General features: G+C 42.2%; 51 protein-coding genes, 1 tRNA gene and 2 pseudogenes (1 of these 54 cut by a window edge). 35 read left to right on the top strand and 19 right to left on the bottom strand.

The window, feature by feature from the left end; translation table 11 throughout:
• On the top strand, positions 1 to 41 hold the end of the coding sequence (locus tag F895_RS16300) for a phospholipase D family protein (protein ID WP_010589972.1). 1,522 nt of this gene lie to the left of the window's left edge; 41 of the gene's 1,563 nt are visible here — the last part of the coding sequence; its start codon lies beyond the left edge, outside the window; its stop codon occupies positions 39 to 41.
• Here the strand turns inward: F895_RS16300 and F895_RS16305 are convergent.
• Positions 34 to 867: a lysophospholipid acyltransferase family protein gene (locus F895_RS16305; RefSeq protein WP_005238700.1), complete on the bottom strand. Its 834-nt coding sequence runs from the start codon at positions 865 to 867 to the stop codon at positions 34 to 36. The genes F895_RS16300 and F895_RS16305 overlap by 8 nt on opposite strands.
• A 190-nt stretch (positions 868 to 1,057) precedes the next feature.
• Between F895_RS16305 and F895_RS20015 the strand changes: the two genes are divergently transcribed.
• From F895_RS20015 to F895_RS16330, 6 genes are all read left to right on the top strand, one after another.
• Positions 1,058 to 1,198 carry a hypothetical protein gene (locus F895_RS20015; protein WP_005238698.1) on the top strand — a complete coding sequence of 47 codons (141 nt, stop codon included), beginning with the start codon at positions 1,058 to 1,060 and terminating at the stop codon, positions 1,196 to 1,198.
• Positions 1,199 to 1,272: 74 nt separating this feature from the next.
• A complete protein-coding gene (gene hflX / locus F895_RS16310; RefSeq protein ID WP_005238697.1) occupies positions 1,273 to 2,616 on the top strand; it encodes a ribosome rescue GTPase HflX in 1,344 nt (447 codons plus the stop codon).
• A 39-nt stretch (positions 2,617 to 2,655) separates the two neighbouring features.
• Positions 2,656 to 3,018 (top strand): hypothetical protein, encoded by a 363-nt coding sequence (locus F895_RS16315; protein WP_005238696.1) that lies wholly within the window; start codon positions 2,656 to 2,658, stop codon positions 3,016 to 3,018.
• A gap of 11 nt (positions 3,019 to 3,029) precedes the next feature.
• Complete coding sequence (locus F895_RS16320) at positions 3,030 to 3,698, top strand: LrgB family protein (protein WP_005238687.1); 669 nt, start codon at positions 3,030 to 3,032, stop codon at positions 3,696 to 3,698.
• Between the two features lie 84 nt (positions 3,699 to 3,782).
• A complete protein-coding gene (locus F895_RS16325; RefSeq protein WP_005238686.1) occupies positions 3,783 to 4,229 on the top strand; it encodes a DUF2147 domain-containing protein in 447 nt (148 codons plus the stop codon).
• Positions 4,230 to 4,465: 236 nt separating this feature from the next.
• Positions 4,466 to 4,915 carry a DUF2147 domain-containing protein gene (locus F895_RS16330; protein ID WP_005238683.1) on the top strand — a complete coding sequence of 150 codons (450 nt, stop codon included), beginning with the start codon at positions 4,466 to 4,468 and terminating at the stop codon, positions 4,913 to 4,915.
• Positions 4,916 to 4,987: 72 nt separating this feature from the next.
• Here the strand turns inward: F895_RS16330 and F895_RS16335 are convergent, their stop codons facing one another.
• On the bottom strand, positions 4,988 to 7,171 hold the full coding sequence (locus F895_RS16335) for a carboxy terminal-processing peptidase (RefSeq protein ID WP_005238682.1): 2,184 nt from the start codon (positions 7,169 to 7,171) through the stop codon (positions 4,988 to 4,990).
• A gap of 248 nt (positions 7,172 to 7,419) precedes the next feature.
• Here F895_RS16335 and nagZ point away from each other — a divergent pair, with 248 nt between their 5' ends.
• Together nagZ and F895_RS16345 are read left to right on the top strand one after the other, a co-directional pair.
• Positions 7,420 to 8,442 carry a beta-N-acetylhexosaminidase gene (gene nagZ / locus F895_RS16340; protein WP_005238681.1) on the top strand — a complete coding sequence of 341 codons (1,023 nt, stop codon included), beginning with the start codon at positions 7,420 to 7,422 and terminating at the stop codon, positions 8,440 to 8,442.
• 281 nt (positions 8,443 to 8,723) lie between these two features.
• Positions 8,724 to 9,566, top strand: coding sequence for a class I SAM-dependent methyltransferase (locus F895_RS16345; RefSeq protein ID WP_005238680.1), 843 nt, complete (start codon positions 8,724 to 8,726; stop codon positions 9,564 to 9,566).
• Between the two features lie 49 nt (positions 9,567 to 9,615).
• Here F895_RS16345 and F895_RS16350 read toward each other — a convergent pair whose 3' ends face one another.
• A complete protein-coding gene (locus F895_RS16350; protein ID WP_005238678.1) occupies positions 9,616 to 10,929 on the bottom strand; it encodes an alpha/beta fold hydrolase in 1,314 nt (437 codons plus the stop codon).
• Positions 10,930 to 11,283: 354 nt separating this feature from the next.
• Here F895_RS16350 and F895_RS16355 point away from each other — a divergent pair, with 354 nt between their 5' ends.
• The 3 genes from F895_RS16355 (at position 11,284) to pta (ending at position 16,176) form a co-directional block, all read left to right on the top strand.
• Complete coding sequence (locus F895_RS16355) at positions 11,284 to 12,549, top strand: glutamate-5-semialdehyde dehydrogenase (RefSeq protein ID WP_005238677.1); 1,266 nt, start codon at positions 11,284 to 11,286, stop codon at positions 12,547 to 12,549.
• Between the two features lie 295 nt (positions 12,550 to 12,844).
• Complete coding sequence (locus F895_RS16360) at positions 12,845 to 14,020, top strand: acetate/propionate family kinase (protein ID WP_005238676.1); 1,176 nt, start codon at positions 12,845 to 12,847, stop codon at positions 14,018 to 14,020.
• Between the two features lie 29 nt (positions 14,021 to 14,049).
• Positions 14,050 to 16,176 (top strand): phosphate acetyltransferase, encoded by a 2,127-nt coding sequence (gene pta / locus F895_RS16365; protein ID WP_005238674.1) that lies wholly within the window; start codon positions 14,050 to 14,052, stop codon positions 16,174 to 16,176.
• Positions 16,177 to 16,233: 57 nt separating this feature from the next.
• On the opposite strand, the gene F895_RS16370 is transcribed toward pta, so the two are convergent.
• Positions 16,234 to 16,845, bottom strand: a complete 612-nt coding sequence (locus F895_RS16370; protein ID WP_005238672.1) for a class I SAM-dependent methyltransferase — start codon at positions 16,843 to 16,845, stop codon at positions 16,234 to 16,236.
• 49 nt (positions 16,846 to 16,894) lie between these two features.
• A complete protein-coding gene (locus tag F895_RS16375) occupies positions 16,895 to 17,809 on the bottom strand; it encodes a DMT family transporter (protein WP_005238670.1) in 915 nt (304 codons plus the stop codon).
• Positions 17,810 to 17,993: 184 nt separating this feature from the next.
• Between F895_RS16375 and F895_RS16380 the strand changes: the two genes are divergently transcribed.
• The 3 genes from F895_RS16380 to F895_RS16390 all read left to right on the top strand — a co-directional run bounded on the left by F895_RS16380 (position 17,994) and on the right by F895_RS16390 (position 21,175).
• A complete protein-coding gene (locus tag F895_RS16380; RefSeq protein ID WP_005238668.1) occupies positions 17,994 to 18,854 on the top strand; it encodes an AraC family transcriptional regulator in 861 nt (286 codons plus the stop codon).
• A gap of 148 nt (positions 18,855 to 19,002) precedes the next feature.
• On the top strand, positions 19,003 to 20,529 hold the full coding sequence (locus F895_RS16385; protein ID WP_005238666.1) for a fumarate hydratase: 1,527 nt from the start codon (positions 19,003 to 19,005) through the stop codon (positions 20,527 to 20,529).
• A 103-nt stretch (positions 20,530 to 20,632) separates the two neighbouring features.
• Positions 20,633 to 21,175 (top strand): DUF2059 domain-containing protein, encoded by a 543-nt coding sequence (locus F895_RS16390; protein ID WP_005238664.1) that lies wholly within the window; start codon positions 20,633 to 20,635, stop codon positions 21,173 to 21,175.
• Between the two features lie 22 nt (positions 21,176 to 21,197).
• Here the strand turns inward: F895_RS16390 and F895_RS16395 are convergent, their stop codons facing one another.
• The 4 genes from F895_RS16395 to tig all read right to left on the bottom strand — a co-directional run bounded on the left by F895_RS16395 (position 21,198) and on the right by tig (position 25,625).
• Positions 21,198 to 21,914 (bottom strand): DUF2846 domain-containing protein, encoded by a 717-nt coding sequence (locus tag F895_RS16395; RefSeq protein ID WP_005238663.1) that lies wholly within the window; start codon positions 21,912 to 21,914, stop codon positions 21,198 to 21,200.
• Between the two features lie 153 nt (positions 21,915 to 22,067).
• The gene (gene clpX, locus F895_RS16400; protein WP_005238662.1) at positions 22,068 to 23,378 is read right to left on the bottom strand and encodes an ATP-dependent Clp protease ATP-binding subunit ClpX; all 1,311 of its coding nucleotides are present in this window, start codon (positions 23,376 to 23,378) and stop codon (positions 22,068 to 22,070) included.
• A gap of 41 nt (positions 23,379 to 23,419) precedes the next feature.
• Positions 23,420 to 24,025 (bottom strand): ATP-dependent Clp endopeptidase proteolytic subunit ClpP, encoded by a 606-nt coding sequence (clpP, locus tag F895_RS16405; protein WP_004877521.1) that lies wholly within the window; start codon positions 24,023 to 24,025, stop codon positions 23,420 to 23,422.
• Between the two features lie 268 nt (positions 24,026 to 24,293).
• Positions 24,294 to 25,625, bottom strand: a complete 1,332-nt coding sequence (gene tig, locus F895_RS16410; protein ID WP_005238659.1) for a trigger factor — start codon at positions 25,623 to 25,625, stop codon at positions 24,294 to 24,296.
• Positions 25,626 to 25,857: 232 nt separating this feature from the next.
• Between tig and F895_RS16415 the strand changes: the two genes are divergently transcribed.
• The 10 genes from F895_RS16415 (at position 25,858) to rdgB (ending at position 37,997) form a co-directional block, all read left to right on the top strand.
• A complete protein-coding gene (locus tag F895_RS16415; RefSeq protein WP_227501364.1) occupies positions 25,858 to 28,062 on the top strand; it encodes a TonB-dependent receptor in 2,205 nt (734 codons plus the stop codon).
• Positions 28,063 to 28,389: 327 nt separating this feature from the next.
• The gene (locus tag F895_RS16420) at positions 28,390 to 30,702 is read left to right on the top strand and encodes a TonB-dependent receptor (RefSeq protein ID WP_005238655.1); all 2,313 of its coding nucleotides are present in this window, start codon (positions 28,390 to 28,392) and stop codon (positions 30,700 to 30,702) included.
• A 106-nt stretch (positions 30,703 to 30,808) separates the two neighbouring features.
• Positions 30,809 to 31,492, top strand: coding sequence for a Fe2+-dependent dioxygenase (locus F895_RS16425; RefSeq protein ID WP_005238654.1), 684 nt, complete (start codon positions 30,809 to 30,811; stop codon positions 31,490 to 31,492).
• A gap of 463 nt (positions 31,493 to 31,955) precedes the next feature.
• Positions 31,956 to 33,653: a 2-isopropylmalate synthase gene (leuA, locus tag F895_RS16430; protein WP_005238653.1), complete on the top strand. Its 1,698-nt coding sequence runs from the start codon at positions 31,956 to 31,958 to the stop codon at positions 33,651 to 33,653.
• Positions 33,654 to 33,779: 126 nt separating this feature from the next.
• Positions 33,780 to 34,940 carry a homoserine O-succinyltransferase MetX gene (gene metX / locus F895_RS16435; RefSeq protein WP_005238651.1) on the top strand — a complete coding sequence of 387 codons (1,161 nt, stop codon included), beginning with the start codon at positions 33,780 to 33,782 and terminating at the stop codon, positions 34,938 to 34,940.
• Positions 34,940 to 35,533: a methionine biosynthesis protein MetW gene (gene metW, locus F895_RS16440; RefSeq protein WP_005238649.1), complete on the top strand. Its 594-nt coding sequence runs from the start codon at positions 34,940 to 34,942 to the stop codon at positions 35,531 to 35,533. The genes metX and metW overlap by 1 nt, the downstream gene beginning before the upstream one ends.
• Complete coding sequence (locus F895_RS16445) at positions 35,530 to 36,117, top strand: tetratricopeptide repeat protein (RefSeq protein WP_005238646.1); 588 nt, start codon at positions 35,530 to 35,532, stop codon at positions 36,115 to 36,117. Before metW ends, F895_RS16445 begins: the two co-directional genes overlap by 4 nt.
• A 156-nt stretch (positions 36,118 to 36,273) precedes the next feature.
• Positions 36,274 to 36,855 carry a class I SAM-dependent methyltransferase gene (locus F895_RS16450; protein ID WP_005238645.1) on the top strand — a complete coding sequence of 194 codons (582 nt, stop codon included), beginning with the start codon at positions 36,274 to 36,276 and terminating at the stop codon, positions 36,853 to 36,855.
• 1 nt (position 36,856) lies between these two features.
• The gene (locus tag F895_RS16455) at positions 36,857 to 37,297 is read left to right on the top strand and encodes a hypothetical protein (RefSeq protein WP_005238643.1); all 441 of its coding nucleotides are present in this window, start codon (positions 36,857 to 36,859) and stop codon (positions 37,295 to 37,297) included.
• Positions 37,298 to 37,373: 76 nt separating this feature from the next.
• Positions 37,374 to 37,997 (top strand): RdgB/HAM1 family non-canonical purine NTP pyrophosphatase, encoded by a 624-nt coding sequence (gene rdgB, locus F895_RS16460; RefSeq protein ID WP_004757126.1) that lies wholly within the window; start codon positions 37,374 to 37,376, stop codon positions 37,995 to 37,997.
• A gap of 17 nt (positions 37,998 to 38,014) precedes the next feature.
• Here the strand turns inward: rdgB and F895_RS16465 are convergent, their stop codons facing one another.
• On the bottom strand, positions 38,015 to 38,902 hold the full coding sequence (locus F895_RS16465; RefSeq protein ID WP_005238641.1) for an AEC family transporter: 888 nt from the start codon (positions 38,900 to 38,902) through the stop codon (positions 38,015 to 38,017).
• Positions 38,903 to 39,054: 152 nt separating this feature from the next.
• Between F895_RS16465 and tatA the strand changes: the two genes are divergently transcribed.
• From tatA to F895_RS16485, 4 genes are all read left to right on the top strand, one after another.
• A complete protein-coding gene (tatA, locus tag F895_RS16470; protein WP_005238635.1) occupies positions 39,055 to 39,270 on the top strand; it encodes a Sec-independent protein translocase subunit TatA in 216 nt (71 codons plus the stop codon).
• A 12-nt stretch (positions 39,271 to 39,282) separates the two neighbouring features.
• A complete protein-coding gene (gene tatB, locus F895_RS16475) occupies positions 39,283 to 39,720 on the top strand; it encodes a Sec-independent protein translocase protein TatB (RefSeq protein WP_005238634.1) in 438 nt (145 codons plus the stop codon).
• Entirely contained in the window at positions 39,717 to 40,481 is a 765-nt protein-coding gene (tatC, locus tag F895_RS16480) for a twin-arginine translocase subunit TatC (RefSeq protein ID WP_005238633.1), read from the top strand. Before tatB ends, tatC begins: the two co-directional genes overlap by 4 nt.
• Positions 40,482 to 40,659: 178 nt before the next feature.
• A complete protein-coding gene (locus F895_RS16485; RefSeq protein WP_005238632.1) occupies positions 40,660 to 42,660 on the top strand; it encodes a PhoX family protein in 2,001 nt (666 codons plus the stop codon).
• Between the two features lie 230 nt (positions 42,661 to 42,890).
• On the opposite strand, the gene F895_RS16490 is transcribed toward F895_RS16485, so the two are convergent.
• From F895_RS16490 to F895_RS16505, 4 genes are all read right to left on the bottom strand, one after another.
• On the bottom strand, positions 42,891 to 43,541 hold the full coding sequence (locus F895_RS16490) for a hypothetical protein (RefSeq protein WP_005238631.1): 651 nt from the start codon (positions 43,539 to 43,541) through the stop codon (positions 42,891 to 42,893).
• 78 nt (positions 43,542 to 43,619) lie between these two features.
• Positions 43,620 to 45,155: an alkaline phosphatase gene (locus tag F895_RS16495; RefSeq protein ID WP_005238630.1), complete on the bottom strand. Its 1,536-nt coding sequence runs from the start codon at positions 45,153 to 45,155 to the stop codon at positions 43,620 to 43,622.
• Positions 45,156 to 45,175: 20 nt separating this feature from the next.
• Complete coding sequence (locus F895_RS16500; RefSeq protein WP_005238629.1) at positions 45,176 to 46,768, bottom strand: alkaline phosphatase; 1,593 nt, start codon at positions 46,766 to 46,768, stop codon at positions 45,176 to 45,178.
• A gap of 142 nt (positions 46,769 to 46,910) precedes the next feature.
• Positions 46,911 to 47,693, bottom strand: coding sequence for an NRDE family protein (locus F895_RS16505; RefSeq protein ID WP_005238628.1), 783 nt, complete (start codon positions 47,691 to 47,693; stop codon positions 46,911 to 46,913).
• Between the two features lie 109 nt (positions 47,694 to 47,802).
• Here F895_RS16505 and lgt point away from each other — a divergent pair, with 109 nt between their 5' ends.
• Together lgt and F895_RS20205 are read left to right on the top strand one after the other, a co-directional pair.
• Positions 47,803 to 48,615: a prolipoprotein diacylglyceryl transferase gene (gene lgt, locus F895_RS16510; protein ID WP_005238626.1), complete on the top strand. Its 813-nt coding sequence runs from the start codon at positions 47,803 to 47,805 to the stop codon at positions 48,613 to 48,615.
• A gap of 149 nt (positions 48,616 to 48,764) precedes the next feature.
• Positions 48,765 to 49,045 (top strand): annotated as a pseudogene (locus F895_RS20205) (hypothetical protein).
• Between the two features lie 40 nt (positions 49,046 to 49,085).
• On the opposite strand, the gene wrbA reads toward F895_RS20205, so the two are convergent.
• A complete protein-coding gene (gene wrbA, locus F895_RS16515) occupies positions 49,086 to 49,685 on the bottom strand; it encodes an NAD(P)H:quinone oxidoreductase (protein ID WP_005238623.1) in 600 nt (199 codons plus the stop codon).
• A gap of 113 nt (positions 49,686 to 49,798) precedes the next feature.
• On the opposite strand from wrbA, the gene F895_RS16520 reads away from it, so the two are divergent.
• On the top strand, positions 49,799 to 51,049 hold the full coding sequence (locus F895_RS16520) for a YihY family inner membrane protein (RefSeq protein WP_005238622.1): 1,251 nt from the start codon (positions 49,799 to 49,801) through the stop codon (positions 51,047 to 51,049).
• A gap of 28 nt (positions 51,050 to 51,077) precedes the next feature.
• On the opposite strand, the gene F895_RS16525 is transcribed toward F895_RS16520, so the two are convergent.
• Complete coding sequence (locus F895_RS16525) at positions 51,078 to 51,983, bottom strand: DMT family transporter (RefSeq protein ID WP_005238619.1); 906 nt, start codon at positions 51,981 to 51,983, stop codon at positions 51,078 to 51,080.
• A 107-nt stretch (positions 51,984 to 52,090) separates the two neighbouring features.
• Here F895_RS16525 and F895_RS16530 point away from each other — a divergent pair, with 107 nt between their 5' ends.
• On the top strand, positions 52,091 to 52,891 hold the full coding sequence (locus F895_RS16530; RefSeq protein ID WP_005238618.1) for an AraC family transcriptional regulator: 801 nt from the start codon (positions 52,091 to 52,093) through the stop codon (positions 52,889 to 52,891).
• Positions 52,892 to 52,998: 107 nt separating this feature from the next.
• Here F895_RS16530 and F895_RS16535 read toward each other — a convergent pair whose 3' ends face one another.
• On the bottom strand, positions 52,999 to 53,640 hold the full coding sequence (locus tag F895_RS16535; RefSeq protein ID WP_005238616.1) for a fumarylacetoacetate hydrolase family protein: 642 nt from the start codon (positions 53,638 to 53,640) through the stop codon (positions 52,999 to 53,001).
• A 33-nt stretch (positions 53,641 to 53,673) separates the two neighbouring features.
• Complete coding sequence (locus tag F895_RS16540) at positions 53,674 to 54,171, bottom strand: YcxB family protein (protein ID WP_005238614.1); 498 nt, start codon at positions 54,169 to 54,171, stop codon at positions 53,674 to 53,676.
• A gap of 310 nt (positions 54,172 to 54,481) precedes the next feature.
• Between F895_RS16540 and F895_RS16545 the strand changes: the two genes are divergently transcribed.
• Positions 54,482 to 55,780: an SRPBCC family protein gene (locus tag F895_RS16545; protein ID WP_005238612.1), complete on the top strand. Its 1,299-nt coding sequence runs from the start codon at positions 54,482 to 54,484 to the stop codon at positions 55,778 to 55,780.
• Between the two features lie 42 nt (positions 55,781 to 55,822).
• On the opposite strand, the gene F895_RS16550 is transcribed toward F895_RS16545, so the two are convergent.
• Positions 55,823 to 55,899: transfer RNA gene (locus F895_RS16550), tRNA-Arg, on the bottom strand.
• Positions 55,900 to 56,667: 768 nt separating this feature from the next.
• Here F895_RS16550 and F895_RS20010 point away from each other — a divergent pair.
• A pseudogene (locus F895_RS20010) lies at positions 56,668 to 57,671 on the top strand (hypothetical protein); the annotation flags it as partial.

Here is a 57,671-nt window from a genome sequence, read left to right as displayed (position 1 = left end):
TGAAACTGATTTCATGGCTGCCGATCGAAGGCTTCATGTAGTTTCTAAGGCTTCTTCTGGTAATACAGTAAGTACCTTTCTCTGCAAACGCTCCAAACCCGCTCTCATTTGATGATCTACTTCTTTGGTCAACGTTTCTACAGTATGACCTGCCACAGGAATCGCGGGTAAAGTGAGCAAATGTGCAGTAACTTTGGGCATTTCCAAAACACGTTGTACATGTTCTGCAAAACTCATTTCACCAATAAAGGGCGCAACCAAATCCAGTTGCCCCTGTTGGTTCACATAACAGATCACACAAATCTGCACTGGTCGTTGTGCTTCAATAGCAGCACCTAGTAAACGTCCGTGGACTTTTTTAACTTTACTGCCATCGGTCGTCGTGGCTTCAGGAAAAAACAGAACCGGAATATCTTGCTTTAAGAACTCAGCAATTTGTTCACGGATCCGAACCGAATCTCCAGAACCCCGCTTAATAAATAAAGTCCCGCCACCTTTTGCTAAATTACCAACGATCGGCCATTTTTCCACTTCGGCTTTGGCCAAGAAAAAGATACGTGCCCCAGAACCCAACACCGCAACATCCAGCCAAGAGACGTGATTACTGACCCATAGTGCTGGTTCACGCGGAATGCTGCCGTGCACTTGCACTTCAATATTGAATACTTCACATAATCGACGGCAGAAATACTGTACATAACGGGTATTTACAGGATTATTCGGGTCTTTATATAAGCCATGTCGGTAAATAAGATAAAAACCCTCACCAATGGTTTCGAGACCTGCAGCTAATTTTTTGCTGTATAAACTAAATTTTGAAAACAAACTTAAAGGAGGATGATTTACTGCTGTTGCTTGTTGAGTCATAAATTCTTAAAACCGTACGCATAGATGCACGTGTGCATTGAATTAAACTTGTTATATCATGCCGATATCAATTTATAGAAGTTTTCACCATAACAAAAAACGAATGTGAGCATAAATTTTTCCAATTTTAAAAGATTTATCAGATCAAATATTATAAATAGATCGAATTTACTGATCAAAAGGTGATGTGATGAATCAGCAAAGCACAACATCCGAACCACAAACCACCATTCCTTATGGCTATGCTTTAAGAATGTTTCTGGGATGGTCAATTTTATACATGGGTACATTGGTTGGATTCATTGAGCTATTACGTCGTAATATCATATAAATCCACGAAGTCTTTGCCCTTTGCTTGAGGTTTATTCTAGAATAAGACTTTAAAAATAAGGATTTCAGAACAGCGTGGAAAATTTTGAGCAGCGTCAAAGTGGTGAACGGGCAATTTTAGTCAGTGTATCGGTTCACCTGCTCGATGATCTGGATGCTGAAGAGTTCCGATTGCTCGCCCAATCTGCTGGCGCTGAAATCCTTGAACATCTCATTGTGCAGCGCAATAAACCCGATCCAAAGTTTTTTATTGGTTCTGGCAAAGTTGATGAGATTGCAGAGTTAGTGAAAAGCCACGAAGCAGAGTTGGTGATTTTTGACCATTCACTCTCGCCTGCGCAAGAACGCAATTTGGAACGTATTCTTAAGTGCCGCGTGATTGACCGCACTGGTTTGATTCTTGATATTTTCGCCTTACGTGCACGTACCCATGAAGGTAAATTACAGGTGGAGTTGGCTCAGCTAAAACACCTCTCTACCCGTTTGATTCGTGGTTTTACCGGCAATTTAGAACAACAAAAAGGCGGTATCGGTCTGCGTGGGCCAGGTGAGTCGCAACTAGAGACGGATCGACGCTTAATCCGTGTCCGTATTACCCAACTCAAAGATAAACTGACCAAAGTTCAGCAAACCCGCTTACAAGGTCGTGCTGCTCGTCAAAAAGCCGCCATTCCGACCATTTCACTAGTGGGCTATACCAATGCTGGAAAATCGACATTATTCAATATCCTTGCTAAAAGCGATGTTTATGCAGCTGATCAACTGTTTGCAACCCTCGATCCAACCTTACGTCGTTTAGACTGGGATGGTGTCGGTACGGTTGTACTGGCTGATACCGTTGGATTTGTCCGAAATTTACAACATGATCTGGTTGAATCTTTCAAAGCCACATTAGAAGAAACGCTAGAGGCAACACTGCTCTTACATGTAATTGATAGCAGCAGCCCGAATATGCCTGAACAGATCGAAGCCGTAGAGTCGGTACTCAAGGAAATCGGTGCTGATGCCCCAGTTTTGCAGGTCTACAATAAAATTGACTTAAGTGGCGATGCAGCCAAAATCATTTATAAAGCGCCGGGTCTGCCTGATCGCGTCTATGTCTCAGCACATTCAGGACAAGGGCTTGAACAACTCAGCGAAGCAGTGCAACAATGCTTAATGGGACAGCTACAACAATTTGATCTGGTACTCAAAGCGGCTTACGGTAAATTACGTACCCAACTCTACAGCTTGAATGTGATTCAATCGGAGCATTATGATGATCAAGGTGATCTACATTTATCCGTCTGTATCGCGCCACACAAATTGGAACAACTCATTAAACAAGCACATTTACCATTAGACGAAATTCTTGGGAAAAAAGCTTCCCTATTCCAACGACCTTTGGAAGAATTTGAGATTGATCACCCAACACCTTAATTGTGGTCAGCCATCATCTGGATAGACAAGAGTAAAAAAATGAAAAATATAGATTGGACAGCTTGGTTTGGCACACTTCTCTTAATCATTGTCTATCGTGAAGGGGCTGTTGCGATCACAAAAGTTTTTGGTCACCCAGAACTGGGCAATCTGGTTGGTCTGATCAGTTTATTAATCACATTACTGATCTGGAGGCGGTTTAGAAAAATTTCCAATCGCCTGACAGACACCAATAATAAAATCTTGAAAGAAAGCGGCTTCGCCTTTTTGCCGATTTGTGCAGGCTCATTAATTATGCTGGTACATATGGGCAAAGAAATTCCTGCATTCTTATTTATCCTAACCTTTAGTACATTATTGCCATTATGGGTCTATGCCAAAATGGCGAAACGCTGGTTATAAGGAGCTGATCTATGTTAATGGTTATCTATGGCTTCATTATTACCCTCATTAGTTATCTGATTGCTAAACCACTGAATCAGAAATTTCCACAGATTCCGCTAATTGTGTTTGGCATGTTTATTGTCATCGCATTCTTAGCCATTTTTGGTATTCCATATCAACAGTATATGGATAATGTGAACAACGTTTTTAGTCACCTGCTTGGCTATGTCACGGTTGCTTTGGCCATTCCATTGGCTGCCATGCGTTATGATGATTTGCCGCTCAAATCAATGATTGGCATCCTTGGTTTTGCCAGCATCAGTGCGGTTGCCTTACCGATGAGCTTGGCCTATTTGCTGCATATGTCTGAACCAACCATTATGGCTTTTGCCACCCGTGCCGTGACCACCCCGATTGCATTGAACATCGCAACGCTCCTGCATGCTCCTTTAATGATGGTCACCCTGATTGTGATTCTATCGGGAGTGATTGGCGCTGCATTCTCGCCATGGATCTTAAAACATATTCACGATGAGCGTGCTTCTGGTCTAGCCTTAGGTTTAGCTGCACATGCGATCGGTACGGCGCAAGCATGGCAACGTGGCCCTGTTACAGGACGTTATGCGGCCTTTGGCATGGCAGTAAATGGTGTATTTACAGCCATTTGGCTCCCTACATTCATTCTCTCTTTATCTTAAAATTTGCCACAAATATCACATAAAGATTGAACTAGTTGTCAGATATCCTCCATAATGTAAGCTTAAACGTTAAAAGGATTTTTAATGATGAGCAAACAATTATTAGGTGCGTTATTTTTATCTGCGGTGAGCAGTTTTACTTTTGCAGAGGATATTACGGGGCTCTGGCAAAGTATTGATGACAAAACGGGGGCGCCTAAAGCATTGGTTGAAATCCGCCAAGAAGCCAATGGAACTTATGCAGGCAAAGTAGTTAAAATTACGCCACGTACGGGCTATACACCAAAAGAAACCTGCGTAGATTGTCCAGCACCTTATACCAACAAACCGATTGTTGGTTTGGATGTGGTGACAGGCTTAAAACATAGTGAAGGTCTGAATTATACCAACGGCCGTATTCTCGACCCAAACTCAGGTAAAGTTTATAGTATGAAAGCCAAACTCAGTGCCAATGGTAAACGCTTGCATTTGCGCGGTTATCTGGGGGTTTCTGCTTTAGGCCGTAATCAGATCTGGATTCGCGCCGAGTAAGTTAAATAAAATTTAGCGCCACGATGCGCACATTGCACTGATCATACAGATCTCGGTTGTCGTCAAAAAAAGCTTCTTCATCTTGTATTATAATGAAGAAGCTTTTTTTATTTTCCGTTCAAAAATTTGATTGAAACGTCAACGATTAATAATTTACAAATGTAAAATAACAATTGAATCTCTAATTAGAAATCAGAAATAATAGGGTACAACCATGGCAGCAAGGAGGCTTAAACATGAACTTGTTCCAAAAACTGATTTCTTTTTTCTTTCTATTGACCTTCAGTCATTTTGCTTTTGCTCAAGATATTACCGGGATTTGGCAAAGTGTTGATGATGTGACAGGTGCCCCCAAAGGACAGGTTGAAATCATAAAAGAAGCCGATGGTTCTTATACAGGTAAAATCATTAAAATTACCCCGCGTACAGGTTATACCCCCAAAGAATTTTGCACAGGCTGCCCTGCGCCTTATACCAACAAGCCAATTTTAGGCCTAAATGTTATCACTCAACTCAAGCATAAAAATGACCTGACCTATACAGGTGGCAAGATCCTTGATCCCAATGGAGCTCGTGTTTATAGCCTGACTGCCAAACTAAGTTCTAATGGGCAGCGCTTACATTTACGCGGTTATGTTGGTGTCTCTGCATTAGGACGAAGCCAAATCTGGATCCGAGTCAATTAAATTTACCGAGTCCAAGCCATAAAAAAGCCCTGTCAGATGCAGGGCTTTTTTATGGCTTGGACGTGATAAGGCTTAACGAGACTGCAACTTAGAATAATCTAAAAGGACGTTTGCAGCTTCAGTAATGAAGGTTTCTTCTTCTGGCAATGGTGGACGCAAGTGTGCTTTCATTTTGGCACGCGACTCAACCAGAGCGTCGATAGAAGCTTGATAACTTTCCCAGTTTGCATAAGGTGCTAAGCCTGTTGCACTACGGCGTTGGTTCTCCGCGTTCAAGGTTTGCTTTTCAAGATCAATTAACTCAGCACGACGCTGACCAATATCCAGCGATACTTTCTTTTGATCCGAAGTTTTCTTGGCAATTGCGGTTCGTGCTTCTAGATATTTAAACTGAGAATCTGCTGCAACACGTTGTTGAGAAAACTCTGTCAATTTAGCAATATAAGGTTGTACAGAGCCTTCGCGCTTAAATGGTGCTGTTGGAATGGTATCCCACTTCAGGGCATTTTTCGCTTTGCGCTCACCAAACTCCTCATTGTAAATATCGACCAATTTGATGTCTGGAATCACACCTTTGTTTTGTGTACTGCCGCCAGTAATACGGTAGAACTTACGCTGTGTTAACGTCGCCTGACCATAAGCCAGTGAATCTAGCTGAACCTGTGCGGTGCCCTTACCTGTAGTGGTACTACCAATGATAATACCGCGCTCATAGTCCTGAATCGCGGCAGAGTAAATCTCACTTGCAGAAGCAGAAGCCAAGTTGACCAGTACCGCCATTGGACCAGCATAAAGCTGTTCACCGCCATCGGTATCTTCAAAGACATTGACATTACCATTACCATCACGGATCTGCACCACAGGACCAGACTTGATCACCTGACCAAGCATACGTGCCACCTCTTCCAGTGAGCCACCTGGGTCATTACGCAAGTCGACCAAGATCCCTTCTACTTTTTGTGCTTTCAGCGACTCTAATGCTTTGGCTGTATCTTCCGATACGGAGCGATATTCGGTCCCAGCACGACGTGAACGATAGTCAAAATAGAAGGATGGGATTTCCAGTACACCAAACAGATGTTTTTTACCGTCACGGGTAATTTCAACGGTACGGGAACGAACACCAGCATCTTCTTCTTGGATAATGTCACGGGTTAAGGTCACATTACGTGCTTGGCTCATCGATGCACCAGCACCCAATAACCGTACCACAACTTTGGTCCCCCGTTTACCTCGAATCAGTCCCACGATTTCCGAACTTGGCCAGCCAATCACATCAACCATTTTCTCGCCGTCTTGAGCCACCCCAATGATGCGATCACCTGATTTCACCTGCCCCGATTTACTTGCCGGGCCACCTTCAACGATGGTTTCAATCTTGGTGTAGTCTTCATTGCCACGCTCAGGACGAATCGAAACCCCTATCCCTTCTAACTGCAAAGTCGTTTGGCGGTTTAACTCCATCGCATCAATCGGCGGATAGTAATTACTGTGTGGATCATAGGTGGCCAACATGGCATTCAAGGTCTTTTCCAACACATCATCGCTTTTCACACGTCCAATACGTTCTAACTGACGGGTATAACGTTTCGTCAAGGTTTGAACTGGTGTTAAATCTTCGGGTCCAGTTAAATCCTGACCATTGGCAAGCGATGGATCTGCTTTTAATGCTTTTTGTTTAGCCTGCTCTTCTTCTTTGCTAATGGTTAAATTAATGAGCTGTGAAACCAGCATTTTTTGCCAGTGAGCCTGTTGTTCAGCCGTGGTTTTGAAATATGCTGCCTTTTCACGATCCGTATCAAGGTAGACATCTTTTTGATTCAGGTTTTGCGGCTTCTTCAATTCAGCCAACATAAACTCATAGAATTGTTTCAAACGATCACGATATTGTGCATGAATCGCAAACGGTCCCGTCAGGTTACCCGCTTTTAATGAACTGCCAAACGTAGCGCCATATTTCTTTTGATAGTCTTCCACTTCACCACTTAAAAATAATGAATGATCTGGATCAAGACTATCCAAATACATATTCAAAATACGGTTTGAAGTGGTTGCATCCAGACGCATATTTAAATAATGCTGACGATCAACCAATGTAGCTAACTGACGCGCAACCAAGGCCTGTTCCTGAGATGGCTTGATGACTGTTGAAACAAGAGGTGTCTCAGTCGCTGCAAATGCCTCATTTATGGTATGAGAGAAAAATAAACCACCAGTCGCAATTGCAACTGCACACGCTATCATTTGAAGTTTCATAAAATTTTGGTACTTCCTTGGATATGGCAATTATTACACGCTGATCTGATCAATATGAACACCTTTCATTCACCTCCATCACAACATGTAAAACTCATAAGTCATTATAAATAAATGACCAACAAGCACTTATCATCAATATCATCTAGTTTTATCATATTCTGTACTGACAAAATGTAGCAAATCATTGCACAATTTAGCTATCGTTTTTTTCATCAATTTTTTATCAAAATTCAAACGGAATCCTTATGATCGGCGCATTGATGCTGGATATTGCTGGCACAGAACTTACCCAAGAAGATATTGAACTCTTACAAGCTCCGCAAGTCGGCGGCATGATTTTATTTGCACGAAATATTGAATCCCCTCAACAAGTTCGAGCCTTAACCGACCATATGCGCCAAATCCGCCCAGAGATTCTGATCGCCGTTGATCAGGAAGGGGGCCGCGTCCAACGCTTAAGACAAGGCTTTACCTTACTTCCAGCCATGGGCCGATTGGGTGAGCGCTACCTCAGCAAGCCACAACAAGCGATTGAACTGGCTGAGCAATGCGGCTGGTTAATGGCGACTGAGGTACTGGCCGTAGGGATTGATTTTAGTTTTGCTCCAGTTCTTGACCTGAATGATGTCAGCGATGTAATTGGTGATCGCGGTTTCGCCAAAAACATGCAAGACATCGTGCCTCTGGCAGATGCCTTTATGCGTGGTATGAAAAAAGCAGGCATGGCCACCACAGGTAAACATTTCCCAGGACATGGTTCAGTCAAGGCTGACTCACATGTGGCCGCTGCAATTGATAACCGCTCATACCAAGAAATTTACGACAAAGACATGCAAAGCTTTATCAAGCTGATGCCGCAACTGGATGCCTTGATGCCAGCCCATGTGATCTATGATCAAGTTGATCCAAACCCAGCAGGTTTCTCACCGTTCTGGTTACAGCAAATCTTACGTCAACAGCTTAAATTTGACGGCGTATTATTCTCAGATGACTTGAGCATGCAGGCTGCCTGTGTCGCAGGTGGTGCCGATGCACGTATCCAAGCCGCTTTAAAAGCAGGTTGTGATATGGGGCTGGTCTGTAATGACCGTGCCGCAGCATGTACCGCTTTGGATGGCATCCAAACCTTGGCTTTGCCAAATCAACAACGCTTAGAACGTATGCGCGGTAAAATTCCAAATATCCAAGTCGGCACGACGTTGACTTTAGATGATGAAAACTGGCACAACGTCAGAAAAGTCATTGAAGAGTTTAAGAATTCGTTCTAACTTACTTCATATTAAAAAATATTTTTGCCGATATACGATACCCGGTAATGTCATCCGCAACCTGCGTGATTTCCAAAAGATAGATATAGTCTGTCTATATGCTGTAATTAATCACATGCAAGGAATGAACAGGTTTTGCGGATGACAATGCCTTTGGTTACTTTGGGCGAAACCAAAGTAACTCCAGCTGAAAGCTTATCCTGATATCAGATGAGGACTTAGCAAGACACCGTTATAGATATCGTTAAAAATAAGAATTAGGGAAAAAGAGTCTAGGACAGATGACACAACAACTTTCAAAACACCGCCACATTTCATTTACCGCACACTACACCGGCTATATCTGGTATCAAATGGGGATTTCACATCCAGCACTGGCAACCGCCAAAGGAAAAACTTTAGCGGCTCTCGTTCATCCAATTGAGAGCTGGGCAGAAAAATATGTCGGTGGCAGCATGCGCACTACACTGAAACAACGTCACAGCATGCTCGACAACCAGTTAAAAGCACTGATTGAGCAACATCCAGACCTGCAAGTGCTAGAAATTGCATGTGGCTTATCCCCACGTGGTTGGTGGTTTAGACAACATTATGCAACGATCACTTACCGTGAACTGGATTTGCCAGACATGGCTGCCACCAAACAAGCGGCACTGCAACAAATTGAAAGCAATACCGATGCTGTACTGTCTGTCGACTTATTTACCGATGCTTTTGCTGCCGCATTTGAGGTGTTCGATCCTCAACGGCCTTTGGTGATTATCAGCGAGGGACTGATCAATTACTTTGAAAAACCAATGTTACAGCAACTGATTCAAGCCATTGCCAATTACGGCCAAGGCTTTAAAACGCTGCATTATTTAACAGACATCTATCCAGAACCGACCCAAAACAAACTCGCCACCATTATCTGGAACAGTAGCCGTTTATTAAAATGGATGTCGCGCAGTGCGTTTAGCTTTCATTTTCAAACCCCTGCCGAAGTTGAACAGTTTTTTCATGAAGCTGGCTTTAATCACGTTGAGGTGCTACAACCCAAGCAATTTTTTCAACAAGTCACTTTAGAAAGTACGCAGCAACACTTAGGCGACCTAGTCTGGATGATTCAAGCCACCAATAAATAAGCGCACAAAAAAAGTGGCAAATTGCCACTTTTTAATCTTGAAATACTCGTTATTCAGTTGGCTGTTGGCGTTGAATAAAACGAGTCAAACGCTCTGCGATATCAAAACTGCCGTGTTTAAATAAGATGCGCAGTCCTTGCTCAGTTGCATCAAAGATTAAACATTCAATTTTAAACTCACCCTCTTCATCAGCTAAATGTAAGGCTAAATCACGTGGATGTTGATTGATAAAATCAAGTTGCTCAATATTGTGAAGCTTTAAATACACGCCAAAGAAAGTGATATCAACGATCTTCACATCAGCTTCTGTCGCAAGATGGCGATGCGATAATTTGCTTTCGGGCTGTAAGACCGTAATACGTTCTTCACCACGCCGCTCGATCTGCTGCATTTGTTCCCGTGTCATTGAGATAATGCCATCCAGATTGTCTATGGATTCACCTTTTAAAAAGGTGGTAAACAAATTCATGGTTTCTTTACGGCGCTGCAATTGTGGCACATGATCAGCATTGGCAATCAATGCAAACTGCATATCCTGACACTGCAATGCAAAATCTGCATTCTCATGCGGTAAAGTAAAACTGTCATACTGCCCTGCTGCCACCAAGGTTTTACACTGTGGTACAGGTACATCACTTAAGCGCAACAAGCGATTGCAGTTGATTTCATAACGTTCGCGTTCAGTTGCACTGAACTCAGCCATCTGTTTAAAGAACAAACGTTTTGCAGTAGGTGACATCCGTGTTTTATCAAGTTTGGCATGATTGACCAGATAAAGAATCACGGCCTGACCAAATTCTTCCATCCGGTCTTCGCGCATTAAGTGCAGTGATTCTTCGAGCAACATCCGCCAGCTTTTACGGGTTTTCTGCATCACTCCCATCAAAACCATACGGTCAATCAACTCAGGCCGTTGGTCTGCAAAAGACGAAGCCACCACGGAACCCAATGACATGCCCATCATTGAAACTTTATCAATCCCAACAATATCCAGCCATTGACCTAGCATTTTAGATAAATCTGGCAGTTCTAAAATACCTGCAGATTCACCTGTATCAACATTACGAATTTGCTGATTCGCACCCATCGAAGGTAAATCAATTAAAATAACGGGCCCACTCTCGAAAAGTTGCTCAACACAATACTTATAAGAGTTAAAATTTTGAAATGCGCCCCCGACAATTACAATCGGCGTGTTGTAGATCGTTTTCGGATCTGCAATTGCCATATATTCAATTTTCCAACCATCAATCCACGTGGTACGCGCTGGTTGTTTAAAACTGTTTTTATTGTAAATGTCGAAAAAACCAAAGCCTGTGTAGGTATGATTGATATCCGAGTCCATTTGGATAATGGAATTCATGCCCTTCCTCCATCCTTGTTTATTTTTGTGTTGCAAGCATCTCATTTTCTATGACTTCTACTTGCAAGTTAACAAATTTATAAAATTTGTATTACATTTATCCTATACTTTTTCATTCTATACATATGCACGTTTTATACGCAATCATTTCCTTAACCACTTATCTTGTTTCGCTCCATAATCTTTTGCAAAATATGTAATCTCGACTTTAGATTCAATATCTTCATCGCACTAAAATAAAAAAATTTGTGCCAATTAACGCTTGATAATTTTTTGAATTGTCAGTTCAGCCTATTCATTGTTCAGCCGTTGACTGTTACTATCTTTATAAATACATGCAAATACCAAACTGCTATGCAAGACTCTATACAAAATTATATGCAACAAGTCGGCGCTCAGGCACGTCAGGCCTCTCGTATTTTAACGAGTGCATCGACGCATTTAAAAAATCATGCCCTATCTGCAATCTATACGGCTTTGGAAAATAATCAAACCCAAATTTTGGCAGCCAATCAAATTGACATGGACAGTGGTCGTCAACGTCAACTCGACAGTGCCCTACTTGACCGTTTAGAACTGACCCCTGCTCGCTTTAAGGGCATGTTACAAGGCTTAAAAGATGTAATTGCCTTGATTGATCCAATTGGTGAAATTACCGATTTGGCTTATCGCCCATCAGGTATCCAACTCGGAAAAATGCGTGTGCCTTTGGGTGTGATCGGCATGATTTATGAATCTAGGCCGAATGTGACACTTGAAGCTGCTTCATTGGCGTTAAAATCAGGTAACGCTATTATTTTACGTGGTGGTTCAGAAGCACTCGAGTCGAATAAAGCGATTGCAACGGCGATTCAACACGGTCTGCAAATTTCAGGTCTGCCTGAACATGCGGTTCAAGTGATTGATACACCAGATCGTGCTGCAGTCGGTCATCTGATTACCATGACCGAATTTGTGGACGTGATTGTGCCACGTGGCGGTAAAAGCCTGATTGAACGTATCAGCAATGAAGCACGTATTCCTGTGATTAAACACTTAGATGGTAACTGCCATGTATTTGTTGAAGCACAAGCAGACCTGCAAAAAGCCTTACCCATCGCACTCAATGCCAAAACGCATCGCTATGGCGTGTGTAATGCCATGGAGACCTTATTGGTCGATGAAGCGATTGCGGAAGAGTTCTTACCACGTATTGCTGAACTCTATGCAGAAAAACAAGTTGAGCTACGTGGCTGTGCCGAAACCCAACGTATTTTAGGCATCTCTGTAAAAACAGCGACAGAAGAAGATTGGTATACCGAATATCTCGGTCCAATTCTTGCAGTCAAAGTGGTGACTGGGATGGATGAAGCAATTGAGCATATCAATAAGTATGGTTCACACCATACCGATGCGATTATTACTGAAAACTTTAGTCTAGCTCGTGAGTTCTTGGCACGTGTGGATTCCAGCTCAGTCATGATCAATGCCTCAACCCGCTTTGCCGATGGTTTTGAATATGGTTTAGGTGCTGAAATCGGGATTTCAACCGATAAAATCCATGCACGTGGGCCAGTCGGTCTAGAGGGCTTAACCTCACAAAAATGGATCGTTTTTGGTGACGGGCAAATCCGCCAATAGCAGAATCGGGCATTTGCTCACAGAAACACGAGGAAGTTCATTTACTTGATCTTTCTCGTTTTTTTATATATTTGCATACAAAAATAATGATAAAACCAACAGATCAATCAAAAGAACAGATGATTTCCAAACTATACTGAATAGATTGATTTATAGACGGGTTGTATAGGCTAAAGTCTATCTTCGCCAAGATGACATCCCATGTTAAAACATTGCGCTTGATCCCATTGCCTGATGCATTGCAGCAAGATCAAAGTGTTCATCATAAAATTTAAAATCTGTTAGGTGTTCAAACGTGGCTATATCGGTATTAGTAATTAACTGTGGTTCATCATCCATCAAATACGCGCTCATTTCGGAACGCCGTGAAGACCGTATTTATGGTTTAGCAGAAAATCTGGGCGCCGCAGATGCCCGTATTAAAGGGGTAACCATTGGTGGCGAACCACTGGAACTGTCAATTCCCTATGCAGATCATGCCAAAGCCCTTGAGACCCTATTGGCACGCTTAGCCAATTACAATCCACAAGCCATTGGTCACCGTGTGGTTCACGGCGGTGACATCACCAAAGCAGAACTCCTGACCCCCGAACTGGTTGAGCGTATTGAGGCCGCAACACCACTTGCGCCTTTGCATAACCCAGCACATTTGATTGGGATTGAAGCCACCTTGCGCTTGTTCCCCCAGTTACCACAAGTGGCTGTATTCGATACCGCATTCCACCAAACCATGCCTGAACGTGCCTATCGTTATGCGCTGCCACAATACTTATATACCGATTATCAAGTGCGTCGCTATGGTTTCCACGGCACCAGCCATGCTTATGTGACTGAACGCGCCAGCGAACTGGCAGGCCATAAAAATGAAGGTGGCTGGCTCAGTGCCCATTTAGGTAATGGTAGTTCGACCTGTGCTGTCTGGAATGGTCATAGTGTCGATACCTCGATGGGGATGACCCCGCTTGAAGGTGTGGTGATGGGCACGCGTAGCGGTGACGTCGATCCGAGTTTGCATTTATTCATTGCCAGCAATCTCGGTTGGGATATCCAGAAAATTGACAGCATGCTCAATAAAGAAAGTGGTTTACTGGGCTTGTCAGGTCTATCCAATGATATGCGCACCTTGGTTGAAGCTTCTAGAAAGGGTCATGAAGGTGCAACCCTTGCCATTGAAGTATTCTGTTATCGTTTGGCCAAATCTTTATCGGCTTTAAGTTGCGGTCTACCACGTTTAGATGGTTTAGTCTTTACAGGTGGTATTGGTGAAAACTCGGCTTATGTCCGTGAAAAGACTTTGGCTTATTTAGTGCACTTTGGTTTGCAATTTAGCAAAGAAAAAAATAATGCTTTGGCTCGCGGTAGTGAAGGTCGTATCGACGATGGTACAGGTCCACAAATCTGGGTGATTCCAACCGACGAAGAAGGCCGTATTGCCAAAGAAACCCGCCAAGTAGTTGAAAAAATTGCTTAATCAACCGATTAGATATATTTAAGGTCATTATGAATACAATTTTACTCATCCCCACAGGTGAAGGCGTTGGTTTAACCTCAGCTTGTTTAGGTATGATCTACGCGCTGGATTGTAAAGGGATTAATGCGGGTTTCTTAAAACCATGTTCTCAGATTGCAGATACCAAAGTAGACCGCACCACCACACTGTATCGTCATTTATTTCAACATCCTTCTGTTGAACCGATCAGCTATGAACGACTCACACAACTGATTGCCCTAGGTGAAACCGATGAGTTGCTTGAAGAGGCCGTGGCCCTACATCGTCAAATCGCTGCCGATCATGATGTCATTATCGTTGAAGGTCTGGTACCCAATGGGCAAGATCATTTTGTCAGTGAAATCAATGCCGCACTTGCACAAGCACTGGATGCACAAGTGGTCTTGGTCAGCACTGCAGATTTAGCAGACCCACGTAAAACAGCAGAAAAAGTCGATGCACATTTACGTCAATTCGGCGGTGCCGCTTCAGCCCGCACCACAGGCGTATTATTCATGCGGACAAAAGGTCTACCTGAGGGAACAGCTGAAATTCCAGTGACACTTGATCCAAGTCTACGTTTAGACCAGCATATTGAAACCTTTGCGCTAGAATTACAACGCTATAACCGCTATATGGGAACCGATGAACTGCCAATTATCGGCCTGGTTCCGTTTAGTAATATTCTGAGCGTGCCACGTAGTCTGGACATTGCTTCGATCATCAATGGCACGTGGTTACATCAAGGTGAAGCCAAACAACGTCGTATTTTGCACACCAGTTTGATTGCATCAAATATTGAATCCGAACTGCATAAATTCGTTGCCGGTGAACTGATTATTAGTGCCTCACAAAGAACGGATGCGATTCTGGCAGCCAGTCTTGCCAGTAGCAATGGTACGCCCTTGGCGGGTTTGGTTTTAACCGAGCAAACAGCGCCCCCAAATAATGTACTGGAATTTTGCCAAAGTGCGATTAAGCAAGGTTTGCCGATCTTACATACCCCTTTCGACACCTTGGAAACCGCACAGCTATTACAGCGCTTTGGAAATGAAATTCCTATTGATGATACTGAACGCGCGGAGCAAGTGACGCGTTTTGTTTCCAGCCATATTGACAATAACTGGCTTGATCAACATACCCAAAATAATCTACATCCACGTCTCTCGCCTTCAGCATTCCGCTATGAATTGGTACAAAAATCCATTTCAGTCAAAAAACGTATCGTCTTGCCTGAAGGGGATGAGCCGCGTACGGTACAAGCGGCTGTGATTTGTCAAACTCGTGGCATTGCACAATGTATTTTATTGGCAAAACCGGAATCAGTCGCTGAGGTGGCAAAAGCACGGGGTATTCAGTTACCAGATGATTTACAGATCATTGATCCAGATACCATTCGTGATCAATATATCGAACCCATGGTCGAGTTACGTAAAGGTAAACTGGATGCACTACAAGCCAAAGCGCAACTGCAAGATACCGTGGTGCTCGGCACCATGATGTTGGCTCTGGATCAGGTCGATGGTCTGGTTTCAGGTGCCATTCATACCACTGCCAATACCGTACGCCCTGCCTTTCAGTTAATTAAAACTGCACCGAATTACTCACTGGTGTCATCCATCTTCTTTATGCTACTGCCTGATGAAGTCTATGTTTATGGTGACTGTGCGATCAATCCTGATCCAAATGCTGAACAGCTTGCCGAGATTGCGATTCAGTCTGCGGATTCAGCTAAAGCCTTTGGTCTAGATCCGCGTATCGCCATGATCAGTTATTCGACTGGAACCTCAGGTGCTGGTGCTGATGTTGAGAAGGTTGCTGAAGCGACTAAAATTGCACAGCAACGCCGCCCTGATTTACTGATTGATGGCCCATTACAATACGATGCCGCTTCAGTTGAAAGTGTTGGTCGCCAAAAAGCCCCTGATTCTCAAGTGGCTGGGCGTGCCAATGTATTTATCTTCCCGGATTTAAATACAGGTAACACCACCTATAAAGCGGTGCAGCGTGCTGCCAATGTGGTCAGTGTCGGTCCGATGCTACAAGGTTTAAATAAACCGGTGAATGATTTGTCTCGCGGTGCTTTGGTCGATGATATTGTATTTACCATTGCCCTGACTGCGATTCAGGCACAATGATATTAAACCTGCGCTTTGATTAAAGTTAAAAAAGCCCTTTTCATTGAAAGGGCTTTTTTATTCGAGGTATTGAGCTAACCAAATGGTATGTCCTGTACACTCAATATCGTCAGCCATCATTTTAATTAACTTAAACCCATTGTCTTGCAGCAAGGTTTGATATTCCTCTGCTGAGAGACTGGCATGGTATAGCGGTTCTCCACCGAGTTCACCAATCGCCTCCCCCTGTGCAGGGCCACTGCTAAACATTAAAACCGTACCTGATTGTGCATATTCAGCAAAACGCTTAAACATGTTGCGTTGATCGTCTTGGGTTAAGTGGAAGAAACTATCCCACGCAACAATGCCCTGAAATTTTTGTTCAGGAAGATACTCCCGAAAATCTTGCTGCAGCCAAACATGCTTTGGGAAAGATTGCCGTGCTGTTTCAATCATATGTTCGGAAGCATCTACACCTGTTACCTGATAGCCTTGTGCAATAAAATACGCAGCGATCGGCTGCGCTGAACCACAGCCTAAATCCAAAATATGCGCCGAGTTTGGTAGCAGGCCAAGAAAACGATCGAGCCAGACTTTCTCAGAAAGAACCTTGCCCCGTCGTTCAATCCATTCACAAGCATGCTTCTGATAAAGTGCAATAATATGCTGCGCTAGATGTTCCTGTACCATTTGATTGCCTATTATAAGTCATTAATTTTTAAAGCCATGCAACAAAATTTTAACAAGATTCTGGCTTATTTAATGTTTGAATTTTCTTGGTTTGCGGCCCTTTTACAAAGAAAATCGCATTACCACATAAAATCAAAATCACACCGATCACCGCATTCATTTGCCAGTGATAGCCTTCCCATACTGTTGAAATCACTAAAGCGACCAAAGGAAATAACAAGGTACTATAGGCCGCTTTGCCTGCACCAATCCGTCCGACCAAATAGAAATACGCAGTAAAACCGATCACAGAACCAAAAATGGCGAGATACAATAAAGCACTGATTGCACTGAATGGCATACTTGGGAAAAAGTTATCCTGTCTCAACCCTGAAATCACAGCCATCAGCAATGAGCCATACAACATGGCATAAGCATTGGTGGTAAAAATATCCAACCCATACTTTTGATGGCGAGTACTGATCATATTGCCCAAAGAGAAACCATAAGTCCCTAGAATACACAGCCCGATACCGAGCAGAGTATGACTATTTAAAGTCGTTCCCACCACGTCATGCCAGAACAAGGCAATAATCCCAAGTACACCAAGTAAAGCCGCAGGATAAAAACGCGTCGACACCTGCTGGGCAAAGAATAATCTGGCGTTGATGGTATTGAAAATCACCGCCATGGAGAAAATCACCGCTTCCAAGCCACTACTGATATATTGCACCGCATAATAAAAACAGACGAAGTTAAAGCCAAAAATACAGCAAGCCTGCAACATACAAAACAGATGATCTTTGCCTGTCAGTTTTTGTAACTTCCGACTCAATACAATAAAAGCAAACAACACCATGGCAGAAATAAAAAAGCGCCAAAACACCGCCACACTGGCCGAAATTCCACTTTGCTGTTGCAGGGTAATTGCAATCCATGTGGTTCCCCAGATCACCACAACCAACGCATATAACAGCGCATTCATATTCTTAAAACCAAACTCAATCTCTATAGCGGCTATTTTGCGAGTTTGAGCCCTCTCTCTGCTTGCATGATCTTGCGGTGATTGTCATCACCTTGCGTTTTTTAGATGAATTTGTTGAGCAGATGACAAAGCTGGCTGAAAGTTCTACACTAAACTGGAGAATATTCGGCACTGCATATAGAAGATGAAATATCAGATTCTAGATCAATTACAGCAATATAAAGCACAATTGCTCGACTCGGTAGAACTGGGTTCGGGTATGCAGCTCGCCATGTGGCAAAATAACCAAGACCGTGTCAGCGTCTGTAGTAATCATCATACCTTGAGCATGTATATTCAAGGAGGCTATGAAAGCTACCAAAAGACGGCTCAAGGCTGGCACAATGGTGGTGGGCCAGATCGTATGTGCCTGATGCCACAAGATTTTGAATCCACTTGGGATTTGCGTGATCCACTGACCTTTGTGCATCTTTACTATACCGAACAACATCTACACCGCGTCGCAGAACAAGTCTGGGATCGCGAGCCCAGCCAGATCATATTAAATCCGCAAATTTTTGTGGCTGACCCGCACATTTCCATGATCTACCGGCACTTCTTACTGAATGGTGCTTGGCAACATCGTGAAAATCATTTACAGATGAGTACGGCGACCACGCTATTACTCAATCATCTGATCAAGAATTATAGTCATGCACAATGGCAAGCACCTGAGGTTAAAGGTGGATTGTCCCCATATGTACTGAAACAGCTCTTGGAATGGATTGATCAACATCTCCATTTGAGTTTGACCTTGTCTGATCTGGCGCAACAAGCGCAACTCAGCGAATATCATTTTGCGCATATGTTTAAACAATCGATGCAGATGCCACCACACCAATACGTGATGCAGCGCCGTCTTAAGCGAGCCCATCAAGCACTTGAACTAAGTACAGCCAATTTGACTGAGATTGCCGTACAATTTGGCTTTAGCTCCAGCAGTCATTTCAGCCATCGCTTTAAAAAGCAGTTTGGCTATTCACCTTCACACATCAGGAAAAACTAAAATCCAGACCGTGTTGTTTTTCGAATATTTCTTAAGCTCAAATTCGCTTTAGACCTTTCGCCAAATCTAAGCTAAAACTCCCACATTCATTGCTTTTTGTCATATAATTTAGCCCGCCAGCTAATCGCCCGCTCAAGAGAAATTTGATATGACAACGATCATCAAACAAGATGACTTGATTACATCAATCAAGGATGCCCTGCAGTTTATTTCTTACTATCACCCACAAGACTTCATCCAAGCGATGAGCCGTGCTTACGATCGTGAAGAAAATAAAGCTGCAAAAGACGCTATTGCCCAGATCCTTATCAACTCACGTATGTGTGCTGAAGGTCACCGACCAATCTGTCAGGATACAGGGATCGTTAACGTTTTCCTTGAAGTCGGCTTAGATGTTAAATTTGATTTAAGCATGAGTCTGGATGATGCAGTCAACGAAGGTGTACGCCAAGGTTACCTAGAAAACTCAAACGTACTGCGTGCCTCAGTTTTAGCAGATCCAGCTTTTGGTCGTAAGAATACCAAAGACAATACGCCTGCCGTGATTCATTACAAACTCGTTCCTGGTAATAAAGTTGATATTACCGTTGCAGCGAAGGGTGGCGGTTCAGAAAATAAATCTAAACTTGCAATGCTCAACCCATCTGATTCAATTGTGGACTGGGTACTGAAAACTGTTCCAACTATGGGTGCAGGCTGGTGTCCACCGGGTATGCTCGGTATCGGGATTGGTGGTACTGCTGAAAAAGCCATGATGCTTGCAAAAGAAGCACTTATGGAAGAAATCAACATGGACGAATTACTTCGTCGTGGCCCACAAAGCAAGATGGAAGAACTCCGTATCGAGATCTTCGAGAAAGTCAATGCATTGGGTATTGGTGCACAAGGTCTTGGTGGTTTAACTACAGTCCTTGATATTAAAATCAAGGATTACCCATGCCACGCAGCAGGTAAACCCGTCGGTATGATTCCGAACTGTGCCGCGACTCGTCACGCACACTTCCAGTTAGACGGTTCAGGTGTTGCACATATTCAAGCACCAAAACTTGAAGACTACCCTGCCGTGACTTGGGATTCTTCACAATCGAAGCGTGTCAACCTCGATACCATTACTCAAGAAGAAATGAATGCTTGGAAACCAGGCGATACCTTATTATTGAACGGTACCATTTATACAGGTCGTGATGCTGCGCATAAGCGTATGGTTGACATGTTAAACAATGGCGAAGAACTTCCAGTCGACTTAAAAGGTAAATTTATTTACTACGTTGGCCCCGTTGATCCTGTGGGTGATGAAGTCGTTGGTCCTGCTGGCCCAACCACTGCAACCCGTATGGATAAGTTCACTCGCCAAGTGTTAGAAGCAACTGGCTTGTTCGGTATGATTGGTAAAGCGGATCGTGGTCCTGCGGCAATTGAAGCAATCAAAGACAATCAGGCAACGTACTTGATGGCTGTTGGTGGTGCGGCTTACCTCGTGTCTAAAGCAGTTCGTGAAGCGGAAGTCGTGGCCTTTGCTGATTTAGGTATGGAAGCCATCTACAAATTCGTGGTTGAAGATATGCCTGTTTCCGTTGCGGTGGATGTAAATGGTACTTCAATCCATGCCACTGCACCAAAAATCTGGCAAGCCAAGATTGGCAAGATTCCAGTGGTTGATGCTGCTGCGTCATAATATTCATACAATTCAAATAGCCGAATCATCGTATTCGGCTATTTTTTTGCCTAAAGCTTCTGCTAGATTATAAAAAAGATGAGAAGAATAAGGCGATATAGAGATGAATAAATCGATGTTCAGCTTAGTGATTGGACTTTGCCTTCTCGCAGGCATACAAAATACATTTGCATCCCCCGCTCAAAGCAAATCGGTCAAAGAACTGGTTCAACTCAGTGACCTTGAACATGTGCTAAATACGTCACTTGATGAAATGCAACCAACGCTTGACCTTGAAGCTGAAACTATTTTATTGCGGGTATTGGGAAAAGAAAAACTCACCACAACTCAAGAGCATCTCGCGGTTTTAGAACTGAGCCAACTTCTCAAAGAGACCAGCTCCAAAGTATTTGCTCGTCCGGAAACCCTACAGGCAATTGAGAAAATTTATGCCGATGCCTTGAGCGAAGAAGAAGTACAGGCGTATTTAAAGTTTTTAAAAACACCCGAAGGCCAATCCATCAATCAAAAAACGTTGCTGATTAGCACCAATATTTTTCAATATATGAGCAACATCAGTCAAAAAACCTTAAGCGATCCAGAGCAAAGCTCACAATTGAAAGCGCAGTTCCTCACTATCCTTCAACCCTTAATTCAAGCGGAATAAACTGCTGTTTTCTTGATGGTGATTACCAAGTCAAAGGATTCCAGAGTTTAAACGGTTTCACCAAATGTACTTCTGATTTCTCATCATATCTGGCTGGCTTTAATTCTTGTGGTTTGGAACGCACCTTACCTGATGCATCTTGTGCCACGAAGTTATAGCTCGATGATTTTAAACGGGTAAATGCAATTTCCTGATGGGCCACTTTTTCTGGTGTAATCATAAAAGGGCCCGTGTGCTCACTGCGTGAAATCTTATTTTCTTCATCATATTTAATGAAATAGGTTTGTGCAGCATCCACAGTAAAGTCTAAATATTTTGGCTTTTGAAAATGCAGTCCCACCAGTGGACGACTTACACTCAGACGATAGGTACCTGCAGGAAGTTCCAGCCAATAATAGTGGTTATGTAACAGACTGGGGATACGATAGCCATTAACAAATAAATTTGCTGCGGCAATTTCCTGACGATTCCAACGGGTATCGGGACGATACAGATAAACGATCGCTGCTTGTTCATTTTGTGGTTTGACTGGTGCGTAATATTGGCCTAACTTTTGATTGACCCAACCACCAGCGCTGAAACCACCAACATGATATTGATCCAATAGGCCTGGTTCTTTTGCTGTATCAACAGATGGTAGTGTTGCAGTCAGTGCGGTTGGTTTTTCTTCAACTGTTTTATGACTTTGACAGCCAGCCAACACCCCTGCACAACATAATGACAATATTAAATAACGCATGACATCCCTCAAGGCGTTTTCTTGGATTTATTTTTAACTGCGCAAAACTATGCGGATTTTTTCAATTTTTTAAGATTAACACCTCAACGTTCAATTGCAAATAAAAAAAGCATGAAAAGCTAAGCCTTTCATGCTTTTTTAGATGAATGTGAATTAAGCCGATTTAGAATCAACTACCTTCAAATCCTTCTTTTCAATCACTTCTGGCGTCCCAACCTGCGGTAACCGCTCTGCTTTAAATGTTGGTTTCGCTGTTCCGTTAATCACAGCTGCATCCACAATCACAGTTCCAACATCGGTACGACTTGGTAAGTCATACATGGTTTCCAGCAATACATTTTCCAGAATTGAACGTAAACCACGTGCCCCTGTATTACGGTCAAGTGCTTTTTTGGCCACGGCACGTAACGCAGACTCATCAAAGACCAGATCTACATTTTCCATGGTAAACAGATATTGATACTGACGTGTTAATGCATTTTTCGGTTCTGTCAAAATCTGCATCAAGGCTTCTTCATCCAGTTCCTCTAATGTCGCAATCACAGGCAAACGACCAATAAATTCTGGAATCAAACCGAATTTAACCAAGTCTGTTGCTTCAACCTGACGGAATAATTCAGAGACTTTTTTGCTGTCATCTTTATTTTTCACATCTGCAGTAAAACCAATCCCACCTTTCTCTTGACGCTGTTGGACAATTTTTTCCAGACCAGAGAACGCACCACCACAAATAAACAGGATATTGGCCGTATCGATTTGGATAAATTCTTGCTGTGGGTGCTTACGACCACCTTGTGGTGGAATAGACGCAACCGTACCTTCAATCATTTTCAATAAGGCTTGTTGTACGCCTTCACCTGACACATCACGGGTAATCGATGGATTTTCAGATTTACGGGTAATCTTATCAATCTCATCAATGTAGATAATGCCTTTTTGTGCTTTCTCTACATCGTAATCCGCTTTTTGCAATAACTTTTGCACGATGTTTTCAACATCTTCACCGACATAACCTGCTTCGGTTAAAGTGGTGGCATCTGCCATCGCAAAGGGAACATCGAGCAAACGAGCCAATGTTTGCGCCAATAATGTTTTACCTGAACCCGTAGGCCCGATCAGCAAAATATTACTTTTCGCAATTTCAATCTCTTGATGCCCATGAGTCGACTGACCCACTTTCAAACGTTTATAATGGTTATATACTGCAACCGATAAGGTTTTCTTCGCAACATCTTGCCCAATCACATATTGGTCTAAGGCAGCACGTATTTCATGTGGTTTCGGCAAGGCTTTGGTTGCCCAATCCCCTGCTTCCACTTGTTGACTGGTTTGAACCAAGTCCAAGCAGACATCTACACACTCATTACAAATATATGCGTCCTCACCTGCAATCAGCTTTCCAACTTCAGATTGCGTTTTACCACAAAATGAACAATGTTTTTGTCCTTGAGGATGTTCGGACATATTTACTCCACAACTTAAATCTTAAACTTAGGCCCTAAAAATTACGGACGTTTGCTTAGTACCTGGTCAACTAAACCATATTCTTTGGCTGCTTGAGCAGTCATAAAATTGTCACGATCTGTGTCACGTGCAACCGTTTCATAATCTTGGCCACTGTGTTCAGCCATCAAACGATTTAAACGCTCTTTGATAAACAGAATTTCACGTGCGTGAATTTCAATATCAGACGCCTGACCACGGAAACCACCAAGTGGCTGGTGAATCATGACACGTGCATTTTCCAGACAGTAACGTTTGCCTTTTGCACCTGCATTCAATAAGAATGCACCCATTGATGCTGCTTGTCCCATGCAATAAGTTACAACATCAGGTTTGATAAACTGCATGGTGTCATAAATCGCCATACCCGCAGTCACAGAACCACCCGGTGAGTTAATATAGAGATGGATATCTTTTTCTGGATTTTCTGCTTCTAAGAATAACATCTGCGCAACGATTAAGTTCGCCATGTTATCTTCAACTTCACCCGTTAGAAAAATAACACGCTCACGTAATAGACGTGAATAAATATCAAATGAACGCTCACCACGAGAGGATTGTTCAACGACAACAGGAACTAAAGCATTTTCAATTGTTGGAACATACATACGTTTACTTATTCCTAAATTATTGTGACTCGATCTATGCCAACAATATGAGGGATAATCAATGAAATTGCAAAAGGTTCAATCTGAAATATTCGATTATTTAGACTAAAATCTGGCAATTTCGAATTAAATTAACACTTTCATAACAGAGGGTTTAAAGAGCTGACATGAATGCTTTTGCATCTCACAAAAGATATGAAGGCACGCGATCTTCTTCTAAAGAAAAAGGCGCATTAAGCGCCTTTTTCTTTAATCAACTTTTAAAAGCTTAGCCACGACGAGCTTGTTGCTCTTTTAATAAGTCTTCATAGCTGATCGCAACATCTTTTACTTTAGCCGAAGCTAAGATGTGATCAACCACTTGATCTTCTAACACAACTGCTTCGATTTGAGCACGTTGTTGTTTGTCATTTTTGAAGTATTCAACAACTTCTGTTGGGTCTTCATAAGAAGAAGCCATGTCATCGATATAAGCATCAACACGTGCTTGATCCACTTCAAGTTTAGCGTCAGCCAATACTTTGCTGACCAATACACCAAGCTTAACTGATTTTTCAGCTTGTTCTTTGAACAATTCATCTGGAAGCATGCTGCTGTCAAATGCACCTGCACCTTGAGCACCAAACTGTTGCGTGAACTGCTGGATCATTTGTTGACGTTGACGGTCAACTTCTTGAGCAACCATTGAAGCTGGCACTTCAATTTCGTTTGCAGCAACAAGCGCATCAAATGCAGCTTGTTTAACTTGGTTACGAAGACCGTTGCGAACTTCACGTTCCATATTCTTACGAACGTCAGCTTTTAACTTGTCTAGGCCTTCCTCTTCAGTCAAACCGAAGATTTTTAAGAATTCAGCATCAATCTCAGGAAGTTTTGCTTTTTCAACTTGCTTCACAGTGATTTTGAATTGAGCCGCTTTACCCGCTAAGTTTTCAGCTTGGTAATCTTCAGGGAAAGTGACATCAATCACTTTCTCTTCGCCAGCTTTCATACCAACGATACCGTCTTCAAAACCTGGGATCATACGACCTGAACCAAGTACCAGTTTAAAGTCTTCAGCAGCGCCGCCTTCAAACTTCTCACCATCAACAGTCCCTTCGAAGTCGAAAGTTACTTGCATGTCTTTCTTCGCCATACCTTTAGTTACAGCCCAAGTTTGACGTTGTTTTTGCAAGTTTTCGATCATTACATCAACGTCTTTGTCGTTGATTTCTGATGATTTACGTTCAACTTCTAGATCAGCAAAAGCTTTCACTTCTACTTCTGGATAAACTTCAACAGTCGCTTCAAAAACTAAAGCATCATCTTTGTTTTCAACTTTCTCAATGTTCGGCATACCGACCGCATTGATTTTTTCTTGTTGAATTGCTTCAAATACAGTGTCACGAATGATGTCATTCACAACTTCTTGATAAATGCTCGCACCATATTCACGGCGAACAACATTCAAAGGCACTTTACCTGGACGGAAGCCGTTGATCTTCACAGTTTTGGCAGTGCGTTGTAAGCGAGCTTCAAACTGCTCGTTAACACGGCTCGTCGGTACAGAAACATTTAAACGACGGGCAACGCCCGAAACCGCTTCAGTCGTTACTTGCATGGCTTCCTCGATATTAGTTAGTAATAACAATTTTTAAAGTGCCACATTATATGACAACTTTCTGGATATACAAAATCGGATGCTAAAAAAGCACATATATTTCTCATTTTAGCCAAAATCATAGTTTTCTTAAAACAACCTTAAAAAATAATTATTTTTATTGTAAATGATAAACTTTATCATTATTATTTTCCTTTTTTTTGATTCTGGTTAAAATAGGGCGTAAATGGGTATGGGTTATATTAAGAGTAGGAAAAAACAGAACAAATTAGCAGTTGCATCACTCATTGGCATGACAGCAACGCCTTTTGCAATGGCCAACGAAGAAGTCGTACACACACTCGAAACCATTAAAACAAAAGCTGAACACACGTCTTACTACGTTAAGGAATCCAGTAATTCCAAAATTACCACCCCGCTTTTAGATACAGCCCGTACCATTAATATTATTTCAAAAGAAGAAATTGATGAGCGTGGTGCAAGCTCGCTACAAGATGTATTACGTACCACACCAGGAATTACCTTGGGTTCAGGTGAGGGTGGCACACCGATGGGAGATCGCCCATTTATTCGTGGTTATGAAGCCAGTACAGATATTCTGATTGACGGTATGCGAGATTATGCACGTGGTTCACATGAGGTCTTTAACCTAGAAAGCGTTGAAGTGACTAAAGGACCAGGTTCAGTTTATACGGGTCGTGGCTCTACGGGCGGCACAATTAACCTGATCACCAAGAAACCAAAAGATAAAACTGAATCGACAGTTACCTCTGAATACCAGAACTCAGGTAAAGGTCACACCAAATATCGCTTTACCACAGATAATAATGTTGCAATAAATGACAATATTGCAGTGCGCCTTAATGCCATGCTGGATCAAGGTGAAGTTGCCCGCCGTGATAATGTTGAAGTTGATCGTTGGGGTGTTGCACCATCAATTACCATTGGCCTCAATACCCCTACCCGCTTCACTGCAGGCTATAGCCGTTTAGAGTTTAACGACACGCCTGATATGGGATTACCCTTCAGCAATGCCAAAAACCCTAATCGTAAAACCCCAATTGAAAGCATGCCATTTGAGACCAATTTTGGTCGCCCAGACATTGATTTTAGAAATTACACCTCTGAAAGCTTCGACTTACGCTTAGAACATGACTTTAATGAAAACTTAAAGTTGAACTTTCTTGCCCGTGATTTAGAAACCATTCAAGACTATTTCTTTACTCGCTTAAGTTTTGGCTGTGATAGTGCAATCAGCGGTGCTGCCTGTAAAACGGAAGGTTCTGGTCTGACCTATGAGCAAAATGATCGTACCTCTTATCGGACCAGCCATGTCAATAGTGGACAGTTAAACCTACAAGCGAAATTCAATACTTGGGGAATTCAACATAATCTTGTAACGGGCGTCGATTACAGTAAAGAGCGCATTGGCAGTAAAGCCATGACCGTTACCGGTGCTGGCAAAGAAATTATTGATTTTTACAATCCAAGCCGTAACACCCACCCAAATTTCCACATCACCTATGCAGCTAAAAAGAAAGATGGTGAAATCGAAAATACGGGGATCTATGTTACTGATACAGTGAGTCTAAACGATAAACTGGACTTGAATCTTGGCTTACGTTTCGATGACTATGAGTCGACCAACTTTAAAGATACTGTTTCAGAAAACATGTTTAGTTATCAAGTTGGTAGTGTTTACAAAGTTGCACCCAATGGTCGCGTCTATGCAAACTTTGCCACCTCACTAAACCCAAGTGGTGATAATCTAGGTCAAGCTGGTGGTGCGGATGGCGTATCGAGTGGTAACCGTTTAGCTGACAATATTGATCCTGAAAAAAGTCGTAGTATTGAACTGGGTACAAAATGGGAGCTTTTAAACCAACGTTTAGCCGTCAATGCTGCCTTGTTTGAAACGCGTAAAACCAATGCAAGAACCACAGACCCTCATGGCTTTGTAACCATTGATGGCGAAAACCGTGTACGTGGTGTCGAGCTCAGCACGATTGGCCAAATCACGCCACTTTGGGATATTTCAGCTGGCTATAGCTATTTAGATAGCGAATTACTGGATGGCGGTTTTGTTAAACAAGGCTCTGACTATGTCAGCAACCCTGATAATGGCAATCAGATGAAATTTATTGCAAAACATAATGCAAACTTATGGACAACCTATGCGGTGACCGATAAGTTGCGTTTAGGCGGTGGCGCGACCTATGTTGGTAAACGCTATGTAGATGACAGCAATACTTATTACTTACCAGAACACACTCGTTTTGATGCTTTTGCAAGTTATCAAGTTATGCCTGAGCTTGGCCTACAAATGAATATCAACAATCTAAGCAATGAACGCATTTATGATGCGTCTCATGTTGGTGTTTTCTCAACCGTTGCACCAGGTCGCTCTTTTGCAATTAAAGGAACCTATCGTTTCTAATCAATCGGCTCTAGGGCTTTCATTCGTGAAAGCCCTTTTTTATATTTCTAAATGAAGAAAATTCACCCAAACACAACAATCAAAAGATATAGTTTTACAATCAATTCACGATCCATCCAAAATAACCATAAAAATTTAAAAAATAAGAATTTTTTCTAATATAAAAATAAAATCAAATATTTACGTATAACTTAATCATCTTCACCATTCTTTTTACAAATTATAATCTATTTTTTAATAGCAAAAACAAATTAAGAATCGCTGCAATAAAAATAGAAATCATTATTGTTTACAAAACCATTAAGGTCTGTAACAGGATTTATCCAAATGTCTTTTATTAAATCACGGAAGAAACTCGTTTCTTCTGCAATTGCATCTTCACTTTCTGTGATTGCAGTACCTGCTATTGCACAAGACCAAGCAGTGCAACTCCCAACAATTCATGCTCAAGCTGAACAAGAACAAAGTCTCAAAGTAGATAAATCTGCAAACAGCAAATTTGTTGCCCCGCTTCTGGATACACCAAAATCAGTTTCTGTGATTTCAAAACAATTGATTGAAGACACGCAAGTTACAACCTTAAGTGATGCTTTACGTACTGTTCCAGGCATTACCCTCGGTGCGGGTGAAGGTGGTAACCCAAATGGTGACCGTCCATTCATTCGCGGTTATAACTCTGAAAGTTCAATGTATGTAGATGGCATTCGTAGCTCAACCTCTCAAAACCGCGAAATGTTCGCCATCGAACAAGTAGAAGTGACCAAAGGTTCAGCATCTGCTTTAGGTGGTGCAGGTACATCTGGCGGTAGCATCAACATGATTTCTAAAGTCGCTAAAAAAGGTGATGCTTTAGAAGGCTCTATTTCTGGGGGTACAGACAATTACGCTCGTATTACTTTAGATGGTAATAAAGATTTTGGTAATGGTGTTGCAGCTCGTGTCGTTGTGATGGGTCACCAAAATGAAAAAGCGGGCCAACATGATGGGGCTGAATATAAACGTGCAGGTATCGCACCAAGTATTAGCTTCGGTTTAGATTCTGCCACTCGTGGGACTTTGAGCTATTACTACTTAAAAACAAATGATGAGCCAGATTCTGGTATCCCATATCAATATGATACGACTAAGAAAACAACTGCGGGAAAACCTGTAGATGTTAAACAGGGTACTTATTATGGTTGGAAAGATCGTGATTTCCAAAAACAAGAAAATCAGATTGGTACCATCAAGTTAGAACATGATTTAAGCGAAAATTTGACGCTTCGTAACACAGCCGTCTATAGCAAATCTAAAAACGATTATTTATGGACTCAACCAGATGACAGCCAAGGCAATATTGTAAATGGTCAAGTTTGGCGTCGAGTCAATACCAATTTAACCAATACGGATACCTTTACGGATCAACTTGCATTAACTGGTAAGTTTGATACGGGTTCACTTAAACATAGTTTCAATACTGGCGTTGAATATTCTAAGCAAGATTCAGATCGTGGAACCAATATTGTTACCGATCCAAATACTTCAAAAATTGGAGGGAGTTCAAGCAATAATAATGCAAATAATGCTTGTTCATTATCCAACTCGAATGGCTGGTGTACTAGCCTAAACAACACTAATTCGGGTGATGCATGGTTAGGCAATATCAAAGCAAATCCGAATGTCACCAATATTACCTCAAAAACTCAATCAGTTTATGTGCTGGACAACATCACGATCACCCCACAATGGTTACTTGATCTGGGTGTTCGTTGGGACAAATTCGAAACTGATATGAAATACAATCAAGATTCGGGTTCAGGTGCGACACTTGTCAAAGCTGGGACAAAATATAGTTCAAGCAATGATTTCTTCAACTACCAGGCTGGCCTTACTTTCAAACCTGCTGAAAACGGCGCGATTTATATCAGCTATGCAACTTCTGCCAACCCTGTCGGTGTGGATGCTGGTGATGGTTCAGAGGGTATTAGCGTTCCAGGGCGAAGCACTACGGATGAACAGTCACGTGCAATCAACAACTTAAAACCTGAAGAAGTGAAAACATACGAAATTGGTACTAAATGGGATTTATTAAATAATAAATTAAATTTAACCGCTGCTATTTTCCGTACACAGAAAGATAATACACGTGCCTTAGATACGGATGGTTTCACAAGAAACATTGGTAAAACGCGTGTGGATGGTATTGAGCTTGGTGCGAATGGTAACCTCACAGATAAATGGGCTGTATCAGCTGGTTATACCTATCTAGACAGTGAAATCGTAGATGCTGGCTTTGTTAATAAGGGAACTGCAACTGCACCAGATTATCAACCAAGCCCAACCAATGGTAACCGAGTTCAAAACGTTGCAAAAAACTCAGCAACACTTTGGACAACCTATAAAGTCTTGCCACAGCTTACTTTAGGCGCTGGTGCAGTGGCTATGGATAGAGTGTATGGTGATGCAGCGAATACCAAATGGGTTCCAGGCTATGTTCGCTACGATGCAATGGCTCGTTATAATGTAGATAAAAATGTTGACCTACAATTAAACATCAACAACTTATCTGATAAACGCTACTTCACCAAAGCTTATGCATCACACTATGCATCAGAGGCTGAAGGCCGCAGTGCGGTACTCTCTGTAAACTTTAAGTACTAATCTCACCAATAAAACCCATAATTTAATTATGGATTTTATTGCAAAAATAGCCTCATAATAATGAGGCTATTTTTTATCATTCATTGTTTTTATAAAGGTAATCATTGTGATCCATCATATTCCAAATGTATTAAGCAAAGAACAAATTCAGTACTTTCGCGAAGAAATGGATAAAATCGAATGGGCCAATGGCAAAGTTACCGCAGGCACCCTGTCTGCCACAGTAAAAAATAATCAGCAACTGCCTGAAGATCACCCTTTAACCCACCATCTGAGTAATATTATTTTAGAGGAATTGGGGAAACACCCTCTCTTCCTTTCAGCAGCTCTCCCCCTAGATATTATCCCTCCTCTTTTCAATCGTTATGAAAATCAGGAATCTTTTGGTTTCCATGTCGATAATTCAATCCGTCGCATTCGTGGTACTAAAGAGCGTTTACGTACAGACCTCTCCTGTACTCTATTTTTATCTGAACCGGATGAGTATGAAGGGGGTGAGTTAGTCATTGAAGATACTTATGGCTACCATGAAGCCAAATTACCTGCGGGTGATATGGTACTTTATCCGTCATCAAGTCTGCATGAAGTCACTGCGATTCGTAGCGGCTGCCGAACTGCTTCCTTCTTTTGGGTGCAAAGTATGGTGCGTGATGACGCTGATCGGAATATGCTGTTCACCTTAGATCAAACGATTCAAAATCTACGTATGCAACTCGGTGACACTCATGCAGAAGTGATTAAACTCACCAATCTTTATCATAATCTCATGCGTAAATGGGCTGAGTTATAATTTAACAGTTCTCGTCACATTTAGAGTCGATCCTCACATTATTTTCCAATATTAATAAAATTAACGAAAAATATTTCCCCTGTTCCACAAAATAGTGCAAAAAACAGGGAAATATTTTCCATTCATTCAAATTAAAATATTTTACAGCCCTTTGCAGTCGTCTGTATTTTCACCTAGACTGAGTCTAGTTAGATGATTAAGATAACTGCAAAATTAAATGACAAATATGAATGATGGTAGATGATGAAAACAAATTGCGGCTTTACCCACCCGTCTCATACAACACATCTCGCTGCACTTCTCCTGATGCTGCGCCTCGCGCGCATATAATTTTTTCGCCTCTACTTTTAGGCGCCCAATCTGCACCTTCTCTTTAAATTATTTCTTTTAGACACCATATATATCTGTAGCATGTTGCCTTAAATTTGAATCAGCAACCATGGCTACGACAAGGAGTTCTCTCATGATGTTGGCTGACCCAAGCAAAAAATACCGCCGTATGTACCAGCGCGTGGATTTACCCGATCGCCAGTGGCCGAATAATGAAATCAATCAAGCACCGATCTGGATGAGTACCGACCTTCGTGATGGTAACCAAGCGATTTTTGAACCGATGAATATGGATCAAAAATTAAAAATGTTCCACATGTTGGTTAAAATCGGCTTTAAACATATTGAAATTGGCTTCCCTTCTGCCTCACAAATCGACTTTGATTTTACCCGTAAGTTGATTGAAGAAAATTTGATCCCTAAAGATGTTTACATCGAGGTTTTGGTTCAAGCACGTGATCACTTGATCGAACGTACTTTTGAAGCATTAGTTGGTGCAGAACGTGCCATTGTGCATATCTACAACTCAAACTCGCCTACTTTCCGTAAGAAAGTCTTGAATGTCGATGCCAATGGCTCAAAACAACTTGCGATTAATGCCGCAACAAAAGTCAAAGAATATGCAGCACAATACCCGGCAACCGACTGGATTTTCCAATACAGTCCAGAATGTTTCTCTGCAACTGAATTAGAGGTTGCCAAAGAGGTCTGCGATGCTGTCACGGAAATCTGGGAAGCGTCACCGACCAATAAAGTCATTTTGAACTTGCCTGCAACGGTCGAAGTGTCTACACCAAATGTCTATGCCGATCAAATCGAATGGATGCACCGTAACTTGGCGCGTCGTGATGGCGTGATTATCTCAGTTCACTGCCACAATGACCGTGGCTGTGGTATTGCAGCCTCTGAATTGGCGATCATGGCGGGTGCTGACCGTGTTGAAGGTTGTGTGTTTGGGAATGGTGAGCGTACAGGTAATGTCGACGTTGCTGCAATTGCCTTGAACATGTATACCCAAGGTGTTGCACCAAACTTAGACTTCTCAAATATCAACGAAGTGATTGCCACCGTCGAAGAATGTACAGGTTTACCAGTACACCCTCGTCATCCATATGCAGGTGACTTGGTCTTTACTGCATTCTCTGGTTCGCACCAGGATGCAATTAAAAAAGGCTTTGAATTCCAGAAAAACGAAGAGATCTGGGATATGCCTTACTTGCCAATCGATCCGAAAGACTTGGGTCGTGACTATGATGCGGTCATCCGTGTCAATAGCCAGTCAGGCAAAGGTGGTATCGCTTACTTATTGGAATCGAACTACAACGTTGCCTTGCCACGCCGTGTCCAAATCGAATTCAGTCAGATCGTACAACAACATACTGATGAAAACGGGACTGAAATTAGTGCACATGAAATCTGGTCATTATTTGAAAAGACTTATGTGGATGTGAAAAACAGTCATTATCACACCAAACATTATCAATTGTCGGATATTAATGGTACACAAATCATTGAATTAGACGTTGAAATCGACGGCGAAATTCAACGCCTCCGTGGTGAAGGTAATGGCCCAATTTCAGCCATGCTCAATGCCTTGCAGTTACCAATTGATGTGGTGAACTATGAAGAGCGCAGCATCAGTTCTGGTGCCAATGCCAAAGCCCTTGCCTTGATTGAGCTTCAAGTCAAAGGCACAGGTAAGAGTGCATTCGGTGCCGGTGTGCATGACAACATCGTGACGTCATCAATCGAGGCCATTATTGCCTGTACCAACCGTTTGATTGAACAAGGCGTCTTGACCACAGATCAAGTGGTTGCTGCTGCGGTTTAGATCAGTGAAATATCATATAATCGTCAGTAAAGCTGAGTTGTAATATCAGAAAAAATGACTTTGGAAAGGATACCTGAATTGGTATCCTTTTATTATTAATGATTTATTATAGGGCGAATCATTCCAGTGTCTTTTCCATCGGATTCAGTGGGTTTAGTCACACCACAAAAGTTTCAGTTTGAACAACCTTTAGAACTTGAATGTGGCCGAGTATTGCCGCGTTTCGATTTAATGGTTGAAACCTATGGAACACTCAATGCAGATCAATCCAATGCCATTCTGATTTGCCATGCATTGTCAGGACATCACCATGCGGCAGGCTACCATCATGATGATGACAAAAAAGCAGGTTGGTGGGACAGCTGTATTGGACCGGGAAAAGCGATTGATACCAATCACTTCTTTGTCGTTTCCTTAAATAATATCGGGGGTTGCAGCGGTTCAACGGGACCAACCTCACCCAATCCTGAAAATGAAAATCGTCCTTATGGCCCAGACTTTCCATTGGTCACAGTTCGCGATTGGGTCAAAACCCAAGCCATGCTGTCAGATCGTTTAGGGATTAAAGTTTGGTATTCAGTGATTGGCGGCTCTTTGGGGGGAATGCAGGCACTACAATGGTCACTGGATTATCCAGACCGCTTAAAAAAATGTGCCATTATCGCCAGTGCACCCAAGCTTTCCGCACAGAATATTGCCTTCAACGAAGTTGCGCGCCAATCAATTCTTTCCGATCCTGATTTCCATCATGGCCGTTATCTTGAAAATGACAGCTATCCCAAACGCGGTTTGATTCTGGCACGGATGGTCGGTCATATCACCTACCTGTCTGAAGAAGCCATGAAACAGAAATTTGGTCGCGATTTAAAATCGGGCAAATTTATGTATGGCTTTGATGTCGAATTCCAAGTGGAAAGCTATTTGCGTTACCAAGGTGAACAATTTAGTCGCAATTTCGATGCAAATACTTACTTGATTATGACCAAGGCCTTGGATTATTTTGACCCTTCACGTGAATATGAACATTCTTTGACGAAAGCCATGAGTCAACCGAAGTGCCAATTTTTGGTGATTTCATTTACCACAGACTGGCGTTTTAGTCCGAGTCGCTCACAGGAACTGGTGGATGCTTTGATTGATAATCATAAGCCTGTCAGCTACTTAGATATTGATGCTGAACAAGGTCATGACTCCTTCCTCTTCCCTATTCCACTGTATGTGAAAACCCTACGCGCATTTTTAGGTGGAGAACAACAGTTGCAATCGACATCGCAGGAGCAGCACTAATGCGTATAGATCAACGACTCGCTGAAAAATGGATCAACCCGAACTCTAGCGTGTTAGACTTAGGCTGTGGTGATGGTGAATTGCTGGCTCATATGAGTAAACAGCACAATATTCGTGCCTATGGGCTAGAAATTGATCAAGAAAAGATTGCAATTGCCATCAGTCGGGGGTTAAATATTATCCAACAGGACTTAAACCTCGGTTTAAGCCGTTTTGCCGACCAGTCTTTTGACTCTGTGGTCATGGCACAAGCTTTGCAAGCTGTAGATGCCCCCGATGTATTACTTCGTGATATGGTGCGTGTCGGCAAACAGGCCATTATTACTTTTCCAAACTTTGCGCATTGGAAGACACGTTCTTTTCTTGCCTTGAAAGGGAAAATGCCTGTTTCGGAAGCTTTGCCATATATGTGGTATAACACCCCGAATATTCATTTATGTACTTTCCGTGACTTTGAAGCCTTATGTGCTGAGAATCGGATTAAAATTATTAATCGACTTGCCGTTAATGGTGACCAACAAGGTAGTGTGCTCAGTAAGCATATGCCGAACCTATTTGGTGAAGTCGCAATTTATCGAGTGAGCGCTCTATGAAAAAGACATTAATCAGCACATTTTTATTTGGTCTGATCAGTATACAAGCGCACGCTGACTATGTTGCTCAACCACAATCTGTGGCAACACAGGCAGCGCGATATTCAGTCATGAGTATCGGTGAATTACAAAGCGCAGCAAGATCTGGTCAAGCTGGGGCACAGTTTTATTTAGCAACCCGCTACCAATTTGGTAAAGACGTTGCTAAAGATGAGAAACAAGCATTCTCTTTATTCAAGGCAGCAGCAGATCAAGGCTTATCTGCAGCGCAGTTGAATGTCGGTCGTATGTATGCCGATGGTATTGGTACCAAAAAAGACGAAGCTTTAGCGCGTAAATATTTCGAGAAAGCAGCAAGCAACGGCGATAACCGTGCCAGCTTCAATCTTGCAATGATGGAAGAGCAAAAGAAAAACTTTGTTGGCGCTTATCAATGGTATGAGTTATCTACCCGTGATGGCATGCTGGATACTAAAGTCATCAGCCTATCTGAAGGGAAGAAAACCGCATTGGCTGCAAACTTGACTCAAGATCAGATCCGTACTGCACGTGACCGTGCTGATAAATGGATTCAAGCGCAATAATCTGATTTAGATCTATTGGATGATATAAAAACCGACTTGTGAGAGTCGGTTTTTTATTGGCTTTATTCCAAATTGATTTAAATGTAGTTCAATTTCTACTTTTACAAAGAGATCTTAAGCTGTTATTTATTTTAAATTGTTCATTTTTTAGTACTCATGTCTCAGATATTTGCGGAACTCACCCAAGATCAATCACATCGTCCGATCTTGGAATATGCACTCCAGTATGTTGATGCGACCCTCCCTCGTGTTGCCATTGATTGTGGATGTGGCGCAGGCAATGAAGCAGCCTTCTTACTGAAACATGACTATCGGGTTTATGCCTTTGATCCCTCTGAAGCAGCACAACGGGTATGTCAGTATCGATTTAAAAATCATCCTAAATTCTTTCTCTCAAATCATGTTTTTGAAAATTATCCGTTTCCATCAGCCAGTATTATCATTGCCCTATTCAGTCTGTTCTTTTGCGCCCCTAACCAAATTGATCATGTACTCGCAAAGATGAAACATGCCTTGCCGCAAGGCGGGATTTTATTAATACAACTTTTAGGTCAAGATGATGCTTGGTTATTACAACGGCCTCAGACCATGCAAGGATTTAATCGCCAGCAAATTGAACAACTGTTCATTGAAGATTATGAAATTTTATTGAATCAAGAAACCAGAACAGAACATCCAAATGCTCACGGAAAAATTAAATTCTGGAATTTCCACACACTGATTTTGAAAAAACTTTAGCATGAAATTTTCTTTTACCGTTACATCCTATTCAAATGGAATTTATGCTGGTCTTAACATGCAGATCATTCCCTATGATTTGCAACGAAATCCGAATTGTGATCATTCAATTGTCATTGATGAGATCGCATTTTCTTTAGTAGAGCACTTATTTTTAGGGGATAAAAAGCCTTGGTCACACTGGGGAAATACATATCTTTATGCAGGAGAAATAGCGCAAGTGATTGCAAAACTTGATACATATAAAGTTTACTTAGAAGCTAAAAAATATTTACGCTATAACGATAATGTTCGTCTTTTATTTAAACAAGAAACAAAAGTTTTTAAGAAAAAATATCCAAAATATAAAGTGGAAGTGATCAAAATGATGCATGACCTTATACGTTTCTTAAGCAAATTATTAGAACAAGATGTTGATGGGCTTACTATTATCGGTGTTTAATCATAAAGATATACAAACGACTTAGACCACCAAATCAAGTACAATTCATCTGATTTAAAATATTGAGATTTTCAGCATGTCTACCCAAGCATGGCTCAACCAAGGCAGCCTTGTCCTTGCAAGCAATAACAAAGGTAAAGTTGTGGAATTTGAACATCTATTTCAACAACTGAATCTTCCTGTCGAGATTATTCCGCAAGGCAAGCTGGATATTGAAGATGCGATTGAAGACGGTCTTAGCTTTGTTGAAAATGCCATTATCAAAGCACGTCATGCATCTAAACTTTCAGGTAAACCTGCACTGGCAGATGATTCTGGACTATGTGTCCCGATCTTAGGTGGTGCACCTGGGATTTACTCAGCACGTTATGCAGGCGAACATGGCAATGATGCTGCCAATAATCAAAAGCTGTTGGCTGATCTTGCACCTTTGCGTAAAGAAGGTGAAACCATTGAAGGCATGTTTGTTTGTGTTTTGGCATTGGTCACCCATGCAGAAGACCCTTTGCCACAAATTTTCCAAGGTATTTGGAAGGGTGAGATTTTAGCCGCTGCACGTGGTGAAAACGGTTTTGGTTATGACCCTTTATTTTGGCTGCCAGAACTCAATGTTTCGAGTGCTGAACTCAGCAAAGCTGAGAAAAATAAGATCAGCCATCGCGGTCAAGCGATGCAGCTATTTAAAGCCAGTTTGGTTTAAAACCCTAAAGTGCTCTCCTATATGAGGGCACTTTTTATATGCAGCAACAGACCATAGATCACAATCACCACACAGCTTACGATAGTTCCTGCAGCAATATAACGGGCTGAAATGCCTGTACCTTGGTAATGCGTTTCCAAAGCAACAATATTAGCGGCAGGCGGCAGACAAAATAAAAGGAACAGCACAGGTATCAAGAAGTTAATCTGTGGAATCTCAATGCAATAATAAGTCACGCTACAAATAACCAGACCACACAATAATTTCAGCATCAGTGTGCGCGTACTGAGCCATAAGTCAGCCCGATGTACCCGTGTATATCGGAGCCACATCCCTAAAATACACATGCCCGCAAAGCTCATCCCAAATTTGGCAACATCATACAGCCCTTCTAGAACAAGATTCCCCTGTAAACGTTGAATACCACATAGCCATAAAATCAATGCTGCCAACAAGGCCAAGACTGGCGGTGATTTTAAAACTTTCTGGAAAATCATAGAGGCGTTTGATGATTCTTTTGAAACGGCAGTCACCGCCCAAATATTGCCAAATAAAGATCCGCCAATATACAGTGCAATCATCGCTGCACTGACTTGCTCGCCAAATAAGGCTATGGCGAATGGAAAACCAAGCCAACCAATATTGCTATAACTCAAACAAAGTGCCTGCAAACGATCTTTAGAGAAATACGCAAATAAGTAAAACAGCAAGATCGATGAAATGAAACTAAATAGAATAAGTGCAAAGCTACCTGCCTGATAGAACACCATATTGTAAATAATCACGACAGGAATAAATAACCGCGCCAATAAAGCAGACAAGATTTTTTTGGTCTGTTCTGAGACTTTGAATTGAGCGATCAAAAACCCGAAAAACAAGGCACCTATTGGGAGGATAAAAGTCATATCAATCTAGTTTTGATCACTTATTTATACGCTGCTTATGCTAGCACTATTTACAGGAAAACAGCTGCTTTGTCTTAAAACTGCAATACAAGTGTCACATCTTTGTCATGCCCAACTGTTGAGATATAGCAAAGTTTTATAGGAATAGAAGAATGGCTGGCTTATCAATTTGGCATGTACTGATTTTTGCAATTGTCGTGATTTTACTTTTTGGTACATCGAAGCTTAAAAACTTGGGTAAAGATGTGGGTGGTGCAGTAAAAGACTTCAAAAAGTCCATGAAAGAAGAAGAAACAACTGCTCCTTTAAATGAACCTCGCACCATTGATGCTCAAGTTAAAAATACTGAAAACTCAGTAAAAGGCTAAGCGAGCACGACTATGCTGAATTTGGGAATGACCGAGATCTTTTGCTTTGCAGTGATTGCATTGCTGGTGCTTGGCCCGGATAAATTACCAGAAGCTGCACGGTTCGTAGCAAAATGGTATGGAAAAATTAAAAAATTTATCAACAACATTCAGAACGAAATTGATCGAGAACTCCGCCTTTCTGAGTTCCGTGAAGAAATGCAAAAAGAAATTGATAAAATTACTGAGCTCGAACGCAGGATGCAACAACAACTTGATGCGCTAAAAGGTACACCAACATCAGAGACAGAAGTTGCAGAAACCAAGACTCAGTCACCCGTGACTTATAGCCCTTGTTCAACGCAACATATTGTACCGTTTAGTATTAGCTATCAAAAGTATTTACCTCATAAGCTTGAGTTGCCCTTATCGGCACCAAAGTTTGATACAGAATTAAAGATTGCCGTATGAGCCAATTACCATCAACCTCAGCCAGTACTGAAGAATCCCTGCAACAAATGCCGGTGATGCAGCATTTAATTGTGCTGCGACAATATCTGTTTAAGATTGTTGGGGTAACGATTCTTCTTTTTTTCTGCTTATTGCCATTTAGAAATACCACTTATCAATGGCTCTCTGAACCGTTAAGACAGCAGTTACCCGCAACATCAACCATGATTGCAACCGATGTCACTGCAACATTTATGGCACCGTTTAAGCTGAATCTATTCGTCGCATTTATGCTGGCAATGCCCTATATCATTTATCAGATCTGGTCTTTCATCAAACCTGCACTGTATGAAAAAGAACGTCATCTGGCCATTCCGCTCTTATTCGGCAGTATTGTGCTGTTCTATTTAGGCGTGGCATTTGCTTATTTTATTACGCTGCCTGCAATTCTACATTTCTTTATTAGTGTTTCCCCTGAAACTGTAGCACCGATGACTGACATCAATAGTTATTTAAGCTTCTGTTTAAAGCTGTTTTTGGTGTTTGGCTTTACCTTTGAAATCCCGATTATTACCCTCGTCCTGATTTTAATTGGTGTGGTGAGTACCCAGAGTCTGGTTGAAAAACGCCGCTTCATTATTGTGGGCTGTTTCTTTTTGGCCATGTTTGTCACGCCACCCGATGCCTTGTCGATGATTATGCTGGCAGTCCCTATGTGGATGTTGTTTGAACTGGGTTTACTGTTCGGAAAAATACTGGAAAAAAGAAAAGTAACTGACTGAAAACTGGCTACAGCTCCCTGAAAAACCTCAGGGATTTTTTTATTTAATTTCATATTTTTTAATTATTTATAAAAATTAACTGTCTTAAAATTGCATTAAAACTGTCAAAAAAATGTCATCTCTGCTTCATAGAATCGATCAGGATTTATTTGCCCTATATTAAAGAAATGGATTTACTATGACAGCCAATACCCATCAGCCAAGTCGTCGTGATATTTTAAAATGGTTCGCAGGCGTTCCCTTTTTACCCCTCGGAGCAATGAGTACCGCCGCCGTTTTAACCGGCTGCAATGATGACAATAATGACTCTGCTATCCCCCCTACACCTCCTGCTGCCAAATTTAAAAATGCAACATTTACCCCTATGGCAGCTCCGAATCTAAGCAACCCTGCTGCAATGGCAACCACCAGCGTTGCCTCAACGCTCAGTATCAATTGGGATGATGGTTCAAAAACCGATTACACCCTTGCTTATAAGCCGTTCTTCACCACAGGGGACTTGGTAACTGATGGCAAAGGCGGCAAAATCCTTGCCGGCGGTTATGTTGATATCAATAACCAACCGATTATCGATAAATCAAAAGCAGGGCAAGAACGCCAATTCTTTTCAGACTGTCCAGATGGAAGTTCGTTGATCAGCTTTAAACAAGCGACAGGTAAAGATTTTACTGATGCAGATAAGAAAGCCTTAGGTGTTACAGGAAATCCTGTTTTCCATGTGGTGCAATTTGAATACACTACTCGTGATCAAAATCTAAAATCTATGTATGGTCTTTTACCTTCCCCCATCGCCATTTTAACTCTGGATCAAGACCCTAAAACAGGTCATTTATCTTTGGTGAAATATCACAATGTGGATACTTCCAAGGTCAATGGCTTATGGATTACTTGTGGTGCCAGCTTATCGCCATGGGGAACACATCTTTCGAGTGAAGAATACGAGCCTGATGCAAATAACGTTGCAGGAAGCTATCTACCTGTATTCAGTCAAAACCTATTTGGCGACAGCAATAAAGGCAATCCTTACCACTACGGTCATTTACCAGAAGTGACGGTTAATACCGATGGTACGGGTTCAATTAAAAAACATTACTGTTTAGGTCGTATTTCACATGAGCTGGTACAAGTCATGCCAGATAACCGCACGGCGTTGATGGGTGATGATGCAACCAATGGCGGCTTGTTTATGTTCGTTGCAGATAAAGAAAAAGATTTATCTGCAGGCACGCTCTATGTTGCTAAATGGAAGCAAACATCTGGCGTAGGCCCAGGTGCGGGTGATATCAGCTGGATCAATCTTGGTCATGCAACAAGCGATGAAGTAAAAGGCTGGGCTGATCAATATAAAATTTCTGATCTTATGGATGTCAAAACTGCTGATCCTAAAGATGCAAGCTATACCAAGATTCGCTTCAGTGGCAAAGATAACTGGGTGAAATTAGTTGCAGGTAAAGAACGCGAGGCTGCATTCCTTGAAACCCATCGTTATGCAGCGTTAGTCGGTGCAAGTATGGGATTTACCAAAATGGAAGGTACAACGGTCAACATTAAGGATAAAATTGCTTATTCTGCAATGTCTTATGTTCAGTCTTCTATGATTGACAAAACCACTGATATCCAAGTCCAAGGTCCGAAAGCAGGTGCCGTGTATGCTCACACCTTAAAAGGTAGCCAAGTTGATCAAAAAAACCAGTTGATTAATAGTGAATGGGTTTCGGTACACATGGAAGCTCCAGCGGCTTTGGTTGGTGAAGACCTTGCCACTGCTGATGCCCTAGGTAACCTTGCCAATGCAGATAAAATTGCCAACCCAGATAACATCAAGTTCTCTGAAAATTTACGCACCCTCTTCATTGGTGAAGATAGTGGCATGCACATCAATAACTTCTTATGGGCTTATCATGTCGATACCAAACAATTAAGCCGTATCTTATCCACACCTGCTGGTGCTGAATCAACAGGTCTACATGCTGTAGATGCGGTGAATGGTTGGACTTATATCATGAGCAACTTCCAGCACCCGGGTGACTGGGAATCTCCATTACACGACAAAGTACAAAAAACGCTTGATCCTTTAGTCCGTGCAAACTACAAAGACCGTTTTGCAGCTGCCGTGGGTTATATTACTGCAGATCCAATTGCACCTTCCGTAGAAAAGAAAGCTACAACAACGAAATAAGCAAGCATTGAAAATACAAAAGCCGACATCATGTCGGCTTTTGTATGTCTAGATCAATTCATCATGATCCGTTCGGACACAAATAAGCAATATCGCAATGTTCGACTGATTATATTGGAGTGATCTGGCTCATTTATACTGATTACTTGGCTAAATCTATTTTGATGCGTCTTATTATGATAAAGCCCCTTTAAGAAGGGGCTAAATTCAAACATGCAATTTTAGTTCAGTTAATCCCCAAAATCGGAATAGTCCTTCGTTGTAAACTTACTATATGTTTTCCAAGGTTCGGCAATATTCACCTGTTGAATATTGGCTTTTAAGATGTCATAACGCAAACCATCCAGACTACGCACTTCAACACGTTTGGCAATGTTATTGCGATTATCCCATTCAATACTCATTTTATTTTTCTTATTCTGAGTCTCATACCATGTCGTGTTTGCATCCTTTTTCTTCACTGTCATTGCTTTTAGACTTTTAGGGTCGATCAATGAATAAACGCATGACCAGCAATTACTTAAGCCTAACATATCAACATCGGCATCCTGTAAATGCACAACTGTTTTATCTTCCATTAACACTAAATTGAGTTTTGGCTGTTTTTTATGATCAATAAAATAATGTTGCGCTGCTTCAGCCAAATCTAAATGTTTATGGCCACCTTTCTCCTGACCATGTTGATGATGTTTAGGCAATACACGCTCAATCCAGATATTCTGTGTATTACGATACATACGCTCCTGAAACACACTGGTACGTGTCACACCATCATTCCCAATGGTTTGCGTCTCACGCATAATACTGGCGCTTAATAAGGGTGCCGCATGCAAACAAGTCATTCCCAAACAGAGTAAGACCGAACTAATCACAAGACGCATGTTATTTCCTACATAAAAAAACCTCAGTCATAGTGACTGAGGTTTCTTGCAATATGATGAAAAACTTCAATAAAAGGTTTATTTAAAGCCAAATGCTTCTTTTAATTTGCTAAATACCCATGCATTTTCTCTCGTCCCTTTAAAGACTTGTGAACCTGCACCTTCAGCAAACAATAAGACATCTCCACCACCATGTGTTTCAGAGCCAGGACTACCAAGTTTTACCCCAACCTCTTGTAAATAATCATCGGCTGCTGCCTCATTGTCCGTAATATCGATGCGTGAGGTTGGACGTGGCCCACCACCATTACCAAACACTAAAGTGGTTGAGGTCTTGCCTTTCGCATCAAAGTTAGGGGCATGTTTCTTGCCATCCTCTAACACGCGGCTACGCGTATCTGATGCTTTTGCCTCTTGATAACTATAACTTAAACCCAAGATACCTGGATTCGTCGCCGTGGTTTTGCCAGTACGTGCGGTATAACCATTAAACGTCATGGTATGGTCATGGTCAGCCGTGACGACGATTAAGGTATTTTTTAACTCAGGATCAGTTTTCTTGATTTTATCCAGTGCGGTCTTGATCGCATTATCAAAGGCAATAGTATCCTGCAAGGCACGTTTGGCGTTGGTTCCATGTAATGCATGGTCAATACGTCCACCTTCAACCATCAAGAAGAAGCCTTTGCCTGCGGTATCTTGTGCCTGCAATAAATCAATCGATTTCGCGGTCATTTCAGCCAAACTTGGTTGATTCGGTGCCGTTCTAGGGCGATCCAAATCATATTCCAGATGTGAAGTTGCCGAATAAAGACCGATATATTTTTTATTCAGTGGAGCAGCATCCATGTCTGCTTTGGTTGCACCGACGGTATAATTTTTCGCTTTTAGCTCATCCAGCAAATTACGCCCGTCAATACGACCCTTTTTATTGTCAGTCGCGTTATATGGGGTAAAGTGGTTACGTCCCCCGCCCATGAGCACATCTACGCCATCGAGCAGTTTAGGGTTATATCCTGCACCACCAGGAATCACTTGACGCGCAATCTCAAATTGCGCATTACGGTTACACACATGAGCAAAAGTTGCAGCTGGGGTTGCATGGGTTAATTCTGTGGTGGTAATCGCCCCTACCTTTTTGCCATTGGCCTTGGCCAATTCAAGAATCGTCTCGGCAGGACTGCCTGCTGCTACACTCGAACCAGGCGTTGGGCAGTTATTCACGGCATTCGACACTTTCGTTCCATCCGGTGCCGTACCTGAGCTTGGCTCAACAGCAACAGTTCCCGGTGTCATGCCAATCACTTCATTACGGGTTTTTTTCCCTGTCATATAGGCTGCCATTGACGGCGCACTATCTGTGGTTTGACCATCTTCAGAATAGGTCTTGATACGTACTGTACGGCGCAAGGTGTCCATGGTTAATTTGCCAGATTCACCATAGCCATAAATACGGCTTGCCGTGACCGTAGTTGGCCCCATACCATCACCTAAAAAGAAAATGATATTTTTAGCTTCACCCGCCGCCTGTACACCTGTACTTGCAGCCAAGAGTGCAACAGTTAAAGCAGATGCTTTCATACCCAACTGACCTAATTTAAATTGTTTTAACATCATCATTCTCCAGTCTGTTGTTATTTATCTAGGCCAATGGCTTTGCGAACTAAATTAAATACTTCGATATTTTCTAGACTGCCGTGGAAGTTGTCTGACCCCACACCAATCGCGCCAAGGAATACATCGGTACCGCCGTGCGTTTCACTATCAGCGAAACCAGTCTGCACCACTGCTTCTTGCTGGAAATCATCTGAAGCTGTACCCGTACACCAACCCTCTTTATCAATATCCGTTCCACGGCTATCGGTATATTTACCTGCTGGGCCTGCTGCTGGATTACAACTATCGTTATCAGCTAAAACACCACGCGCTTCAATACGGTCATTATCTAAACGTTTTTTACCTGTACCAAAGCCAATGATCGGATATGGATTGCCGTTGACATCGGTTGAGAATCCCGCTTTGTTATAGTTCTTCACTAGGCCCAAGACACTGGTCTCAGCACCTTTTACATATTTACCTGTACGTTTCGCATAACCATTCAAGACCATGGTATGGTCATGGTCAGCAGTCACCACGATCAAGGTATTTTTTAGCTCTGGATCGGTCAGTTTAATTTTATCAATCGCTGCCTTAATCGCATTGTCAAAAGCAACCGTATCCTGCAACGCACGTTTCGCATTGGTGTCATGTAGTGCATGGTCAATACGGCCACCCTCAACCATCAAGAAGAAACTTTTGTTTTTTGCCTGTAGGACATCAATCGCCTTGGTAGTCATATCCGCTAAGCTAGGTTCATCAATCTTCTTATTAGTACGATCCAAGTCATAATTCATATGGCTGGCATTAAAGAGACCCAATAATTTTTTAGTTTTGCTTGGATCAATTTTTGCAAGGTCAGTACCACTTGAAACAAAGTTATAACCTTGATCTTGCATTTCTTTTACTAGGTCTCGGCCGTCAGCACGTTTACCGCCTGCAACAGTCGTCGGTTTAAACTGACGTAAACCACCACCTAACACTACATCTACACCATCTTTAAGCTTGCTGTTATAAGCGCCCCATCCGGTCCCTTTACCTGCGGGAACAAGCTGTGCCGCAATATCATTCTCTGCATCACGATGGCAAACATGGGCATAGGTTGTGGCTGGCGTTGCATGGGTAATACGCGTGGTAGTCACGACACCTGTGCCCATCCCCTGCGCTTTGGCAAGTTCAAGTAAGGTTTCAACAGGTTTTTTGCCTTTATTCTCTGCAACATCATCACAGGTACTGGTTCCATCTGCTTTTGGTGCAGATGCGATCGTTCCGGTCTGCATGGAAATGACTTCATTTTTCATTTTCACGCCAGTCATATAAGCCGCCATAGACGGCGCGCTATCAGTCACCTGACCATCTTCCGAAAAAGTGCGTACAAAAGCAGTTTCTGGTAGTGTATCAATGGTCAAATCACCATCTTCCCCAACAGAATAAATTCGTGATGCCGTTAAAGTGGTAATCCCCATACCATCACCCAAAAAGAAAATCACATTTTTAGCTTTTGGTGTTGTAGGTACTTCCGTTTTGTCGTTTTTATCACTGTCGTTACACGCAGTCATGCCAGCTGACAGAACTGCCATTAAACTGACCGCCAAGAGCTTTTTGGAAAAGCTCATCTTTGATAAGAACATAAAATATCCCCAGATCTATTTGTTTGGACGTAACTTGATTGGCTACACCTTAACAATGCTGGGTGACCCTTTTATGTCACCTTGATGACAGTATTATTTCATCTTGTTGTTTTATATTGAAATTATGTTATAACATATCACTTTAAGGCGCTAATTTTAACTGAAGATCAACAATTGCACCTCGTGACGGCCCTTGCTGAGATTTTTCCAGCCAATGCCACTGTGTTGGGCTAAGTCTTAAAAAATTTGAACAGCGCGTTCCATACACTGGACTCTGAATAAAAGTCGAGGACAATAATTCTTCCATTTCTGTATTGATTCCCGTATCGGGTAACAAATCTGGAATCACCTTTCGTTCATCCTCCAAAATATCCCAAGCGGCGGCATCGATTGCGGATTCAGTCATTTGTGTTTGCTGCAACATCGGTAAAAATTCTTGGGTAAAACGCTGACGCAAATGTCGGGTTTTCTCCCAATCTTCAGACATGAGGCCATTGGATACCACATACACGCCATTGGCGAGCAGTTGCGGCGCTTCACCACGGTTACTCATATATACCGCTTGTGTTCGATCCCCCACAAACAAGTTAAAGCCCGCATAGTCCTGCTGCTGTTGCTCCAGCTGCTGGGCAAACCGAATCGGCGCCAAGTCACTTTCTAAAAAGGCTTGAATCAAATACCCGCGAGAAGTGGCATAGGCTTTCTGCTCCCGGCCATTGCGAAAATTGGTCACAATCGCCCAGCGACCAGAGGCCGTGACCCCCATCCAAGTCCCCCCTGATTGCAAATCCTGTCCTGCGACAATGCTGCTATTTTCCCATGCATGCAAGGCAGAACTTGGTCGATGGTAAAACTCATCACGATTTGAAATTAAACATAGAGGCATCTCATCCAGTACCTGCCATGCAAAAGCGACAATACACATAAATCCTTTTCCCCCGCCTTTTGGAACCTTGATCTTTCACATTGAATGTACAACATTTTTCACATCATTCCGCTACAATCTGCTCAAAATATAAAATTGAGGAGCAGCGATGCTGACCTATCCAAATATTGATCCAGTTGCACTGAGCTTAGGACCAGTCAAAGTGCACTGGTACGGACTCATGTATCTGTTGGCTTTTCTCTGTGCATGGGGCTTAGCATCGTATCGCGCTAAACAACGTGATGGCTGGACAGCCGACATGGTGTCAGACCTAGTCTTCTACGGCGCATTGGGCGTTGTGCTTGGCGGGCGTGTTGGTTATGTGTTGTTCTACGAATTTGGTAAATTCTTAGAAAATCCACTGTGGTTATTCCAAGTCTGGACTGGTGGCATGAGCTTCCACGGCGGCTTCCTCGGTGTCATGATTGCGATGTTATTTTGGTGTAAAAAATACCAAAAAACCTGGTTCCAAACCTTGGACTTTATCGCACCCTGTGTACCAACAGGCTTGATGTTTGGCCGCTTTGGTAACTTTATCGGGGGAGAACTGTATGGTCGCCCAGTACAAGATCCAAGCTATCCATTCGGGATGATTTTTCCAACGGACCCATTGGCATTGGTACGCCATCCGTCACAAATCTATCAAGCCCTTTGTGAAGGCTTGATTCTATTTATTGTACTGTGGTGGTTCAGTTCTAAGCCTCGCCCACGCATGGCCGTTTCAGCCTTATTCCTCGTCGGTTATGGGGTCGCACGCTTCTTTATGGAATTCTTCCGCGAACCTGATGCAGACCAAGGCTATATCTTATTTGGCTGGATGACCAAAGGTCAGATTCTCAGTTTCCCAATGATTATTATTGGTCTGTGGATGATCTGGTACGCTTACCGTAAAAATATCTATGACTGGCAGTTAAAGAAATAATAAAAATGGGAGCAATAGCTCCCTTTTTATTATGGCAATCAGTAAATTTATAAACCAAGATGAAGCATATATCGATCTTGTCTCTATCAGGATCAGCACGCCTGCCTGAGCATAATCAAAGCCAATCTTAGGTTAAAAGTTCTGATCTCATTCTCTCTCTTGCACCGTTAACGCTGAATCAGGACATCATCCTTGCCCTAGAAAAAAGTCTCGGTTGGTTTTTATCCATCAAGAAGCAGCATCTCAGGTTTGTTTCGCCAAGCAAAACACCGAATTACAAGATGCGTATAAATAGATATTTAGCGCAGTTGATCTCGTAGATTATGTCTATGCAATCTTAAGCTCGGAAAAGCAACGTACCGGGGAAATACAGCTGTTGAATCCTGCTTTAGCTCCAATTCCCTATCCAACTGATCATCTGCTGTTCTAGAAACTGGTCTCCATCGGACAACGATACCACTTTCGCAACATTAAAACTTTCCAGCCAATGCTTGCACGACATCACCTAAACGCTTGCCTTGTGCCTCACACAAGATCTTCTCATCTTGACTCAAACTTTGGTCATGACGCGGCCCACTGACATGACTGGCCCCATACGGCGTACCACCTGTTTTGGTATTCGACAAAGCAGGTATTGAGTTTGGTAAGCCCATGATCATCATGCCATGATGGAACAAGGGAGGTAACATACTAAGTAACGTACTTTCCTGACCACCATGCATTGAGCCGGATGAAGTAAATACACAGGCAGGTTTGTTATGCAAAGCACCATTCAACCATAAGCTGGTGGTTTGATCCCAAAAATACTTCATCTCACTGGCCATATTGCCAAATCGTGTTGGCGAACCCAAAGCCAAGCCTGAACAATGACTAAGATCTTCTAAAGTGCAATAAATATCGCCATCGGCTGGAATACTCGCTGCGGCCTCTGTGACCACGGTGGCCAAATTCGGCACAGTTCGGATGCGTGCAGTCACACCTGCCGCTTCAATTCCATCGGCAATCAGATGCGCCATTTGCTTGGTTGCACCGTATTTACTGTAATAAAGAACAAGAACGTAAGGTTGCATCACTTTCAAGAATTTTGTTAAAAAGGACACTATACGACATTTTTTACTTTTTGAGCTGTAGTAAATCCTGTGATAACACAGGATTTTTATTAAAAATAACTAGGATAGAACCCATGACCCTAAATCGTTATCTAAAAAAACTGCCTTTTTTAGAAAAAACATGGTTTCAATTTATTGTATTTGTGTTACGCCGTTTTGAGGCAGATCGCTGCCGTGAACAAGCGGGAGGATTGACCTATACCACGCTGTTTGCCGTCGTGCCGATGCTGACCGTTTTTTTAGTGATTATCTCCTCGATTAGAGCTTTGGAGCCTGCCAGACAGCAACTACAACAATTGATTTATAGTAATTTCTTACCGAAAAGTACCATCGCTTTTGACAAGGCTTTAAATGCCTTTACCGAAAAATCCAGTAACCTGACCATTATTGGTGTGCTGTTCCTGTTTGTCACCACCGTGCTGATGCTGACTTCAATTGAGAATGTATTTAACCGGATTTGGCGAGTGAAGGAGACCCGAACGGGTCTGGTCGGTTTTATGCGTTACTGGACCATCATTTCATTAGGACCGATTGTTTTAGGCAGTGCCTTTGTACTGTCCTCCACGGTCGCCTCAATCAATGTACTCAGTAATAATTTTGCGGGTTATCAACTCGATGGCTCTTTTATTCTGTGGCTGATTTCATTTTTATTAACCATTATCGGTTTCTTCATTTTATATTGGACCATTCCCAATCGTATTGTTCCTGTACTTTCAGCCCTGATTGCGGCCTGCTTTAGTGCGACCATCTTCGAAATTTTGAAGCGTTTTTTTGGTTGGGTGATGAGTAATTTTACCAGCTACGAAATCGTCTATGGCGCCTTTGCCGCAGTGCCTATTTTCCTGCTGTGGATTTACTTATCTTGGAACATTATTTTATTGGGTGTCGAAATCAGTTATGCCCTGACCGCTTTTCATTCGGGCAAAGAACAAAAACGTCATCCTATTTTAATGCTGCTGGATATTCTGGAATTGTTTTATAAGAAACAACAAATCGGAAAAAGTGTCAGTGAAAAAGAGCTTTTAGGAATCATTGGTCGTGGTGAGCTAGGCCGTTTACCTTCATATATCCTACAGCTCGAAGCTCAAAATTTAATTATGCGAACAGACAAGGACGAATATGTCCTGGTCCGTAATCTGGCTCAGGTGGATTTCTGGAGTTTCTTCACTGCCCTGCCTTATCCACTGCCTTTACGTCCCGATGTTGAACATATCCATCAAGATGATGAATGGATGGAGCGACTCGGCCCTTCTCTGATTGAAAGCAATGATTATTTAGCTGCCAAACTGTCGATTCCACTTTCCACGCTGTTTGAACAAAAGTAAGTAAAAAGGCCTCTTAAGAGGCCTTTTTTTATTTCTTTAACCAACCTTGCAAACTCACGACGACAATGCCGAGCAAGACCAGAGCTGAGCCGATAATGAAATTCAGCTCAATTTTTTCACCCAACAACCAGACACCAAAAGCCATCCCAAACAGGGGTGTGAGGAAGGAAAAGACGCCCAGCCGTGATGCTAAGTAATTCCTTAATAACCAGAACCATGCCAAGAAACTGGCAAAAGAAACCACCAAAGTATGGAAGGCCAGACTGCCTATCACCAGTGGGCTAAAGTGAATGGGCGCTTGCCCCAGAACAAGCGCCAGGCCAAACAACAATACAAAACTACCCGCCAATTGATAAAACAACGTTTGTGTCACTGCGGCTTGTGCCAGTGAAGATAAACGGACGGTAATGGTGGTGGCTGCCCAGGCAATCCCTCCAGCCAAAGCCAGTAAGTCACCCCACAACATCTGTTGATCCACAATCGATACGCCTGAATTTGCACGTAGAAAAGTCACGGCAATCCCAAAAAATGCAATCCCGATACCTGTCCATTGCAACAGACTGAGACGCTCCGAAGGAAGCCTCCAATGTAAGCCCAAGGCCACAAAAATCGGGGCAGTATACAGCAGTACCACGGCATGCGAAGCCGAGGTCAGCTGTAAGGCCTGTGCCAATAAAAAGAATTCCAAAGAAAATAGAAAAGCAACCACTAAACCCGCTTTTAAATTCTGGCGATTGAAGAGCTGACTGCTTTTATCCAAATATAACAGTGGTAATAACAGCAGTGCAGCCAGCCCTGAACGCAACGCGATCTGCATTAAGGGAGAAATGTCAGGCGCTGCCATTTTTAAAATGACCTGTTGCAGTCCCCAAATCATACACAGTACGATCATCAGACCCGATGCGGTTGCATCTAATGCTTTACGCTCATCCATTGCGCGTTCCTGATTTTATGACTTGAGCATCAATATAAGGCTGTCGGATTTTCATGATATAGTGAAAATACGACAATAGATGCGTGTTTTCAGGCAATTCTCATGATATGAAAAAATCAGCTCAAAGGATTCAAGATTTTCAGGCCATCCCGACCTACAACGAGATTCCTGCCCCATTATGGCTACAAATCCGCAATGCACCTGCGGAGACTTTTTATCCCAAACATGCCCATGCATGGGGTGAATTTATCTATGCCTTCGACGGTGTTTTAGAAGTCAATATTGAGCAAATTCATTATTTAACCCCACCACCTTATGGAATCTGGTTGCCACCGCATTTACAACATAGTGGTATCAATCGCAATGACGTGACCCATTGCACCCTGTACGTGCATGAATCACTCTGTCACAACATGCCGCAACAGGCAGGTATCTTACTGTCTGCGCCCTTGGTCTCTGCGCTGCTTGAACATATTCGTCAGCATCCATTTGCTGAACACGATCCAGAATATTTACGCTTGCTGCACGTTTTGCTCGATTCACTAACTCATGCCGAGTTGGTCGGCAGTTATCTACCGACCACCGAGCATCCTGCACTGGCGAAGATATTGACACATTTACATGAGTTCCCTGCCGATAACAGCACACTGGAACAGCTTGCACAGATGATCAATATGACCGAACGCACTCTTGCCCGTTATAGTCAGAAAGAATTGGGCATGTCTTTACACGAATGGCGACAGCGCCTAAAAGTCATGAAAGCGATGTCGATGTTAAATCAAGGCAAGACCATTGAAAGCATTGCACTAGATTTAGGCTACGCCAGTTCATCTGCTTTTATTTATATGTTTAAACGCTGGATGCATTTCACCCCAGACCAATTTCGTAAGCTGTATCAAGGCAGTTAATTTTGCTATTCATGCCTTAACCAATATCTGATTCAGTGGAAAAATCATGCTTTTAGATATAAAAAATGGCGCTGCTCTTCGGAACAGCACCCTCCTTTTATTTCAACTTAGGCTTTGACAAAGGTATCCCAGTCATATTCGCCTGACTGGGTAATCAATTTCATGGTCAATTGATCATTGGCACGTAGTGCCCCAACACCAGCTGGTGTACCCGTCATGATCACATCACCTGCTTCCAGACTAAAAGATTGATTAATTTCAACCAATAAAGTGCCAATATCGAAGATCATATCTTTGGTGAAGCCATGCTGACGGTCAACCCCATTGATGTTCAGAATCAACTCTAACTCTTGCAGGTCGCCAATCTCATCCGTTTCAATCCAGTCAGCCAAAATACAGGCACCATCAAAGGCTTTGGCACGTTCCCACGGCTCACCCTTAGATTTTAAATCGCCCTGTAAATCACGCAGGGTCAAATCCAGACCCAAAGTCACTGCACCAATCGCTTCTAGGGCTTTGGCTGGATCGGTTTCCTGTGATAATGGATGGGCAATTTGCAAACATATTTCGCATTCATAATGACACTCACCCAAAGCCAGATTCCAGCTGATACCTTGAGCTAAAGAGCCGATACTGCTTGGCGGCTTGATAAATAACAACGCACGATCGGGAATGGCATTGCCCAATTCCTTGGCATGTTCTGCATAATTTCGGCCAACACATACAATTTTTGAAGGGCGTATACTCATGAAAACTCCTTGTTCTTTCAACCGTCAATACATTTACTTTTTAAAACTATTTTCGAATTTTGTTTGATCTGCTGTATCACTAAACGCACGCTTGGGTACGATCACCACAGTATGGCTTTTTAGCTCCAACATGTAAGTCAACTTGCCAATTGCAAATGACTGGACTTCGGCATATTGCGCACTTTGTTTTTTGCCTGCTGCATACAGTTCAAAATAATCTTGATAAAGATCAATTCCCTGTTCGCTTTTTCCAAATTGATAGCGTACAAATTGACGCTTAAACAGCATCGGTAATAACCAATAGCGCATGACCGCTTGCATGATCAGAAAAAAAGCACCCAATGCAACGTAATAGCGCCCAACGCCAGCAAAACCTAAATAGATTCCCCATAGAATAATCGCAATACTGATCACTGGAGTTAAAAAACGGCTAAAGGTTTTTTTGCCAAACGTGACCAAAGCAAAACCATCTTGTGATTCTTCTAAATTCAAATAATAGCGCACCGATACACTTGGACGTTGTTCAGACATTTCTAATTTCTAACATTTGAAAAAACTGACCTATTAGAACATAAATGACTTTATGGGCAATCACCTTTATCGTGATTTAATACAAAATTTAAAGCTGATGTTTTCTCTGTTCTGAGATTCAAGCACTGCATTCTTTATGGCTCAAATCACCGTTACATTCACTGTGAATGATTGAAGCTGCCCGAAGTAAGCTTTACACAACATGCCTATTTTTTACACACAAAAAATTCTATTAATAAGCAGGATTGATGTCTCGAATAAGCGCATCAACTCATTGCATAAAATCACGGATAAAAATCAAAGGAATGTGATGGCGTATTTGAATGGTGTAATTTTACCCTGTCTGTTATTGGGGCTCACACAAAGCTGTTTTGCACAGATCGTGCCTTGGACGGACAATATTCCGAGTGCCCTACAACCATTTCAAAACAATCCACAACTGTTGGCCAGTTATACCCAAAACAATATTTTTATGTATGGTCACCCTGCCACCAGAACAGCCGTGCCCACATTGAAAAGTAATCCTCAGCCCAATGTCAGTTTTAATTCAGCCGCAATCATTGTCCCCGTCAATGCCCAACAAGTGGCCAAAACACTGACCGATTTTAATCAGTATGTCGGTTTGTTTCCAACCCTCAAATCAGCGAAAACATTAGAACAGTCTGGCAACATTGTTCAAATGAAATATCGGGTCTCGATTCCAACCCCGATTCCTGTACTCAATTTTAATGAAGACGTCAAATTACAACATCAGATTAAACCGAACAGTATTGCCAGCTTGGTGATTGATGCACCGATTCCCTATGGCGTCGGTAAATTTGAATGGTTTGCACTAGATGATCACCGTACCTTAATCACATTGACCCAATGGGGCGATTTAAACCAGCCTAAGGGTTTTATCATCAAGAAGATTCTCAATGCCATTCCTGAAGTGAAACTCGGGATTCCGAGTAGCAGCAATGCTTTTATTTTAGAGTCGTTAAGAAGCCGTTTTATTCAGTCCAATGTTACACCGCTGGATGCAGGACAAATTCCAACTCCGCAACTGAATGCAGCACAACTCAGTAAAATTACCCAACTGATTCAAGCAGCTCAACAACCCGTAAGTATTCTACACGCCCCCACCAGTGTGCTCTATACGCATGGGCGAGAGTCCATGCGCTTTACCACCACCTATCAATTTTATCAGCAACCTGTTCAATCCTTACAAAAATGGCTGAGCCCATTAACATATCAGCAACTATTTCCTCGGCAGATTAAAAAGGTCATTGCCACGCCTATTCAAAATCAAGGACAAGATGCCAATATTCAGGTCAATGTGGGACTTGGTGTCATCAATATTCCCTTTGCATTTCGATTGCGCTTTAACTATCCACAGACAATTGAGAATAATTTTTATGCCAATGGTGGAGATCTTCGTTTTGTTAAGGGGCAAATGCAGTTGCACACCTTCAATCAAGGGACATTATTGAAAATGACCAGCGCGATGAAAATTGATGACAAAGCGCCATTCTTGTTAAGAGCCATGCGCAGCCTGCCCTATCACGATATATTGCCTGCTGTCGGTGGCAATGTGGTATTTGTACAAAAAATCAAAGCAAAAACATAAGACGCAAAAAAACCGCATTTAAGCGGTTTTCTTTGTTCAAATTGGTGCGCTCAGAGAGATTCGAACTCCCGACCCCTTAGTTCGTAGCCAAGTGCTCTATCCAGCTGAGCTATGAGCGCATATTTGATGGAGCGCATTATACGTAATTTTCACTCAATGATAAGCCTTTTTTTCACAAACTTGTAATCAACTGGCTACAGATTCAACACTTTTCAATCATTTGAGTGAAATAGACTCAAAGATTACCGACAAATCGACTTTCTTGAGCAAATTGGACAGCTACTTATTTTACCCAGTGTCCGCCGTGGCCATCCAGTAATTTATCTGGATCTATACCATTCAATCGCAAAACCATTCAAATATCATCTCGAACATATACATGATTGGTTAGTTTATTTAAAGAACAGGTCAAAAACATCATTCTCTCTATAACTTTTAATTGATTATTATCTGAAAAAAAATGATAGCTAAAATTTTAAGCCACTGATATTTATTGATTAACCAAACATGATATAGATTGGAAATATTTTTTTGCAAACCAGTAACAAATTTTAAAAATTTCTTTGTGATATCTCCCCAATCATTCGAACTTCAGCATTTGCTTACATTTTAATTCACTGAAAAAACAGACTTAATTATCTGGAACCTTCACTTTCCCCGTCTTGCAAATTCAATACAGATGTAAATTAACCCTCAAAACAACCCTAAAAAAAGCATTAAAGTTCAATATTTTAAATCAATAATTAACAATCAAAATCTAAAAAATTACAGATTGACAAAACAATGATCACATATAACACTAAATGAGATTAATGTGACTTTAATCACAAAAACCATAGCAAATAATTACTCCAAAACAACACTACTTTAAAAATATAGGTATCGTTATGCTTTTCAAAAGTCTTTTATCACCGATCAAAAGTATTACTTCGAGTTTAGTCGATAGTAATAGCTCAACATCACATGCTGGTAGTTCAACTCTTGCCCCTCTTTCCTTATCTACAATTACAAATCTAGTTTCACCCAGCACGGTAACCAATACTGTAAGCAGTATTACAAATAGCGTCGCGAGTAACCCTGTTCATACAATTACAGGAATTCTAGGCGGTGTAACGGGCAGTAGCAGCCCTCTTTCAACAGTAACAAACCTTGTTGGCAGCCTTACTGGTAGTACAAATGGTGGTCCACTTGATACTGTAACTCATATTATTGGAGGCGTTACAGGGGGTACAAATGGCGGCCCTCTCGGTGCAGTGACAGGAATCATTGGTGGTATTACAGGAGGAACAAATGGCGGTGCTCTTGGCACAGTAACAGGAATCATCGGTGGTATCACAGGTGGCGATTTAGCCCATAATCCAGTCACAGGTGTCATCCAAAGTGGAATTGGCGTGCTTAAAGGGCTAGAAAGCTTAAAAACCGATATCATCAATACTGGAATTAACACTGTTGCGGGTACCGTTATTAGCGCAGTTCACCAATCTGAACATCCAATTGGAGATCTTGCTCATCTTGGCACACTCACTTTTAATACCTCGCGTGATACCGTAAATGGTACATTAGATGCAGTGTCTCATCTGGCAGGTGCCGATGTCGGTGGTGCGGTTAACTCTCTCACAGGTGTGGTAGGCACACTGGTGAATAATGGAACCACTGCTACAAACACGATACAACACATCGTTGGTGATATCACCAACATTGGAAGTACAGGCCCACTCGGTACAATTACAGGAATTATTGGTGGAATCACTGGCGGTATTGGTGGTGGTACAGGTGGTCCACTTGGTTCAATTGGTAATATTATCGGTGGTATTACCGGCAGTATCGGTGGCGGTACAGGCGGACCTTTAGGTGCAATTACACACATCATTGGCGGTATTACAGGTGGTGA

Origin of the sequence: Acinetobacter sp. CIP 64.2 (assembly GCF_000369645.1) — a bacterium.
Taxonomy (GTDB): Bacteria; Pseudomonadota; Gammaproteobacteria; order Pseudomonadales; family Moraxellaceae; genus Acinetobacter.
The sequence above is the reverse complement of the archived record's forward strand: the minus strand, read 5'-3'. Positions and strand labels throughout refer to the sequence as shown.

Coding starts and splice junctions, on each gene's coding strand:
- F895_RS16545 (WP_005238612.1), top strand. CDS start 54,482: ATGGCGTATTTGAATGGTGTAATTTTACCCTGTCTGTTATTGGGGCTC.
- F895_RS16390 (WP_005238664.1), top strand. CDS start 20,633: ATGAATAAATCGATGTTCAGCTTAGTGATTGGACTTTGCCTTCTCGCA.
- clpP (WP_004877521.1), bottom strand. CDS start 24,025: ATGTATGTTCCAACAATTGAAAATGCTTTAGTTCCTGTTGTCGTTGAA.
- F895_RS16355 (WP_005238677.1), top strand. CDS start 11,284: ATGCAAGACTCTATACAAAATTATATGCAACAAGTCGGCGCTCAGGCA.
- F895_RS16335 (WP_005238682.1), bottom strand. CDS start 7,171: ATGAAACTTCAAATGATAGCGTGTGCAGTTGCAATTGCGACTGGTGGT.
- nagZ (WP_005238681.1), top strand. CDS start 7,420: ATGATCGGCGCATTGATGCTGGATATTGCTGGCACAGAACTTACCCAA.
- pta (WP_005238674.1), top strand. CDS start 14,050: ATGAATACAATTTTACTCATCCCCACAGGTGAAGGCGTTGGTTTAACC.
- F895_RS16375 (WP_005238670.1), bottom strand. CDS start 17,809: ATGAATGCGCTGTTATATGCGTTGGTTGTGGTGATCTGGGGAACCACA.
- F895_RS16495 (WP_005238630.1), bottom strand. CDS start 45,155: ATGTTAAAACAATTTAAATTAGGTCAGTTGGGTATGAAAGCATCTGCT.
- F895_RS16395 (WP_005238663.1), bottom strand. CDS start 21,914: ATGCGTTATTTAATATTGTCATTATGTTGTGCAGGGGTGTTGGCTGGC.
- F895_RS16345 (WP_005238680.1), top strand. CDS start 8,724: ATGACACAACAACTTTCAAAACACCGCCACATTTCATTTACCGCACAC.
- lgt (WP_005238626.1), top strand. CDS start 47,803: ATGCTGACCTATCCAAATATTGATCCAGTTGCACTGAGCTTAGGACCA.
- tatA (WP_005238635.1), top strand. CDS start 39,055: ATGGCTGGCTTATCAATTTGGCATGTACTGATTTTTGCAATTGTCGTG.
- F895_RS16370 (WP_005238672.1), bottom strand. CDS start 16,845: ATGGTACAGGAACATCTAGCGCAGCATATTATTGCACTTTATCAGAAG.
- F895_RS16525 (WP_005238619.1), bottom strand. CDS start 51,983: ATGGATGAGCGTAAAGCATTAGATGCAACCGCATCGGGTCTGATGATC.
- F895_RS16380 (WP_005238668.1), top strand. CDS start 17,994: ATGAAATATCAGATTCTAGATCAATTACAGCAATATAAAGCACAATTG.
- F895_RS16465 (WP_005238641.1), bottom strand. CDS start 38,902: ATGACTTTTATCCTCCCAATAGGTGCCTTGTTTTTCGGGTTTTTGATC.
- F895_RS20015 (WP_005238698.1), top strand. CDS start 1,058: ATGAATCAGCAAAGCACAACATCCGAACCACAAACCACCATTCCTTAT.
- F895_RS16505 (WP_005238628.1), bottom strand. CDS start 47,693: ATGTGTATTGTCGCTTTTGCATGGCAGGTACTGGATGAGATGCCTCTA.
- F895_RS16500 (WP_005238629.1), bottom strand. CDS start 46,768: ATGTTCTTATCAAAGATGAGCTTTTCCAAAAAGCTCTTGGCGGTCAGT.
- F895_RS16445 (WP_005238646.1), top strand. CDS start 35,530: ATGAAAAAGACATTAATCAGCACATTTTTATTTGGTCTGATCAGTATA.
- F895_RS16535 (WP_005238616.1), bottom strand. CDS start 53,640: ATGAGTATACGCCCTTCAAAAATTGTATGTGTTGGCCGAAATTATGCA.
- F895_RS16325 (WP_005238686.1), top strand. CDS start 3,783: ATGATGAGCAAACAATTATTAGGTGCGTTATTTTTATCTGCGGTGAGC.
- tatB (WP_005238634.1), top strand. CDS start 39,283: ATGCTGAATTTGGGAATGACCGAGATCTTTTGCTTTGCAGTGATTGCA.
- F895_RS16485 (WP_005238632.1), top strand. CDS start 40,660: ATGACAGCCAATACCCATCAGCCAAGTCGTCGTGATATTTTAAAATGG.
- F895_RS16385 (WP_005238666.1), top strand. CDS start 19,003: ATGACAACGATCATCAAACAAGATGACTTGATTACATCAATCAAGGAT.
- F895_RS16415 (WP_227501364.1), top strand. CDS start 25,858: ATGGGTTATATTAAGAGTAGGAAAAAACAGAACAAATTAGCAGTTGCA.
- rdgB (WP_004757126.1), top strand. CDS start 37,374: ATGTCTACCCAAGCATGGCTCAACCAAGGCAGCCTTGTCCTTGCAAGC.
- tatC (WP_005238633.1), top strand. CDS start 39,717: ATGAGCCAATTACCATCAACCTCAGCCAGTACTGAAGAATCCCTGCAA.
- F895_RS16320 (WP_005238687.1), top strand. CDS start 3,030: ATGTTAATGGTTATCTATGGCTTCATTATTACCCTCATTAGTTATCTG.
- F895_RS16520 (WP_005238622.1), top strand. CDS start 49,799: ATGACCCTAAATCGTTATCTAAAAAAACTGCCTTTTTTAGAAAAAACA.
- F895_RS16490 (WP_005238631.1), bottom strand. CDS start 43,541: ATGCGTCTTGTGATTAGTTCGGTCTTACTCTGTTTGGGAATGACTTGT.
- F895_RS16305 (WP_005238700.1), bottom strand. CDS start 867: ATGACTCAACAAGCAACAGCAGTAAATCATCCTCCTTTAAGTTTGTTT.
- F895_RS16350 (WP_005238678.1), bottom strand. CDS start 10,929: ATGAATTCCATTATCCAAATGGACTCGGATATCAATCATACCTACACA.
- F895_RS16315 (WP_005238696.1), top strand. CDS start 2,656: ATGAAAAATATAGATTGGACAGCTTGGTTTGGCACACTTCTCTTAATC.
- F895_RS16540 (WP_005238614.1), bottom strand. CDS start 54,171: ATGTCTGAACAACGTCCAAGTGTATCGGTGCGCTATTATTTGAATTTA.
- F895_RS16455 (WP_005238643.1), top strand. CDS start 36,857: ATGAAATTTTCTTTTACCGTTACATCCTATTCAAATGGAATTTATGCT.
- leuA (WP_005238653.1), top strand. CDS start 31,956: ATGATGTTGGCTGACCCAAGCAAAAAATACCGCCGTATGTACCAGCGC.
- F895_RS16450 (WP_005238645.1), top strand. CDS start 36,274: ATGTCTCAGATATTTGCGGAACTCACCCAAGATCAATCACATCGTCCG.
- tig (WP_005238659.1), bottom strand. CDS start 25,625: ATGCAAGTAACGACTGAAGCGGTTTCGGGCGTTGCCCGTCGTTTAAAT.
- clpX (WP_005238662.1), bottom strand. CDS start 23,378: ATGTCCGAACATCCTCAAGGACAAAAACATTGTTCATTTTGTGGTAAA.
- F895_RS16330 (WP_005238683.1), top strand. CDS start 4,466: ATGAACTTGTTCCAAAAACTGATTTCTTTTTTCTTTCTATTGACCTTC.
- wrbA (WP_005238623.1), bottom strand. CDS start 49,685: ATGCAACCTTACGTTCTTGTTCTTTATTACAGTAAATACGGTGCAACC.
- F895_RS16530 (WP_005238618.1), top strand. CDS start 52,091: ATGAAAAAATCAGCTCAAAGGATTCAAGATTTTCAGGCCATCCCGACC.
- F895_RS16420 (WP_005238655.1), top strand. CDS start 28,390: ATGTCTTTTATTAAATCACGGAAGAAACTCGTTTCTTCTGCAATTGCA.
- metW (WP_005238649.1), top strand. CDS start 34,940: ATGCGTATAGATCAACGACTCGCTGAAAAATGGATCAACCCGAACTCT.